At 66.0% G+C, this 57,671-nt stretch carries 42 protein-coding genes, 3 tRNA genes, 3 rRNA genes and 1 pseudogene (1 of these 49 running past the window's edge); 21 read left to right on the top strand and 28 right to left on the bottom strand.

The window, feature by feature from the left end; translation table 11 throughout:
- Positions 1-634 carry the 3' portion of a succinylglutamate desuccinylase/aspartoacylase family protein gene (locus ASF43_RS23890; RefSeq protein WP_056186809.1) on the top strand. It extends 299 nt beyond the left edge of the window, so 634 of the gene's 933 nt are visible here — the last part of the coding sequence; its start codon lies beyond the left edge, outside the window; it ends in the stop codon at positions 632-634.
- A 7-nt stretch (positions 635-641) separates the two neighbouring features.
- Here ASF43_RS23890 and ASF43_RS23885 read toward each other — a convergent pair whose 3' ends face one another.
- On the bottom strand, positions 642-1,868 hold the full coding sequence (locus ASF43_RS23885) for an MFS transporter (RefSeq protein ID WP_056186807.1): 1,227 nt from the start codon (positions 1,866-1,868) through the stop codon (positions 642-644).
- 185 nt (positions 1,869-2,053) lie between these two features.
- On the opposite strand from ASF43_RS23885, the gene ASF43_RS23880 reads away from it, so the two are divergent.
- The 3 genes from ASF43_RS23880 (at position 2,054) to ASF43_RS23875 (ending at position 4,047) form a co-directional block, all read left to right on the top strand.
- Entirely contained in the window at positions 2,054-3,229 is a 1,176-nt protein-coding gene (locus tag ASF43_RS23880) for a PQQ-dependent sugar dehydrogenase (protein ID WP_156373500.1), read from the top strand.
- Positions 3,230-3,477: 248 nt separating this feature from the next.
- A complete protein-coding gene (locus ASF43_RS30160; protein ID WP_156373499.1) occupies positions 3,478-3,810 on the top strand; it encodes a DUF6883 domain-containing protein in 333 nt (110 codons plus the stop codon).
- A gap of 3 nt (positions 3,811-3,813) precedes the next feature.
- A complete protein-coding gene (locus ASF43_RS23875) occupies positions 3,814-4,047 on the top strand; it encodes a DUF4926 domain-containing protein (protein ID WP_056186803.1) in 234 nt (77 codons plus the stop codon).
- 35 nt (positions 4,048-4,082) lie between these two features.
- Here the strand turns inward: ASF43_RS23875 and boxA are convergent, their stop codons facing one another.
- From boxA to ASF43_RS23855, 4 genes are all read right to left on the bottom strand, one after another.
- Complete coding sequence (gene boxA, locus ASF43_RS23870; RefSeq protein WP_056186801.1) at positions 4,083-5,351, bottom strand: benzoyl-CoA 2,3-epoxidase subunit BoxA; 1,269 nt, start codon at positions 5,349-5,351, stop codon at positions 4,083-4,085.
- A gap of 143 nt (positions 5,352-5,494) precedes the next feature.
- The gene (boxB, locus tag ASF43_RS23865) at positions 5,495-6,922 is read right to left on the bottom strand and encodes a benzoyl-CoA 2,3-epoxidase subunit BoxB (protein ID WP_056186800.1); all 1,428 of its coding nucleotides are present in this window, start codon (positions 6,920-6,922) and stop codon (positions 5,495-5,497) included.
- Positions 6,923-6,949: 27 nt separating this feature from the next.
- Positions 6,950-8,617, bottom strand: a complete 1,668-nt coding sequence (gene boxC / locus ASF43_RS23860; protein ID WP_056186797.1) for a 2,3-epoxybenzoyl-CoA dihydrolase — start codon at positions 8,615-8,617, stop codon at positions 6,950-6,952.
- A 118-nt stretch (positions 8,618-8,735) separates the two neighbouring features.
- A complete protein-coding gene (locus ASF43_RS23855; protein WP_056186794.1) occupies positions 8,736-9,668 on the bottom strand; it encodes a helix-turn-helix transcriptional regulator in 933 nt (310 codons plus the stop codon).
- A 168-nt stretch (positions 9,669-9,836) separates the two neighbouring features.
- Between ASF43_RS23855 and ASF43_RS23850 the strand changes: the two genes are divergently transcribed.
- From ASF43_RS23850 to ASF43_RS23830, 5 genes are all read left to right on the top strand, one after another.
- The gene (locus ASF43_RS23850) at positions 9,837-11,387 is read left to right on the top strand and encodes a benzoate-CoA ligase family protein (protein WP_056186791.1); all 1,551 of its coding nucleotides are present in this window, start codon (positions 9,837-9,839) and stop codon (positions 11,385-11,387) included.
- Positions 11,384-12,175 (top strand): alpha/beta fold hydrolase, encoded by a 792-nt coding sequence (locus ASF43_RS23845; protein ID WP_056186789.1) that lies wholly within the window; start codon positions 11,384-11,386, stop codon positions 12,173-12,175. Before ASF43_RS23850 ends, ASF43_RS23845 begins: the two co-directional genes overlap by 4 nt.
- A 23-nt stretch (positions 12,176-12,198) precedes the next feature.
- Positions 12,199-13,005, top strand: a complete 807-nt coding sequence (locus ASF43_RS23840; protein ID WP_056187447.1) for a bifunctional 2-polyprenyl-6-hydroxyphenol methylase/3-demethylubiquinol 3-O-methyltransferase UbiG — start codon at positions 12,199-12,201, stop codon at positions 13,003-13,005.
- Positions 13,006-13,232: 227 nt separating this feature from the next.
- Entirely contained in the window at positions 13,233-13,871 is a 639-nt protein-coding gene (locus tag ASF43_RS23835) for a c-type cytochrome (RefSeq protein ID WP_235578352.1), read from the top strand.
- Complete coding sequence (locus tag ASF43_RS23830) at positions 13,868-15,163, top strand: cytochrome c (protein WP_056186787.1); 1,296 nt, start codon at positions 13,868-13,870, stop codon at positions 15,161-15,163. Before ASF43_RS23835 ends, ASF43_RS23830 begins: the two co-directional genes overlap by 4 nt.
- 3 nt (positions 15,164-15,166) lie before the next feature.
- Here ASF43_RS23830 and ybaL read toward each other — a convergent pair whose 3' ends face one another.
- Complete coding sequence (gene ybaL, locus ASF43_RS23825; protein WP_056186784.1) at positions 15,167-16,867, bottom strand: YbaL family putative K(+) efflux transporter; 1,701 nt, start codon at positions 16,865-16,867, stop codon at positions 15,167-15,169.
- A 130-nt stretch (positions 16,868-16,997) separates the two neighbouring features.
- Entirely contained in the window at positions 16,998-17,735 is a 738-nt protein-coding gene (phbB, locus tag ASF43_RS23820; protein WP_056186782.1) for an acetoacetyl-CoA reductase, read from the bottom strand.
- Between the two features lie 140 nt (positions 17,736-17,875).
- Between phbB and ASF43_RS23815 the strand changes: the two genes are divergently transcribed.
- From ASF43_RS23815 to nikR, 5 genes are read left to right on the top strand one after another with little or no spacing between them, the layout of a single operon-like run.
- Positions 17,876-18,889 (top strand): ABC transporter ATP-binding protein, encoded by a 1,014-nt coding sequence (locus tag ASF43_RS23815; protein WP_056186779.1) that lies wholly within the window; start codon positions 17,876-17,878, stop codon positions 18,887-18,889.
- Positions 18,890-18,932: 43 nt separating this feature from the next.
- Positions 18,933-20,231 (top strand): ABC transporter substrate-binding protein, encoded by a 1,299-nt coding sequence (locus ASF43_RS23810; protein ID WP_056186776.1) that lies wholly within the window; start codon positions 18,933-18,935, stop codon positions 20,229-20,231.
- A gap of 9 nt (positions 20,232-20,240) precedes the next feature.
- Positions 20,241-21,113: a carbohydrate ABC transporter permease gene (locus ASF43_RS23805; protein WP_056186773.1), complete on the top strand. Its 873-nt coding sequence runs from the start codon at positions 20,241-20,243 to the stop codon at positions 21,111-21,113.
- Positions 21,110-21,943, top strand: a complete 834-nt coding sequence (locus tag ASF43_RS23800; protein WP_056186770.1) for a carbohydrate ABC transporter permease — start codon at positions 21,110-21,112, stop codon at positions 21,941-21,943. Before ASF43_RS23805 ends, ASF43_RS23800 begins: the two co-directional genes overlap by 4 nt.
- A 24-nt stretch (positions 21,944-21,967) precedes the next feature.
- Positions 21,968-22,393, top strand: a complete 426-nt coding sequence (gene nikR, locus ASF43_RS23795; protein ID WP_056186767.1) for a nickel-responsive transcriptional regulator NikR — start codon at positions 21,968-21,970, stop codon at positions 22,391-22,393.
- A gap of 332 nt (positions 22,394-22,725) precedes the next feature.
- Here nikR and ASF43_RS23790 read toward each other — a convergent pair.
- The 17 genes and pseudogenes from ASF43_RS23790 to ppsA all read right to left on the bottom strand — a co-directional run.
- A pseudogene (locus ASF43_RS23790) lies at positions 22,726-23,034 on the bottom strand (IS5/IS1182 family transposase); the annotation flags it as partial.
- A gap of 54 nt (positions 23,035-23,088) precedes the next feature.
- Positions 23,089-24,308 (bottom strand): IS3 family transposase gene (locus ASF43_RS23785; RefSeq protein WP_156373497.1). Its coding sequence is split into 2 segments (ribosomal slippage): positions 23,089-24,038 and positions 24,038-24,308, totalling 1,221 coding nucleotides; the frame shifts between segments, so codons are not numbered across the junction.
- Positions 24,309-24,686: 378 nt separating this feature from the next.
- Positions 24,687-24,799 (bottom strand): 5S ribosomal RNA (gene rrf / locus ASF43_RS23775).
- A 131-nt stretch (positions 24,800-24,930) separates the two neighbouring features.
- Positions 24,931-27,808, bottom strand: a 23S ribosomal RNA gene (locus ASF43_RS23770).
- A gap of 319 nt (positions 27,809-28,127) precedes the next feature.
- A tRNA-Ala gene (locus ASF43_RS23765) sits at positions 28,128-28,203 on the bottom strand.
- Positions 28,204-28,229: 26 nt separating this feature from the next.
- A tRNA-Ile gene (locus tag ASF43_RS23760) sits at positions 28,230-28,306 on the bottom strand.
- Between the two features lie 99 nt (positions 28,307-28,405).
- A 16S ribosomal RNA gene (locus ASF43_RS23755) occupies positions 28,406-29,942 on the bottom strand.
- Together the 16S, 23S and 5S rRNA genes with 3 tRNA genes alongside form the textbook arrangement of a ribosomal RNA operon.
- Before the next feature lie 343 nt (positions 29,943-30,285).
- Positions 30,286-30,375 (bottom strand) — tRNA-Ser (locus tag ASF43_RS23750).
- Positions 30,376-30,433: 58 nt separating this feature from the next.
- Positions 30,434-31,756 (bottom strand): serine--tRNA ligase, encoded by a 1,323-nt coding sequence (gene serS / locus ASF43_RS23745; protein ID WP_056186759.1) that lies wholly within the window; start codon positions 31,754-31,756, stop codon positions 30,434-30,436.
- A gap of 25 nt (positions 31,757-31,781) precedes the next feature.
- A complete protein-coding gene (locus tag ASF43_RS23740) occupies positions 31,782-32,738 on the bottom strand; it encodes a threonine/serine dehydratase (protein ID WP_056186756.1) in 957 nt (318 codons plus the stop codon).
- Positions 32,738-34,144, bottom strand: a complete 1,407-nt coding sequence (dnaB, locus tag ASF43_RS23735) for a replicative DNA helicase (RefSeq protein ID WP_056186753.1) — start codon at positions 34,142-34,144, stop codon at positions 32,738-32,740. The genes ASF43_RS23740 and dnaB overlap by 1 nt, the downstream gene beginning before the upstream one ends.
- A 186-nt stretch (positions 34,145-34,330) precedes the next feature.
- A complete protein-coding gene (rplI, locus tag ASF43_RS23730; RefSeq protein WP_056186751.1) occupies positions 34,331-34,783 on the bottom strand; it encodes a 50S ribosomal protein L9 in 453 nt (150 codons plus the stop codon).
- Between the two features lie 12 nt (positions 34,784-34,795).
- On the bottom strand, positions 34,796-35,080 hold the full coding sequence (gene rpsR / locus ASF43_RS23725; protein ID WP_056186748.1) for a 30S ribosomal protein S18: 285 nt from the start codon (positions 35,078-35,080) through the stop codon (positions 34,796-34,798).
- A gap of 12 nt (positions 35,081-35,092) precedes the next feature.
- The gene (gene priB / locus ASF43_RS23720; protein ID WP_056186745.1) at positions 35,093-35,389 is read right to left on the bottom strand and encodes a primosomal replication protein N; all 297 of its coding nucleotides are present in this window, start codon (positions 35,387-35,389) and stop codon (positions 35,093-35,095) included.
- A 49-nt stretch (positions 35,390-35,438) separates the two neighbouring features.
- Positions 35,439-35,810, bottom strand: a complete 372-nt coding sequence (gene rpsF / locus ASF43_RS23715; protein WP_056186743.1) for a 30S ribosomal protein S6 — start codon at positions 35,808-35,810, stop codon at positions 35,439-35,441.
- Positions 35,811-35,892: 82 nt separating this feature from the next.
- A complete protein-coding gene (locus tag ASF43_RS23710) occupies positions 35,893-38,190 on the bottom strand; it encodes a VC_2705 family sodium/solute symporter (protein WP_082498130.1) in 2,298 nt (765 codons plus the stop codon).
- Between the two features lie 32 nt (positions 38,191-38,222).
- Positions 38,223-40,613 carry a phosphoenolpyruvate synthase gene (gene ppsA, locus ASF43_RS23705; protein WP_056186739.1) on the bottom strand — a complete coding sequence of 797 codons (2,391 nt, stop codon included), beginning with the start codon at positions 40,611-40,613 and terminating at the stop codon, positions 38,223-38,225.
- A 231-nt stretch (positions 40,614-40,844) separates the two neighbouring features.
- On the opposite strand from ppsA, the gene ASF43_RS23700 reads away from it, so the two are divergent.
- Positions 40,845-41,666 (top strand): pyruvate, water dikinase regulatory protein, encoded by an 822-nt coding sequence (locus ASF43_RS23700; protein WP_056186736.1) that lies wholly within the window; start codon positions 40,845-40,847, stop codon positions 41,664-41,666.
- 3 nt (positions 41,667-41,669) lie between these two features.
- Here ASF43_RS23700 and ASF43_RS23695 read toward each other — a convergent pair whose 3' ends face one another.
- Positions 41,670-42,074: a RidA family protein gene (locus ASF43_RS23695; RefSeq protein ID WP_056186733.1), complete on the bottom strand. Its 405-nt coding sequence runs from the start codon at positions 42,072-42,074 to the stop codon at positions 41,670-41,672.
- A gap of 117 nt (positions 42,075-42,191) precedes the next feature.
- Between ASF43_RS23695 and ASF43_RS23690 the strand changes: the two genes are divergently transcribed.
- Positions 42,192-42,647: a LysR family transcriptional regulator gene (locus ASF43_RS23690; RefSeq protein WP_082498129.1), complete on the top strand. Its 456-nt coding sequence runs from the start codon at positions 42,192-42,194 to the stop codon at positions 42,645-42,647.
- A 198-nt stretch (positions 42,648-42,845) separates the two neighbouring features.
- Here the strand turns inward: ASF43_RS23690 and ahpF are convergent, their stop codons facing one another.
- Entirely contained in the window at positions 42,846-44,420 is a 1,575-nt protein-coding gene (gene ahpF / locus ASF43_RS23685; RefSeq protein WP_056186730.1) for an alkyl hydroperoxide reductase subunit F, read from the bottom strand.
- Between the two features lie 131 nt (positions 44,421-44,551).
- Positions 44,552-45,127, bottom strand: a complete 576-nt coding sequence (ahpC, locus tag ASF43_RS23680; protein ID WP_056186727.1) for an alkyl hydroperoxide reductase subunit C — start codon at positions 45,125-45,127, stop codon at positions 44,552-44,554.
- A gap of 286 nt (positions 45,128-45,413) precedes the next feature.
- Here ahpC and bfr point away from each other — a divergent pair, with 286 nt between their 5' ends.
- The 5 genes from bfr (at position 45,414) to ASF43_RS30970 (ending at position 55,936) form a co-directional block, all read left to right on the top strand.
- Positions 45,414-45,890 (top strand): bacterioferritin, encoded by a 477-nt coding sequence (bfr, locus tag ASF43_RS23675; protein ID WP_056187440.1) that lies wholly within the window; start codon positions 45,414-45,416, stop codon positions 45,888-45,890.
- A 248-nt stretch (positions 45,891-46,138) separates the two neighbouring features.
- Complete coding sequence (locus ASF43_RS23670; protein ID WP_056186724.1) at positions 46,139-47,884, top strand: ShlB/FhaC/HecB family hemolysin secretion/activation protein; 1,746 nt, start codon at positions 46,139-46,141, stop codon at positions 47,882-47,884.
- A 20-nt stretch (positions 47,885-47,904) separates the two neighbouring features.
- Entirely contained in the window at positions 47,905-54,093 is a 6,189-nt protein-coding gene (locus tag ASF43_RS23665; RefSeq protein WP_056186722.1) for a filamentous hemagglutinin N-terminal domain-containing protein, read from the top strand.
- Positions 53,985-55,583: a DUF637 domain-containing protein gene (locus tag ASF43_RS30155; RefSeq protein ID WP_156373513.1), complete on the top strand. Its 1,599-nt coding sequence runs from the start codon at positions 53,985-53,987 to the stop codon at positions 55,581-55,583. Before ASF43_RS23665 ends, ASF43_RS30155 begins: the two co-directional genes overlap by 109 nt.
- Positions 55,584-55,591: 8 nt before the next feature.
- On the top strand, positions 55,592-55,936 hold the full coding sequence (locus ASF43_RS30970) for a hypothetical protein (RefSeq protein WP_156373496.1): 345 nt from the start codon (positions 55,592-55,594) through the stop codon (positions 55,934-55,936).
- A gap of 55 nt (positions 55,937-55,991) precedes the next feature.
- Here the strand turns inward: ASF43_RS30970 and ASF43_RS23660 are convergent, their stop codons facing one another.
- Complete coding sequence (locus tag ASF43_RS23660; RefSeq protein WP_056186718.1) at positions 55,992-57,458, bottom strand: IS5 family transposase; 1,467 nt, start codon at positions 57,456-57,458, stop codon at positions 55,992-55,994.
- Positions 57,459-57,671: the final 213 nt, after the last annotated feature.

The following is a 57,671-nucleotide window of genomic DNA, read 5'->3' as shown; positions in this document are numbered from 1 at the left end:
CATCTGGTCCACGGCCTGGCTGGACGGCGCCGAAGACAGCCCCGAGCTGGCCCGGGCCCGTGCGCTGCGCGGCGTGGTGGACGCGGCGGACCACATCCTCGACATCCATTCCACGAGCCAGGACGTGCCCTCCTTCTGGGTCTACCCGGCCTACGCGCGCAACGGCGCGGTGGCGCAGGCCATCGGCCGGCCGGCGCTGCACTTGCTGATGCCCAAGGGCCTGGGCTCGGGCACGCCGCTGATCCAGTACGGCGGCCATGGCAACGACGGCCCCGGGGCGGGTGTGGCGCTGGTCGTGGAATGCGGCCAGCACTTCCACCAGGCCTCCGCCGACCTGGCCACGGCCGTGACGCTGGACTTCCTGGCGCATTTCGGCCTGATCGACCCGGTCGCACCCAGCGCGCCAACGCAGCCGCAGAAGCGCTTCGAGCTGCTGGAGACGCACCTGGTGCAGACCACCGACTTTCGCTTCACGCGCCCGCTCGTGGGGCTGGAGACCTTCGCGCAGGACGAGCTGATCGCCGAGGACGGCCCGCACCGCATCGTCTCGCCCTGCGACGGCTGCACCGTGTTCATGCCCACGCGCGAGCCCATCGTCGGGCGCGAAGCCGTGTATTTGACGCGGGCGATCTGATCGGGCCTCACCGCTCGGGGCGGGCGGCCTGCGCGCGCGGAATCCAGTACGCCAGCGCACCGGCCGCGGCGTAGGCGATGAGCCCGGTGACGGCGATGCCCGCCGCCAGCGACAGGCCGCCCGCCAGGAAGGACAGCAGCGCCGGCCCGCCCGATGCGCCGATGTCGGACAGCAGCCGCCACACGCCCAGGAAGTGCGCGCGGCCGTGCCGCGGCGAATGGTCGGCGCCCAGCGTCATGATCATCCCCGAGCCGATGCCGTTGCCGAAGCCGATGGCCAGCGACGCCAGCAGCAGGCTGTGCAAGCCCGATGTGAACGGCATCAGCAGCAGGCCCGTGCCCATGATGAGCATGGACGGCACGGCGACCCAGCGCCGGCCCTTGTGGTCCATCACCTTGCCGGCCGGGTAGAAGACCAGCATGTCGATGCCGCCGGCCAGGCCATACACCAGCGACGCCACGGCCGGCGCCATGCCGAGTTGTTCGGCCCACAGCGGGATAACGACCTGGCGCGACGCGCGCACGGCGCTGACCAGCAGCACGCCCAGGCCCAGCGTGCGGAACACGTGGCGGTGGTCGCGCAGCGTCGACACGATGGTCGTGGCAGCCGGTGGCGCCTGGCCGGGCGGCAGCGGCGGTGCCGGCAGGTCGGGCACGCGGGCGCCCAGGGCCGCGGCGCCCAGCACCCCGGCGATGCCGACGCCGAAGGCCGCCGCCAGGCCGAAGGCATGCACGGCCGCCGCACCGAGAAAAGGCCCGATGAACATGCCGATGCGCATGACCCCGCCCAGCGTGGACAGCGCGCGCGCCCGAAAGGCGACCGGCACGGCCTCGGTCATGTAGCTCTGGCGCGCCAGGTTGTAGACGGCCTGTGACATGCCCACCATCAGGCAGCCCAGCGCGAACAGGCCCAGGTGCGAGGTCCACACGCACAGCGCCATGCCCAGCGCGCTCCACAGGCCGGCGGCAACGATGGCGCCGCGCTCGCCCCAGCGCATGGTGATCAGCGAGGCCGGGATGTTGTTGAGCAACGAGCCCAGGCTGATGAGGCCCACGACCAACGCGGCCATGGGCACGGAGGCGCCGAGCTCGCGCGCCATCAGCGGGATGATGGGCAGGATGGCGCCCTCGCCCAGCCCGAACAGCAGGGACGGGCCGAAGGCCGGCAGCGCGATGCGCCGAAACGAGAACGCATCGGGCGCCGAAGGGGTGGGGTCAGCGGAAGGGGGCGGCATGCGGCAGATGGGATCGGCAGACGCAGGCCAGGAAACGGCGAGCGCCGCGGCATTGTCTCGCTCCCCGTGCCCAGGTGCAGCGCGGCCCGGCACGGCCACGACGCGGCACAGTCCGACGGTGCACCTGCGCTGGCGCGCATAGCATGGCCGTGTCTTGGAACCTGCCCACCTTCAGGAGACCTGCCATGGCAACCGCGTCCCGCGCACTGCGCACGATGGCTCTTGCTGCATGCGCCCTGCTGGCTGCTTCCTGCGGCGGCGGCGGGGGCGGCGACACCGCGCCAGCACCCATGCCCGAACCGCCGCCGGCCGCGCCGCAGCTCACGGCCGTGCACACCGGGCTGCAGAGCCCCTGGGGCCTGGCGCTGCTGCCCGACGGACAGATGCTGGTCACGCAAAAGGCCGGCAGCCTGCTGCGCCTGTCGGCCGACGGGCGCACGACGCTGGCGACCATCGCCGGCGTGCCGGCCGTGGCCGCGGCCGGGCAAGGCGGCCTGCTGGACGTGGTGGTCGACCCCGACTACACGCCCGCCGCCGGCTGGATCTACCTGAGCTACGCCGAGCCCGGTACAGGCAGCGAAGCCGGGCTGGCCGGCACGGCGGTGCTGCGCGCGCGGTTGCAAGGCGACGCGCTGGTGGATGCGAGCGTCATCTTCCGCCAGGCCCCCAAGGTGGCAGGCGGCAACCACTTCGGCTCGCGGTTGGTGGTCGCGCGCGACAAGACGCTGTTCGTGACGCTGGGCGAGCGCTTTCTGTTCGACCCCGCGCAGGACGTCACGCAGACACTGGGAAAGGTGGTGCGCATCGCCCGCGACGGCAATGCGCCGGCCGACAACCCCGGCTTCGGCGCTGGCGCCCGGCCGGGCCTGTGGAGCATCGGCCACCGCAATCCGCAGGGTGCGGCATTGCACCCCGACACGGGCGAGCTGTGGGTCAGCGAGCATGGCCCGCAGGGCGGCGACGAGCTGAACATCGCGCGCGCCGGCGCCAACCACGGCTGGCCGCTGCGCAGCTACGGCTGCCCCTATGGCGTGACGCCGAGCGCAGCCTGTCGCTACGGCGGCGGCGTGCACGCGCCGGACTTCGTGGAACCGCTCACGACCTGGGGGCCGCCTTCGACCGCGCCGTCCGGCCTGGTGTTCTACACCGGGACGCTGTTCCCCGAGTGGCGCGGCCAGCTGTTCAGCGGATCGCTGGCCGGCCAGACGCTGTGGCGCCTCACGCTCGACGGCAACACCGTGGCCGCGCGCGAGGCCATGTTCGACACCCTGGGCGAGCGCTTTCGCGACGTGCGGCAGGCGCCGGACGGGGCGTTGCTGCTGTTGACGGACAGCGGCAAGCTGATGCGGCTGGCGCGGTGATGCGTGCCCTGCGCGCGCGGCCCGGACGCTGGCGTATCCCGCTGTCGAGTGTCACTCCCGCGCCCCACACATTCGCTGATCCCGGGCCCACATGCTCACAGCGTCCAAGATCGCGCTCGACGCCGTCTGGTTCGACGGCACACTCCAACAGCGAACGCGGCATGCGCCGCTCGCACGGTCCACGGTGCCGGGGAAACATGCCGTGTGTCGGTTCCAAGTGCTGGGGGCGAGAGGCGTAGACTGGCCGCATGCTGCTGCCAGCCGCGGAACAGGCTCACATTGATCCGGCCAAGATTCGGGACTATCTGCTCTCGCACGTCCATCCAGTTGGGCGCTTCAAGGCCACCGTATTTCTGGCTCTCGGATACCGGGCTGAAGAATGGGAAAGACTTCGTGACGACCTGCTCGCCCTGGCATGCGAAACCGAAGCCGTGCCTGGACAAGCCAGTGCCTTTGGGCAGAAGTACGAAGTCAGTGGTAGTCTGCACGGGCCGAATGTTCGAGTGGCGAAGTTCATCTGCGTATGGCTCGTGCCCATCGGCGGAGAAGCTCCTCGATTCATCACTGCGTTCCCGGGGTAAATCATGCACAAGCTACTGGACACGGTTGCACTCACCAGGGATCACCCTGAGACAGGATTGCGCAAAGGCGACGTCGGCGCGATCGTCGATATGCCGGCTCAGGGCGCGTACGAAGTCGAGTTCGTGGCGGCGTCGGGACGCACGCAGGCCTTGGTCACGCTCACGGCCGACGATGTGCGGTCGCTGGGCGACAGTGATCTGATTTCCGTCCGCTCACTGGCGGAGTTCGACGCCTGACGTACGCGTTGGCGGCACTGGCCTTGCCCGCCTGCTCAGTACGTCTCTAGGTGCAGCCGCCCCTCGCGCTTGAGCCCGGCGGCCACCGTCTCCCAGTCCAGCCCCGCCTGCGTCGCGACATCGCGCAGCGCCAGCACCACGCCCTCTTCCATGCTCTTCAAGCCGCACACGTAAAAGTGCGCATGGCTGTCCTTGAGCAGCGCGGCGAGGTCGGCCGCGCGCTCGCGCATGCGGTCCTGCACATAGTGGCGCGGCTGGCCGGGCGTGCGTGAGAACGCGAAGTTGATGTCGATGAAATCCTTGGGCAGAGACTGCAGCGGGCCGAAGTACGGCAGCTCCTGCTGCGTGCGTGCGCCGAAGAACAGCAGCAACTTGCCACCTTCGAACTTGCCGCTGTTGCGCAGGCGTCGCCGCCACTCGGTCATGGCGCGCATGGGCGCGCTGCCGGTGCCGGTGCAGATCATCACGAGATGCGATTTGGGGTGGTTGGGCATCAGGAAGCTGGTGCCGAACGGGCCGACGACCTGCACGGTGTCGCCGACCTTGAGGTCGCAGACGTAGTTCGACGCGATGCCGCGCACCGGCTGGCCCTGGTGGTCCTCGGTCACGCGCTTGACCGTCAGCGAGACGTTGTTGTAGCCGGGCCGCTCGCCGTTGCGCGGGCTGGCCACCGAGTACTGGCGCGGCTGGTGCGCGCGGCCCAGTGCGTCGGTCCCAGGCGGGATGATGCCGATGGACTGGCCCTCCAGCACCGGGAACGGCATGGCGCCGAAGTCCAGCACCACATGGTGCGTCTCGCTGTCGAAGCCGGCTTCCGTGCAGTTGATGTTGCCGACCACGGTAGCCGTGGTCGGCTTCTTCGCGCTGTAGAGGTTGGTGTAGGCGTGCGCTGCGGACCAGGGCGGCACGCTGGCGCCGTACTGCGCGGAATTGAACGGGACGGTGCCGGGCTCGGGCTCGGCCTGCGCCGGCGCGGGGGCGGCATCCACCTCGATGGCCGCATCGCCTTCAATGGCCAGCTGCTCAGGTGGCAGCTCGCCCGGCAGCTCGTCCCAGGTCAGCTGCTCCTCGATGGAATACGCCCGCGCGCGCGGCATGCTGCGCCAGTTGTCAATGGAGCCAGTGGGGCACGGCGAGATGCAGGCCATGCAGCCGTTGCAGACATCGGCCTTCACGACGTAGTTGCGGTCGTCGTGCGTGATCGCGCCGACGGGGCATGTGGCCTCGCAGGTGTTGCAGCGGATGCAGATCTCGGGGTCGATCAGGTGCTGCTGGATGACGGCTGCGTCTACGGCCCTGTCCATCGTGGGTCTCCTTCCTTTGATCCTAAAGCCCCAACGGGGCTGCTCCGTGCCAGGGCACCCGCGGAACTGGCTTTGCCAGGCCGCTGGGTGCGCCCCCTGCAAGGGGGTTGGCGGAGCGACACGAAGTGCGCGGAGACTGGGGGTTAGCCAAAGCGTACATACTCGAAATCCACCGGCTGGCGGTTGATGCCCATGACCGGCGGCGCGATCCAGCCTGCGAACTTGCCGGGCTCGACCACGCGGCCCATGAGCGAGGCGACGAAGGCGAAGTCTTCCGGCGTGGGCAGCCACTCGGCCTTCTTCGCGTTCCACTCGGCCTCGCTCACCACGCGGCCGTCGGGCGACATCTTGATCCCGGCCAGCGCACCGATCTGGCGGTTGAAGGCCTTGTGCGGCACCGTGAGGCGGGTCGGGATGCCGGCCTTTTCCAGCACCTTGTTCCAGCGGTTCACGCCGGCCACCGAGTCCTTGATGAAGTCGTCGCGCAGCACTTCGTTGAGCGCATTGAGCATCGGCACTTCCTTCTCCTGCAGCTGGCCGTTGACGACCTCCAGCACCTTGTAGGTCTGGCCCTTGAGCTGGTGGTCGTCGGTGCGTTTGCCTTCTTCGTACCGGCCCTTCAGGCCCGAGCTGTAGAAGATCGCCGCGTTGCTCGACTGGTCCGCACCGAACAGGTCGATGGTCACGCTGTAGTGGAAGTTCAGGTAGCGCTGGATGGTGGCGAGGTCGATGGCGCCGGCCGCGCGCACCTGGGCTGCATCGTCGGTCTTGAGCTCGTTCATCACGGCAGCCGTGCGCGACAGCACGCGCGAGACGCCGCTCTCGCCCACGAACATGTGGTGGGCCTCTTCCGTCAGCATGAACTTGGTGGTGCGCGCCAGCGGATCGAACGCGCTTTCGGCCAGCGCGGAGAGCTGGAACTTGCCGTCGCGGTCGGTGAAGTAGGTGAACATGAAGAAGGCCAGCCAGTCCGGCGTCTTCTCGTTGAAGGCACCCAGGATGCGTGGGTTGTCCACGTCGCCGCTCTGACGCTGCAGCAGGGCCTCGGCCTCTTCGCGGCCGTCGCGGCCGAAGTGCTTGTGCAGCAGGTAGACCATGGCCCACAGGTGGCGGCCCTCTTCCACGTTGATCTGGAACAGGTTGCGCAGGTCGTACATGCTGGGTGCCGTCAGGCCCAGGTGGCGCTGCTGCTCGACGCTGGCGGGCTCGGTGTCGCCCTGCGTGACGATGATGCGGCGCAGGTTGGCGCGGTGCTCGCCGGGCACGTCCTGCCAGGCCCTCTCGCCCAGGCTGTCACCGAAGTGGATCTTGCGCTCCGCATCGCCCGGGTTCAGGAAGATGCCCCAGCGGTAGTCGCGCATCTTCACGTGGCCGAACTGGGCCCAGCCTTGCGGGTCCACGCTCACGGCGGTGCGCAGGTAGACGTCGTGGTTGGTCGAGCCCTCGGGGCCCACGTCGTCCCACCAGTTGATGAAATTGGGTTGCCAGCCCTCGAGCGCGCGCTGCAGCGTGCGGTCTTCGCCGAGGTTGACGTTGTTGGGAATCTTCTCGCTGTAGTTGATCGTGCTCATGGGGTGTCTCCTTGGACCTGCAAAGGTCTAGACGCGGTTGAAATCGAAGCCGACCTTCTCGCCCTTGCCGTAAAGCTTGAGCGCGCCCTTCTCGCCCACGGCGTTGGGCCGCTGGAAGATCCAGTTCTGCCAGGCCGACAGCCGGCCGAACACACGGGTGACCATGTTTTCCTTGCTGCAAAAGCGCAGGTTGGCCTCCAGGCCGGTCAGCGCGTCGGGCGACATGGCGGCGCGTTCTTCGAGCGCGATGCGGATCTCGTCGGCCCAGTCGATGTCGTCGGGCGCGGCGGTGACCAGGCCGAGCTGCAGGGCCTGGTCCGCATCCAGCGGCTGGCCGGCGGCGGCACGGGCGGCCTCCAGCGGGCCGGCTTCCTCGTAGAAGCGGCGCTGCAGGCGGCTCTGGTCCGTCACCATCGGCAGCAGGCCGAAGTTGAATTCGTCCAGCACGATCTTCGGAGCCTGGTCGGCATCGTCGGGCAGGGCCAGCATGTAGGTACGGTCGGCCGCGAAAGCCAGCTCGGCCAGCATGCCGGCAAAGCAGGAGCCGGCCTCGACCAGCGCGAACAGGGTGCGCGAGGACACGTCGAGCCGCGCGAAGGTGCGGCGCAGCAGGCCCAGGGTCTGCACCACGAGCCAGTGGTCCTGGTTCGCGGCGATGAGCGCGTCGGCGGCCAGCACGGCAGCGGCATCGCCCTCGGTCTTGAGCAGCCAGGTGCCGATGTCCAGCTCGTTGGTGCGCAGGTTCAGGATGGCGTCGTCGAGTTGGCGGCCCATGGCCAGCGGCCACCACGCGGCGCCCTGCGCCTCGATGCCGGCGGCATCGGTGGGCTGCGCGCCACGCGGCGCCTTGACGGTCAGCGTGGCCGTGCGGCGTGTGCGGTCGATGGCAACCGTCACGTGTTCGTAGGCGATGCCGTCCGCCGCGTCTTCGCGCTCGATTCGCGGCAGGGCGATGCCCTGGGCGGCGGTCGCGCGGCCACCGGCCTCGCCCAGCTTCGCCGCACGCTCCTGCACGGCCGCGCCGAACTGCGCGGGCTTGGCGACGGCGTCCACGAGCCGCCAGTCCACGGCGCGCTGGCCGCGCACGCCTTCCACGCTGGTGCAGAAGATGTCGGCCAGGTCGTGCCGCACCTTGCGCTTGTCCGTGACGCGGGTCAGGCCGCCCGTGCCGGGCAGCACGCCGAGCAGCGGCACCTCGGGCAGCGAGACGGACGAGGAACGGTCATCCACGAGCACGATCTCGTCGCAGGCCAGCGCCAGCTCGTAGCCGCCACCCGCACACGCCCCGTTCACGGCGGCCAGGAACTTCAGCCCCTCGTGCTTGGACGAGTCCTCGATGCCGTTGCGCGTCTCGTTCGTGAACTTGCAGAAATTCACCTTCCAGGCATGGCTGGATAGGCCCAGCATGAAGATGTTGGCGCCCGAGCAGAAGATGCGGTCCTTGGCGCTGGTGACGATGACGGACTTGACCTGCGGATGCTCGAAACGCAGGCGGTTCAGCGCGTCATGCAGTTCGATGTCCACGCCCAGGTCGTAGCTGTTGAGCTTTAGCTTGTAGCCGGGGCGGATACCGCCGTCCTCGGCGATGTCCAGCGACAGGCGCGCCACGGCGCCGTCGGTGCTGAGGGTCCAGTGCCGGTAGGCCGCAGGCTCGGTGCGGTAGTCGACACGGGGGCTGGCGGCGGCATCGGTCATCGTGGTCTCCTTGGGGCACGGCGACAAGCAAAATAATGCACGCCACCAAACTGACATGCATCATCGTGCATGTTCGCGCACGCGTCAATGCCCGGGGTGTTTTTTTGTGCAACCCGGGCTAGTGGCTGGCGATGGACGTGCGCACCACGCCGCGCAGCAGCTCGAAGGCCTGCTGCAGACTCTTGCCACTGGTGTCCACGCGCAGGTCGGCCTTGGAGTAGAAGGCGGCCCGGCCGTCCAGGATGCGCCGCAGATCCTCCATGGCCTCGCGGCTGGCCGCCATCGGCCGCGTGTCGCCCTGCGCCGCCACGCGGCCCATGTGCTCCTCGGGGGCGGCCTGCAGCCAGACGGTCGTGCAATGGGCCAGCAGCTCGTTGAACGTGGCCGGGTCGGACACGATGCCCCCCGGCGTGGCGATGACGGCCTCGCTGTAGATCTGCACCGCCTCCTCCAGGGCCCGGCGCTCGTAACGGCGGTAGGCATTGGTGCCGTACAGGTCGTGGATCTCGCGCACGCTGCAGCCGGCCAGCTTCTCAACCTCGCGGCTGAGTTCGATGAAGGGCAGCTCCAGGTCGTCCGCGAGCATCTGGCCCAGCGTGGACTTGCCGGCGCCGCGCAGCCCCACCAGCGCGATGCGGCGCGCGCGGCCCGGGTCGGCAGCGGCCGTGCCGAGCAGCTCGCCCAGCGCCAGGCGCACGCTGCGCAGGTCGGCCTCGGACCGCTTCTCCAGCAGCTCGCGGATCAGCAGCCACTCGGGCGAGCTCGTGGTCACGTCGCCGACCAGCTCGGCCAGCGAGCAGTGCAGCGCGCCGGCCACCTGCTGCAGCACCAGGATGGACGCGTTGCCGATGCCGTATTCCAGGTTCGCCAGGTGGCGCTCGGACACGCCGGCCGCCACGGCCACGGCCCGGCGGGTGAGGCCGCGGCGTGCACGCAGGCTGCGCACCCGCTCGCCCAGCGCCATCAACAAGGCGTCGCGCGGCTCGGCCGACTCCGGCGCCGGATGGGCGACGGCCGGCTCGTCCGCCGCCACCGCGAGGCCCTCGTTCATTCGATTTCTGTTCCCCATGCCGCATTCTCAGGGTTAACACCGTACATGCACTATATTGCTTGACATGGACTGGAGTGCCCACTATGGTCTGGGCACACGCACGATACTGCATGCACCCACGCATCGCAAGCGCGGCACCGCAGCCGACGAGACGCCAGGAGACCCACGATGAGCCTGCCCGCCACCTTCAACTTCGCGGCGCATCTGTTCGAGCTGAACCGCGCCCGCGCCGACCGCACGGCCTACATCGACGACCGTGGCCCCCTGGCTTACGGCGAACTGGCGCAGCGCGCGCGCCAGCTGGCCGGTGCCTTGCGTGCGGCCGGCCTGCGCCGCGAGGAGCGCGTGCTGCTGCTCATGCACGACACGCAGGACTGGCCCGTGAGCTTCCTGGGCTGCCTGTACGCGGGGCTGGTGCCGGTGGCCGTGAACACGCTGCTGACGCGCGACGACTACGCCTACATGCTGGCGCATAGCCGCGCCCAGGCCGCGCTGGTGTCGGGTGCGCTGATGCCGATGCTGCAGGCCGCGATGGCCACGCAGGGGCACGAGGTCGGCACGCTGATCGTCTCGCAGCCGCAGGGCGCGCTGCCGGCCGGCGCCACCGACTTCGAGCAGGCGCTGGCCGCGGCAGAGCCGCTGGCCGCACCGGCGCCGACGACGCCGGACGACCCGGGCTTCTGGCTGTACTCCTCCGGCTCCACCGGCAGGCCCAAGGGCACGGTGCACACGCACGGCAACCTGTGGTGGACGGCCGAGCTCTACGGCAAGGCCGTGCTGGGGCTGACCGAGCGCGACGTGTGTTTCTCGGCCGCCAAGCTGTACTTCGCGTATGGGCTGGGCAATGCGCTGACCTTCCCGCTGAGCGTGGGCGCCACGGTGCTGCTGATGGCCGAGCGGCCCACGCCGGACGCCGTGTTCCAGCGCTGGACACGGGCCGGCCCCAAGCCCACGGTGTTCTTCGGCGCGCCCACGGGCTTTGCCGGCATGCTGGCCTCGCCGCGGCTGCCGGCGCGCGCCGATGTGGCGCTGCGCATGTGCTCGTCGGCTGGCGAGGCGCTGCCCGGCGAGATCGCGCAGCGCTTCAAGGCCCATTTCGGCTGCGAGATCATCGACGGTATCGGCTCGACCGAGATGCTGCACGTGTTCATCTCCAACCGGCCCGGCGACGTGCGCTACGGCAGCACGGGCAAGCCGGTGGACGGCTACGAGATCGCGCTGCGCGGCGAGGACGGCGGCCCGGTGGCCGACGGCGAGGTCGGCGACCTGTACATCCGCGGGCCGAGCGCCGCGCTGATGTACTGGGGCAACCGCGAGAAGACGCGCGACACCTTCCAGGGCGGCTGGACCAAGAGCGGCGACAAGTACGTGCGCGACGCCGACGGCTACTACACCTACGCCGGGCGCAGCGACGACATGCTCAAGGTCAGCGGCATCTACGTCTCGCCTTTCGAGGTCGAGGCCACGCTGATGCAGCACCCGGCCGTGCTGGAGGCTGCGGTGATCGGCACGCCCGACGCCGAGGGCCTGACCAAGACCAAGGCCTTCGTGGTGCTCAAGGAGGGCGCCAGCGCCAGCGAGGACGAGCTCAAGAGCTTCGTGAAGGAGCGGCTGGCACCGTACAAGTACCCGCGGTTGATCGAGTTCCTGGCCGAGCTGCCGAAGACGGCCACGGGCAAGATCCAGCGCTTTCGGCTGCGCGAGCGGGAGCAGGCATGACGGCCTTCGCCGACATCGACTGGTGTGGCCGCCCGGTGCGCATCGAGTACGCGTGGCTAGGCGCGGAGCAGGCCGACGCGCCGCTGCTGGTCTTCCTGCACGAGGGCCTGGGCTCGCTCGCGATGTGGAAGGATTTCCCTGCGCAGCTGTGCCGCGCGGCGGGCATGCGTGGGCTGGTGTTCTCGCGGCCGGGCTATGGGCGTTCCACGCCGCGCGCGGGCGACGAGGTGTGGGCGCCGGACTTCATGCACCGCCAGGCCTACGAGGTGCTGCCGGCGCTGTTCGCGCAGCTGGGCGTGGACGCGCCGGCCTGGCTCTTCGGCCACAGCGACGGCGGCTCAATCGCCCTGCTGTATGCGGCGCGCTTCCCCGAGCGCGTGGCAGGCCTCGTGGTGCTGGCGCCGCATGTGTTCGTGGAAGACGTGACGGTGGCCAACATCGGCAAGACGCGCGAGGCCTACGAGACGGGCGATCTGCGCGCCGGCCTGGCGCGCTACCACGACGACCCGGACTCGGCCTTCTGGGGCTGGAACCGCATCTGGCTGGACCCGGCCTTTCGCAGCTGGAACATCGAGGGCGAACTCCAGCACATCCGCAGCCCGCTGCTGGCGATCCAGGGCGTGGACGATGCCTACGGCACGCTGGCCCAGATCCGCAGCGTCCAGTGGGTGGTGCCCAGCAGCGTGCTGCTGGAGCTGCCGCAGTGCGGGCATTCGCCGCACCGGGACCAGGCCGAGCAGGTCATCGCGGCCACCAGCGCATTCATCCACCGCCACGACCGCGGTTGAGCGCCCGGATGGAGGAGCCCGCCATGAACCCCTCGTCCACCTTCCTCGCGACCGATGGCGACGGCTACGAGCGCACCATGGGCCGATGGAGCCGGCGCCTGGCGCAGCCGTTCCTGGACTTCGCCGACCTCGGTGGTGCGCGCCGCGTGCTGGACGTGGGATGCGGCACCGGCCACCTTGCCGGCGCGGTGGCGGCGCGCTGCCCTGGCGCGCAGGTGCAGGCGGTCGACCTGTCGCCGGCTTATGTCGAGGCGGCCAGGGCGTGTTACGCCGGCTCGGGCGTGCAATTCGAGGTCGGCGACGCGTGTGCCCTGCCGCACCCGGACCACAGCTTCGACGCGGTGCTGTCGCTGCTGGTGCTGCACTTCGTGCCCGACACGCGCGCCGCATTGGCGCACATGGGCCGCGTGGCGCGGCCGGGGGCCGTGGTGGCCGCTGCGGTGTGGGATGCGCGCGGCGGCTTCGTCGCCAACCGGATGTTCTTCGACACCGCTGCCGCGCTGGACCCCAAGGCCGCCGAGCGGCGCGCCAGGAACTACACGCGGCCGATGACGCGCCCGGGTGAGCTCGTCGCTGCGTGGCGCGCTGCGGGCTTCGTCGACGTGGAGGAAACCTCGCTGCAGATCCGCATGGAATTCGCCACCTTCGCCGATTACTGGGCGCCCTACACCGGTCAAGAGGGGCCGGCGGCCGAATACGTGGGCGGCCTGGGCGCGGCACAGCGTGCCCAGCTCGAAGCAGCGGTCAGTGCGGCCTATCTGGACGGCGAAGCCGACGGCCCACGCTCCTATGCAGCGCTAGCGTGGGCGGTGAAGGGCATCGCAGCCTAGACCGACCCGGGCTTGCGGGGCCACGGCATCGCACGGTAGGGCCGCTGATCCGGTCCAGCGCAGCCGATCTGATGCTGTCTGGCCGCCGGGCCTTGGTGCATGATCGCCGTGCCGTGAATGCCTTCCCCCCACCGCGCGCACTGCGCACCGCTCTCCTCGCCGCCGCCCTGCCCCTTGCCCTGCTGGCCAGACCGGCAGCCGCGGCCCCACCTACGATCGAAGACAGCATGGGCCAGCGCATGGTGGCCTGCACCGTCTGCCATGGCAAGGCGGGCCGCGCCGCGCCCGACGGCTACTACCCGCGCCTGGCCGGCAAGCCGGCCGGCTACCTCTACCACCAGCTGCTGAACTTCCGCGACGGCAGGCGCCACTACGGCCTGATGACGCAGATGGTCGATCTGCTCAGCGACGACTACCTGCGCGAGATCGCCGGCTACTTCGCAGCGCTGGACCTGCCCTACCCGCCGCCCGCGCCGGTCACCACCACGGCGCAGACGCTGCAGCGTGGCCAGCAGCTCGTACAGCAAGGCGATGCCGCACGCGGCCTGCCAGCCTGCGTGCAATGCCACGGCGCGGCCATGACCGGCGTGGCGCCCAACGTGCCGGGCCTGCTGGGCCTGCCGCGCGACTACCTGAACGGGCAACTGGGTGCATGGAAGACCGGCCAGCGCCGCGCCCACACGCCCGACTGCATGGCCGACATCGCCAGGCGCCTGCCGGACGAAGACGTGGCTGCCGTGTCCGGCTGGCTCGCGGCCCAGCCGCTGCCGGTGCAGGCCAAGGCTGTCGCCGCTGCGCCGGCCTGGCCCGCGGCAGCGCCGGCGATGCCGTGCGGCAGCGCGCCTGAACTGGGGGCGGCCCGATGAGCCGGTCGAGCCAACGCGCGCTGCAGGCGCTGGCGCTGCTGTGCGTCCTGCTCGTGGCGGCCAGCGCCCTGGTCTGGTGGCTCAATGTGCGGGGCGAGCCCGACCTGTCGGCCGCGGCGCCGGCTGCGCCTGCCAGTGCCGGGCAGGTCCAGCGCGGTGCCTACCTGGCACAGGCCGGCAACTGCATGGGCTGCCACACGAGCCGCGGCGGCACGCCCTACGCGGGCGGTGCGGCCATCCCCACGCCGTTCGGCCTGCTCTACGGCAGCAACCTGACGCCCGACCGCGAACACGGCATTGGCGCCTGGTCGCCCACCGAGTTCTGGCGCGCCCTGCACCACGGCCGCTCGCGCGATGGCCGGCTGCTGTACCCGGCGTTTCCGTACACGAGCTTCACGCAGGTCACGCGCGAGGACGCGGACGCGCTGTTCGCCTATCTGCAAAGCCTGCCGGCCAGCCCGCAGCCCAACCGCGCGCATGCCCTGCGCTGGCCCTACGACCAGCAGGCCGCGCTGGCGGTCTGGCGCGCGCTGTTCTTCCGCGCGGGCGAATTCCGCCGCGATCCCTCGCAGACGGCCGCGTGGAACCGCGGCGCCTACCTGGTGCGCGGCCTGGGCCATTGCGCCGCCTGCCACACGGCGCGCAACACCTGGGGTGCGCCCGACGACAGCCAGGCGCTGGCCGGCGGCCTGATCCCGATGCAGAACTGGTACGCGCCCGCGCTCACCTCGGCCAGCGAGGCCGGCGTGGCCGACTGGCCGCAGGAAGACGTGGTCGCGTTGCTGCACACCGGTGTGTCGCCGCGCGGCTGGGTCACCGGGCCGATGGCCGAGGTCGTGCTGCGCAGCACGCAGCATCTGAGCCAGGCCGATCTGTCGGCCATGGCCGGCTACCTGCGGAGCCTGCCGCAGACACCGGCCCGGCCCACGCCCGCACGCGTCGCACCCACGGCCGCCGTGGCCACACTGGGCGCCAAGCTGTACGAGCAGAACTGCGCGCAGTGCCACGGCGACGACGGCCGCGGCGCGGGCGGCGTCTACCCGCCACTGGCCGGCAACCGCGGGGTGACCATGGCGTCCACGGCCAACCTGGTGCAGGTGGTGTTGCATGGCGGCTTCGCGCCGGCCACGGCGGGCAACCCCAGGCCCTACGGCATGCCGCCCTACGTGCTGGCGCTGTCGGACAGCGACATCGCGGCCGTGCTGACCCATGTGCGCGGCGCCTGGGGCAACAGCGCGCCGGCGGTCAGTGAACTGGATGTGACGCGGCTGCGCTCGACGATGCAGCGCTGAGCGTCAGTGCGCGGCCGCGGCAGCGCTGGTGCGCTCGACCACGTGGCGCGCCATGGACTGGGCCAGCTCCTGCTCGCCCAGGAACACGCGGCCGGCCTGCTCCTCGTTGAGCAGGCGCGCTTCGGCCTCGCTGTGCGTGCGCACGGCGGTCTCGATGGTGGGGTTCAGGGCACGCGCCACGCTGATCATCTGGCGTACGTTGAGCGAGTCTGGCGTGGCAATCACCAGCATGCGCGCGCGGGCGATGTGGGCCTGGATCAAGGTGGCCGGCTCGGACGCGTCGCCGAATACGGCGGCCATGCCCTCGGCGCGCAGGCGCTCCACGGTCTCGCGGTTCTGCTCGGCCACGACGAAGGGGATGTGGTGCGCCTGCATGGCCGCGGCGATGCGACGGCCCACGCGGCCATAGCCGACCAGCACGACCTGCTGGGCCAGGTACTTCGGCTCGGTGTGCGTGGGCAGCTCGGCCATGGGGTCGTCGCGCGCCTCCATGCGCCGCGCGAGGGCAGAGCGCGCGAGGATCCAGCGCTGCATGGGCTCGGCGAAGTAAAACGCCGCCGGGTTCAGCGCGATGGAGATCAGCGCACCGGCCAGCACCAGGCTCTGGCCTTCGCGCGGCAGCAGGCCCAGCGACGAGCCCATGCCCACCAGGATGAACGAGAACTCGCCGATCTGCGCCAGGCTGGCCGACACGGTCAGCGCGGTGTTCAGCGGGTAGCGGAAGGCCAGCACCAGCGCGGCCGCGGCCATGGACTTGCCGACCACGATGATGCCGACCACGGCCAGCACCTGCAGCGGGCGCTCGAGCAGCACCCAGGGGTCGAACAGCATGCCGACGGAGACGAAGAACAGCACGGCGAAGGCATCGCGCAGCGGCAGCGATTCCTCGGCCGCGCGGTGGCTGAATTCGGACTCGCGCATGACCATGCCGGCGAAGAAAGCTCCAAGCGCGAAGGACACGCCAAACAGCGCCGTGGAGCCCACCGCGATGCTGACCGCAGCCGCCACCACGCACAACGTGAACAGCTCGCGCGAGCCCGTGCGCTGCACTTGCCACAGCAGCCAGGGGAACAGCCTGCGCCCGACGATCAGCATCAGCGCCACGAAGCCGCCGACCTGCAGCAGCGTGAGCCCCAGCGTTTTCCACAGCACGTTCGCATCGGCCACCTGGCTGCCGGCCAGCCAGCCGCCCAGCGGCGGCAACAGCACCAGCACCAGCACCATCGCCAGGTCTTCGACAACCAGCCAGCCCACCGCGATGCGGCCGTTGAACGAGTCGAGCACGCCGCGGCTTTCCAGTGCGCGCAGCAGCACCACGGTGCTGGCCACCGACAGCGACAGGCCGAACACCAGCGCGCCGCCGAGGTTCCAGCCCCACAGCCACGCCAGGCCCATGCCCAGGGCCGTGGCCACCGCCATCTGCACGATGGCGCCGGGCAGCGCGATCTTGCGCACGGCCAGGAGGTCGTCGAGCGAGAAGTGCAGGCCCACGCCGAACATGAGCAGCATGACGCCGATCTCGGCCAGTTGCGCGGCGATCTCCGCATCGGCCACGAAGCCCGGCGTGAACGGCCCGATCACGACGCCGGCCAGCAGGTAGCCCACCAGTGCCGGCAGGCGGATGCACGACGCCAGGAAGCCGAACACCAACGCCAGTCCCAGACCGGCGGCCACCGTGCTGATCAGGGAAACGCTGTGCGGCATGGGGCTGGGCCTTTCTGGGTTTTCTGATGGGAGTGGTCGATGCAATTTACCTGAGCACTGCGCACGGGCGTTTGGCAGGCGAAAAAAAACCCGCCGAAGCGGGTTGCCCTTGCGCGTGCAGGCAGCAGGCTCAGCCCATGTGCAGACCGCCGTTGACCGAGAAGTCGGCGCCGGTGGAATAGCCGCCTTCTTCGGACGCGAGCCACGCGATGATGGAGGCGATTTCCTCGGGCTGGCCCAGGCGCTTAACCGGGATGGTGGCAACGATCTTGTCGAGCACGTCCTGGCGGATGGCCTTGACCATGTCGGTGCCGATGTAGCCCGGGCTCACGGTGTTGACGGTCACGCCCTTGTTGGCGAGCTCCTGCGCCAACGCCATCGTGAAGCCGTGCATGCCGGCCTTGGCAGCCGAGTAGTTGGTCTGGCCGGCCTGGCCCTTCTCGCCGTTGACCGACGAGATGTTGATGATGCGGCCCCAGCCCTTCTCGACCATGTCACCCACCACTTGCTTGGTGACATTGAACATGCTGTTCAGGTTGGTCTCGATGACGGCGTCCCAGTCTTCGCGCGTCATCTTCAGGAACATGCGGTCCTTGGTGATGCCGGCGTTGTTGACCAGCACATCGATGGTGCCGTGTTCGGCCTTGGCCTTGGTGAAGGCTTCGACGGTGGAATCCCAGGCGCCCACGTTGCCGGCCGATGCGTAGAAGGTGTAGCCCTCGGCCGCCTGCTCGGCGATCCACTTCGCATGGTCACGCGTGGGGCCGCAGCCAGCGATGACCTTGAAGCCTTCCTTGTGCAGCCGACGGCAGATGGCCGTCCCGATGCCGCCCATGCCGCCGGTGACGTAAGCGATTTTTTGTGTCATGTCTGAATACTCCGTGATAGGTACTGATGCCTAACAAGAACTGTACCCAAGAAGGAGGGGGCACCCCCCTAGGAAAACACTGAAGCTCGCCGGCATTTGTAAGTCATCGCAACGCCGTGGGCGCTGCCTATACTGGGCCGATGTCCGCGATACGACTGCAAGGCATCTCCAAGCACTGGGGCAGCGCCGCAGCACTGACGGACATCCACCTGGACATCGCACAGGGCAGCTTCTGCGTGCTGCTAGGCCCCTCGGGCTGCGGCAAGTCGACCACGCTGCGCATCATCGCTGGGCTGGAGACGGCGAGCAGCGGCCAGGTGTTCGTCGATGGGCGGGACGTGACCGATCTGCCGCCCGCGCAGCGCGGCATCGCGATGGTGTTCCAGAACTACGCGCTGTTCCCGCACTTGAACGTCGCCGACAACATCACCTTCGGCCTGTCGGTGCGCAAGGTCGGTGCTGCGCAAACCAGGGCCCGGCTGCAGGAGACGGCCGAGCTGCTGGGCCTCACCGCACTGCTGGCGCGCAGGCCGGGCGAGCTCTCCGGTGGCCAACAGCAACGCGTGGCGCTGGGGCGCGCGCTGGTCGCACAGGCGAAGGTCTGCCTGATGGACGAGCCGCTGTCGAACCTCGATGCGCAACTGCGCCAGGACATGCGCCGCGAACTGCGTGAGCTGCAACAGCGCCTGGCCCTCACGGTGGTCTATGTGACGCACGACCAGGCCGAGGCGATGAGCATGGCCGACCAGGTCGTGCTGCTGCACCAGGGCCGCATCGAGCAGGCCGCGCCACCGCGCGAGCTGTACGCACGGCCGGCCACGACCTTTGCCGCGCGCTTCATCGGCACGCCGGCCATGAATCTCGTGCGACTGCAGGACGGTCGCATCGCCGGCAGCGACATCGCCGTGGCCGGCCCCGGCGCGCAGCTGGGCATGCGGCCCGAGACGGTCACGCTCGGGCGCGGCATCCCCGCCACGGTGCAGAGCCTGGAGTACCTGGGCGCCGACCTGGTGCTGCGCTGCGCGATCGGCAGCGAGACGATCACGGTGCGCGCCGAGGGCGAGTTGGGCGTGGCCCGCGGCGAGCAGGTCATGCTGCACTGGCCGCCGGAGTCGGCGCACCACTTCGATACGAACGGCCGCCGCATCGCCTGACCGTGCACCACATCGGCCCACCTTCTTTTCTGGAGTCCACCGCATGCAACGCAGACCGTTCCACCACGCCCTGATCGCCGCCGGCGCCACCATCGCGCTGGGGTGCGTGCCCTGCCTGGTGCGCGCGCAGGCAACGACCGAGATCTCGTTCTTCTTCCCGGTCGCGGTCGGCGGGCCCATCGCCAAATATATCGACGACACGGCAGCGGCGTTCAGCAAGCACAACCCGGCCATCAAGGTCACGCCGATCTACGCCGGCAGCTACCAGGACACCATCGTGAAGGCCTTGACGGCACTCAAGTCGGGCCAGCCGCCCGTCACCTCGGTGCTGCTCTCGACCGACATGTTCACGCTGATCGACGAAGACGCGATCGTGCCATTCGACGGCTTCGTCAAGACCGCGGACGACAAGGCCTGGCTGGACAGCTTCTACAAGGCGTTCATGCTGAACAGCCAGACCGGTGGCAAGACCTGGGGCGTGCCGTTCCAGCGCTCGACCATCGTCATGTACTACAACAAGGAGATGTTCAAGGAGGCCGGGCTGGACCCGAACAAGCCGCCCGCGAGCTGGGCCGAGATGGCGGACGCAGCGAAGAAGCTCACCAAGAAGGACGCGGCCGGCAAGGTCACGACCTATGGCGTGCAGATTCCGTCGAGCGGCTTTCCGTACTGGCTGTTCCAGGCCCTGGCGATCCAGAACGGCGTGGTGCTGGCCAACGACAGCGGCAATGCCGTCAGGTTCAACGACCCCAAGGTCATCGAGGCGCTCGAGTACTGGGTCGACCTGACCAGGCAGGGTGTGCATCCGCCCGGCGTCGTCGAATGGGGCACGACGCCCAAGGACTTCTTCGAGAAGAAGGTCGCGATGATGTGGACCACGACGGGCAACCTGACCAACGTAAAGAACAACGCCAAGTTCGATTTCGGCGTGGCCATGCTGCCGGCCAAGCTGCAGAAGGGCTCGCCGACGGGCGGAGGCAATTTCTACATCTTCAAGAAGTCCAGCCCCGCGCAGCAGGAGGCCGCGTTCAAGTTCATCCAGTGGATCACGCAGCCCGAGCAGGCCGCGCGGTGGAGCGTGGAGACCGGCTACGTGGCCACGTCCGAGGCCGCCTACGCGACCGACACCCTGCGCAAGTACGGCCGTGACTTCCCGCCCGCGCTGGTGGCGCGCGACCAGTTGCCGTTCTCGCTGGCCGAGTTCTCCACGCACGACAACCAGCGCGTGACCAAGGCGCTGAACGACGGCCTGCAGGCCGCGCTGACGGGCAGCAAGACGCCGGCGCAGGCGATGGCCGATGCACAGCGCGAAGCCGACCGGCTGCTGCGCAGCTACAAGTAGCCCGGCCGCATGGGCTCCTCCCGGGCCGCGCAAGCTTGGCTGATGCTGCTGCCGGCGCTCGTGCTGCTGGCCACGTTCACGCACTACCCGGCCATCGCCACGCTGGTCGACAGCTTCTTCTCCACGCCCAAGGGCAGCCGGCCCGGCGTGTGGGTCGGGCTCGAGAACTACCAAGTGATGCTGGACGACCCGATCTTCTGGCAGGCGCTGCGCAACAACCTGTGGTTCGCGCTGGGCACGATCCCGCTGTCGATCGCGCTGGCGCTGGCCATGGCGCTGTGGGTCAACGAGCGCCTGTTCGGCCGCGCCTTCCTGCGCATGGCCTACTTCACGCCGACCGTGCTGCCCATGGTGGCCGTCGCCAACATCTGGCTGTTCTTCTACACGCCGGGTTACGGGCTGCTGGAGCAAATCACGGGCGCGCTGGGCCTGCCGCCGCACAACTGGCTGGGCGATCCGCGCACGGCGCTGGGCGCGATCACCGTCGTCGCGGTCTGGAAAGAGGCTGGCTTCTTCATGATCTTCTACCTGGCTGCGCTGCAGGGGCTGAACCCCAGCCTGCGCGAGGCCGCGGCCATCGAGGGCGCATCGCGCTGGTATTTCTTCCGCCGCGTGCAATGGCCGCTGCTGATGCCGACGACGCTGTTCGTGCTGGTCAACGCCGTCATCAACGCGTTCCGCTTGGTCGACCATGTGTTCGTGCTCACGCGTGGCGGGCCGGACAACGCGTCCACGCTGCTGCTGTACCACCTGTACGAGGTCGGCTTCAAGTTCTGGGACACGGGCTACGCGGCGGCCATCACCGTCGTGCTGCTCGGCGCACTGGCCACGATTGCACTGCTGCAGTTCTTCGTGCTGGACAGGAAGGTGCACTACAAATGAAGCGCGCCGCTGCAGGCCCGGCTTATGCGGCACCGGGCTGGCTGGACCACGCCGCGGCCTGGCTGCTGGCGCTGCTCTGGGTGCTGCCGCTGCTGTACGCGGTGTGGACGGCGTTTCACCCTGGTGAGTACGCGACACGCTTCGCGCTTGTGGCGCCGCTCACGCTGTCCAACTTCGCACGCGCCTGGGAGGCCGCACCGTTCGCCCGCTACTTCCTCAACACCGCCCTGCTGGTGCTCATGATCCTGGCCGTGCAACTGGTGTTGGGCACGCTGGCCGCCTATGCGTTCGCGCGCTACGACTTCCGTGGCCGCCACGTGCTGTTCGCGCTGGTGCTGGTCCAGCTGATGGTCATGCCCGACATCCTGCTGGTGGAAAACTACAAGACCATGAGCCGGCTGGGCCTGGTCGACACGCTGCTGGCCATCGGCCTGCCCTACTTCGCCTCGGCGTTCGCGATCTTCCTGCTGCGCCAGACGTTCATGGGCATCCCGAAAGAGCTCGACGAGGCCGCGCGTGTGGAGGGTGCCTCCGCGCTGCAGACCTTGTGGCGCGTCTACGTGCCGCTGGCGCGGCCGGTCTACACCGCATTTGCGCTGGTGTCGGTCAGCACGCACTGGAACAACTTCCTGTGGCCGCTGATCATCACGAACAGCCCAACGGCGCGGCCGCTGACCGTGGGATTGCAGGTGTTTGCTTCGACCGACCAGGGCATCGACTGGTCGGTCATCACGGCTGCGACGCTGATGAGCTCGGCGCCCTTGCTCGTGGCCTTCCTGCTGTTCCAGAGGCAGTTCGTCCAGAGCTTCATGCGCGCCGGCATCAAGTAGGCAACCTTGCTGCACACTCGGCCCATGCAACGCTTCACCATTTCGCTGGACGACGCGCTGGCCCAGCAGTTCGATGCGCTGATCGCGGCCAAGGGCTACGAGAACCGTTCCGAGGCCGTGCGCGATCTGATCCGCTCGCGTCTGGGCGACGCCACGCTGTCCAAGGACGTGCACGAGATCTCGCACGCCCCCACCCGGGTACGCCGGCCCGGCAACTTCTGCGTGGCCAGCGTGACTTATGTCTACGACCACCACGACCAGACCGTCACGCGCCGTGTGCTCGACCTGCAGCAGGACCACCTTGATCTTGCGCAGACCAGCCTGCACACCCACCCGGACCACCGCGACTGCCTGGAGACCGCTGTGCTGCCATCGTGCCGCTCGCTGCCGATGTGCATAGCCACACGCAACCGCATGCGCACGAAGCGCACCGTCATTTCAAGCCGCTGAGTTGAAGCGCGCGGCTGGGGCCGCGCTGTCCAATCCGGCGCGCGCTTTCCGCGAGGGGCAGCGGAGCCTCGCCGGCATCGGCCAACATACAGACCGGCGCTGCAATCGGGCGGCCGTGCTCGGACGTTTTGCCCAGACTCCAGTCCATGGACGCGGTCCCGATGCGTTTGCTCGTGGCCTCTGCCAGCGGGCCAATGGTAGCCACGGCATCAGCCAGCTCTGAGGCCTCGTCCAGCGCGTGGCCGGGTTCTGCTAGCCGATTGGCCAGGCTGTGGATCTCGGCATGCTCGGCATGCCTGGTTGACGACCGTAAGTAGTCGGCCCTGCAAAATTCACCCAGCCGACCAAGCCGTCCGATGCGCGCCGGCGTTTCCCATTCCCAGAGCAGCGGCGAGCGCTGTGGCCAACGTTGTGAGCAGCGCGAGTAGGGGCGCAAAAAGGCCCTTCAGTCCCAGGCGCACGATGGCCCGGAGCAGCCAGCGGATGTTGTACCTCGCCGCGCACAGCCTTGCGTGCAGCGCATCGCCGCTGGCGCCGTGCAGCCAGCACCAGTCCATGGCGCTGTCGTGCTTCAGGTGCCCGATGGCCGGCTCCACCGCCTGGCGCCGCCTAAGCCATCGCCGCTGCTGATCCGTCAGGCTCAAGTGACCTGCCCCTGAGGTTGCCCCTGGACAACCGGAGTGCGTAGCCCGACTTCAAGCGGCAGATTTGTGCTGCGCCGCCAACCAGCGCTGCGCCGCCAACCAGCGTTGTTCGAACTGCATCGGGCTGAGGTAGCCCAGCGCCGAATGTAGCCGCGAGTGGTTGTAGAAGGCGATCCAGTCCATGACCACCTGCCTGGCCTGCTCGCGCGAGGCAAACCGCCGGCCGTGAACGCAGGCCGTCTTCAGTCGCCCCCACAGGCTCTCGGTGGGGGCGTTGTCCCAGCAGTTGCCGTTGCGGGACATCGAGCTGCGTACGCCCCAGGCTGTCAAAGTGTCCTGGAAGTCCTGGCTGCAATACTGGCTGCCCCTGTCGCTGTGAAAGATCAGGCCCGCGGCCGGTCTGCGTCGAAAGCAGGCCATCAGCAGCGCGTCCTTGACCAGCGAGGTCTGCATGTGCGCCTGCAGGCTCCAGCCCACCACCTGGCGGCTGTGCAGGTCCAGCACGGCGGCCAGGTACAGCCAACCCTCGTCGGTGGCGATGTACGTGATGTCACCGCTCCACAGTACGTTGGGCGCTGCCGGCGTAAAGCGGCGCTGCACAAGGTCCGGGGCCACTGGCAAGCGGTGCGCGCTGTCGGTGATCACGACGAACTTGCGCTTGCCCTTGGCCCGGATGCCGTGGCGCTGCATCAAGCGGCGAACCCGCTCCTTGCCCACGCGCAGGCCGCGGGCCAGCAGCTCACGGTGCATGCGCGGCCAGCCGTACTCGCCGCGCAACTGCTCGTGGATGGCGCGGATGTGGACCAGCAAGGCGTCGTCGCTGTGTCGCCTGCGCCCACCGTGCTTGGTGCCGCGCGTGCAGGCATCCCAGCGGAAATACCCGCTGGCGCTGACTTGCAGCACCTGGCACATCAGCGTGATCGGCCAGCGCCCCTTCATCGAGAAAATCCAGGCGTACCTTGCAACACGTCCTGCGCAAAGTACGCCGCGGCTTTTTTTGCGATGTCGCGCTCCATCGTCAACCGGGCCACCTGCGCCTTCAACCGCGCAATCTCCGCCTGCTCGGGCGTGACCGTCGGCGTTGCGGCCTTGCTTTCGAGCGTCACCGCCAACTGGCCCTTCGCATCGGCCCGCACCCAGTTCGTCAGGCTCGCCTTGGGCATGCCCAGCGTCGCGGCTACGGCCGATGCGGCACGTCCGGCCTTGACCTGCCGCACAGCCTCCTGCTTGAACTCCAGCGTGTACTTCGCTCTCGTTTGCTTCTCGTTCAATTCATGCTCCCGTCCCGGCATTTTCCGGGCTGGGGCTATGCACTCCAGGGTTCGGGGCAACCTCAGAATCGGATGTGAAGATTCTCGGGGGATCCAACACCCAGCGGAACTGGCGCAAAACCCAGCGTTCACGCGGGTTGCAGAGGCTTTGCAGGGCGGACTACCACGCTTGCCTAGCCAATGCTTGAGGCAATGAAACTGGTGGCCAACCTGCGTTTTTCCGCGCAAAGTAAAACGCCCAGACCTTTAGGAGGTCTGGGCGTTTTAGGGCTGTAGGAGCCTGACGATGACCTACTTTCACACGGGAACCCGCACTANTTCCGCGCAAAGTAAAACGCCCAGACCTTTAGGAGGTCTGGGCGTTTTAGGGCTGTAGGAGCCTGACGATGACCTACTTTCACACGGGAACCCGCACTATCATCGGCGCGGAGGCGTTTCACTGTCCTGTTCGGGATGGGAAGGAGTGGGACCACCTCGCTATGGTCATCAGGCATAACTTGTTGCTGGGCTGGTTTTGGGCCAGCCTGGCGAATTCATAGAGTTGTATCAGCTGGTCCTGTGGGACCGTATTTGATTGCGTCAACTTGGCATAACGACTTTGATCATGAGAGATCAAAGTTATAGGGTCAAGCCGCACGAGCAATTAGTATCAGTTAGCTTAACGCATTGCTGCGCTTCCACACCTGACCTATCAACGTCCTGGTCTTGAACGACTCTTCAGGGGGCTCAAGGCCCCGGCAGATCTCATCTTGGAACGAGTTTCCCGCTTAGATGCTTTCAGCGGTTATCTCTTCCGCACATAGCTACTCGGCAATGCCACTGGCGTGACAACCGATACACCAGAGGTGCGTCCACTCCGGTCCTCTCGTACTAGGAGCAGGCTTCCTCAAATCTGCAGCGCCCACGGAAGATAGGGACCAAACTGTCTCACGACGTTTTAAACCCAGCTCACGTACCTCTTTAAATGGCGAACAGCCATACCCTTGGGACCGGCTACAGCCCCAGGATGAGATGAGCCGACATCGAGGTGCCAAACACCGCCGTCGATATGAACTCTTGGGCGGTATCAGCCTGTTATCCCCAGAGTACCTTTTATCCGTTGAGCGATGGCCCTTCCATACAGAACCACCGGATCACTATGTCCTGCTTTCGCATCTGCTCGACTTGTCAGTCTCGCAGTTAAGCACGCTTATGCCATTGCACTATCGTCACGATGTCCGACCGTAACTAGCGTACCTTCGAACTCCTCCGTTACACTTTGGGAGGAGACCGCCCCAGTCAAACTGCCTACCATGCACTGTCCCCGATCCAGATAATGGACCTAGGTTAGAACCTCAAACACACCAGGGTGGTATTTCAACGTTGGCTCCATGTGATCTAGCGACCACACTTCAAAGCCTCCCACCTATCCTACACAGATCTGTTCAAAGTCCAATACAAAGCTACAGTAAAGGTTCATGGGGTCTTTCCGTCTTTCCGCGGGGAGATTGCATCATCACAAACATTTCAACTTCGCTGAGTCTCGGGAGGAGACAGTGTGGCCATCGTTACGCCATTCGTGCAGGTCGGAACTTACCCGACAAGGAATTTCGCTACCTTAGGACCGTTATAGTTACGGCCGCCGTTTACTGGGACTTCAATCAAGAGCTTGCACCCCATCATTTAATCTTCCAGCACCGGGCAGGCGTCACACCCTATACGTCCACTTTCGTGTTTGCAGAGTGCTGTGTTTTTAATAAACAGTCGCAGCCACCGATTTTTTGCAACCCATTCATGCTCCGTTGTTCACTTCACACTACTAGGGCACACCTTCTTCCGAAGTTACGGTGTCAATTTGCCGAGTTCCTTCTCCCGAGTTCTCTCAAGCGCCTTAGAATACTCATCTCGCGCACCAGTGTCGGTTTGCGGTACGGTCGTGTGTAGCTGAAGCTTAGTGGCTTTTCCTGGAACCTCGTTCAATCACTTCGCGAACAAGTTCGCTCGATCGACAGCCTCGGTATATGACAGGCGGATTTGCCTACCTGTCGCCTACATCTGCCTAAACCGGGATATCCAACACCCGGATGACCTATTAAGATCCGTCCCCACATCGCACTACACATCGGTACAGGAATATTGACCTGTTTCCCATCAGTTACGCATCTCTGCCTCACCTTAGGGGCCGACTCACTCTACGCCGATGAACGTTGCGTAGAAAACCTTGCGCTTACGGCGAGGGGGCTTTTCACCCCCTTTAACGCTACTCATGTCAGCATTCGCACTTCTGATACCTCCAGCAGCCTTTACAAGCCACCTTCACAGGCTTACAGAACGCTCTCCTACCACTTGCAATAAATTGCAAATCCGCAGCTTCGGTAACTGGCTTAGCCCCGTTACATCTTCCGCGCAGGACGACTCGATCAGTGAGCTATTACGCTTTCTTTAAATGATGGCTGCTTCTAAGCCAACATCCTGACTGTTTTAGCCTTCCCACTTCGTTTCCCACTTAGCCAATTTTAGGGACCTTAGCTGGCGGTCTGGGTTGTTTCCCTCTTGAGTCCGGACGTTAGCACCCGGTGCTCTGTCTCCCAAGCTGTACTCTGCGGTATTCGGAGTTTGCCTTGGTTTGGTAAGTCGCCATGACCCCCTAGCCAAAACAGTGCTCTACCCCCGCAGGTAATACTTGAGGCACTACCTAAATAGTTTTCGGAGAGAACCAGCTATTTCCAAGTTTGTTTAGCCTTTCACCCCTATCCACAGCTCATCCGCTAGTTTTGCAACACTAGTCGGTTCGGACCTCCAGTACCTGTTACGGCACCTTCATCCTGGCCATGGATAGATCACTTGGTTTCGGGTCTACACCCAGCGACTAAGACGCCCTGTTCGGACTCGGTTTCCCTACGCCTTCCCTATTCGGTTAAGCTTGCCACTGAATGTAAGTCGCTGACCCATTATACAAAAGGTACGCAGTCACCCCTTGCGAGGCTCCTACTTTTTGTAAGCACGCGGTTTCAGGATCTATTTCACTCCCCTCCCGGGGTTCTTTTCGCCTTTCCCTCACGGTACTAGTTCACTATCGGTCAATGATGAGTATTTAGCCTTGGAGGATGGTCCCCCCATATTCAGACAGGATTTCACGTGTCCCGCCCTACTTTTCGTTAACTTAGTACCACACGTCTCTTTTCACGTACGGGGCTATCACCCACTATGGCCAGCCTTTCCAAGCTGTTCCGTTAAGAGTCGTGCTATCACTAACAGGCTTTTCCGATTTCGCTCGCCACTACTTTCGGAATCTCGGTTGATGTCTTTTCCTCGAGCTACTGAGATGTTTCAGTTCACCCGGTTCGCCTCGCATGACTATGTATTCATCATGCGATACCTATCACTAGGTGGGTTTCCCCATTCGGAAATCTCCGGATCAAAGCTAATTTGCCAGCTCCCCGAAGCTTATCGCAGGCTATCACGTCCTTCGTCGCCTATCATTGCCAAGGCATCCACCACGTGCTCTTATTCACTTGACCCTATAACTTTGACACCTCTTGTCGAAGATCAAAATTACTCAAGGAATATGTCAGGTCTTTCACCTGACGCGTTATGCCGTAATTCAATCACTTGAATACTAGAATTTCAAACAAAGTTTGATATTCATTTTGACGCAATCAAAATTTTGTCACTGGCGGCACGGTCTGCACTAAACCTTTACGAATGTGCAGTTTCCACCAGCAACGCTGATTTCGAACTCTATGAATTTTTAAAGAACAGCCGATTGATCAAGAGATCTTGACCAACAACAAAGCAGCCTTTCGCAAAGCCACTTTGGTGTTGATATATTGGATAAGTTGGTGGAGGTGACAGGACTCGAACCCGCTACCTACTGCTTGCAAAGCAGCCGCTCTCCCAGCTGAGCTACACCCCCATGAACGCAATAGGATATTGGAGGAATGGTGGGTCTGGTTGGTTTCGAACCAACGACCCCCGCCTTATCAAGACGGTGCTCTAACCAACTGAGCTACAGACCCAAGCCGGTCGCTTCAGTAGGCGAACTTGCATCCGACCATTAGCGACAACCTTCCAACAACCGATAAGTGTGAGCGTTTGAGCTGCGTTGCAGTTTCCAGAAAGGAGGTGATCCAGCCGCACCTTCCGATACGGCTACCTTGTTACGACTTCACCCCAGTCACGAACCCTGCCGTGGTAATCGCCCTCCTTGCGGTTAGGCTAACTACTTCTGGCAGAACCCGCTCCCATGGTGTGACGGGCGGTGTGTACAAGACCCGGGAACGTATTCACCGTGACATTCTGATCCACGATTACTAGCGATTCCGACTTCACGCAGTCGAGTTGCAGACTGCGATCCGGACTACGACTGGTTTTATGGGATTAGCTCCCCCTCGCGGGTTGGCAACCCTTTGTACCAGCCATTGTATGACGTGTGTAGCCCCACCTATAAGGGCCATGAGGACTTGACGTCATCCCCACCTTCCTCCGGTTTATCACCGGCAGTCTCATTAGAGTGCCCAACTAAATGTAGCAACTAATGACAAGGGTTGCGCTCGTTGCGGGACTTAACCCAACATCTCACGACACGAGCTGACGACAGCCATGCAGCACCTGTGTTACGGCTCTCTTTCGAGCACCAAGCCATCTCTGGCAAGTTCCGTACATGTCAAAGGTGGGTAAGGTTTTTCGCGTTGCATCGAATTAAACCACATCATCCACCGCTTGTGCGGGTCCCCGTCAATTCCTTTGAGTTTCAACCTTGCGGCCGTACTCCCCAGGCGGTCAACTTCACGCGTTAGCTTCGTTACTGAGTCAGTGAAGACCCAACAACCAGTTGACATCGTTTAGGGCGTGGACTACCAGGGTATCTAATCCTGTTTGCTCCCCACGCTTTCGTGCATGAGCGTCAGTGCAGGCCCAGGGGATTGCCTTCGCCATCGGTGTTCCTCCGCATATCTACGCATTTCACTGCTACACGCGGAATTCCATCCCCCTCTGCCGCACTCCAGCAATGCAGTCACAAATGCAGGTCCCAGGTTGAGCCCGGGGATTTCACATCTGTCTTACATTACCGCCTGCGCACGCTTTACGCCCAGTAATTCCGATTAACGCTCGCACCCTACGTATTACCGCGGCTGCTGGCACGTAGTTAGCCGGTGCTTATTCTTACGGTACCGTCATGAGCCCGCCGTATTAAGGCAAACCTTTTCGTTCCGTACAAAAGCAGTTTACAACCCGAAGGCCTTCATCCTGCACGCGGCATTGCTGGATCAGGCTTGCGCCCATTGTCCAAAATTCCCCACTGCTGCCTCCCGTAGGAGTCTGGACCGTGTCTCAGTTCCAGTGTGGCTGGTCGTCCTCTCAGACCAGCTACAGATCGTCGCCTTGGTAGGCCTTTACCCCACCAACTAGCTAATCTGATATCGGCCGCTCCAATCGCGCGAGGCCCTTGCGAGTCCCCCGCTTTCATCCACAGATCGTATGCGGTATTAGCACAGCTTTCGCTGCGTTATCCCCCACGACTGGGCACGTTCCGATATATTACTCACCCGTTCGCCACTCGCCACCAGGATTGCTCCCGTGCTGCCGTTCGACTTGCATGTGTAAGGCATGCCGCCAGCGTTCAATCTGAGCCAGGATCAAACTCTATAGTTCGATCTTGAAATTTATACTCTCTCGAGTTCACTCATTAAAACGGAATTGAAGTGAATCCACTTCCATTCTCATGAGCATTTAAGTGCCAGTAGCACTTGTTCCGAAGAACTTGGCAACTTCACCCAAACGCCCACGCTTATCGGCTGTATGTTTTTAAAGATCTCAGCACACCAGACTCATCGTCTAACATGCTTTCTTTGCGGCGCGCTGTGATCAGCGCAGCCTCGCAGTATATACCGCTTTTTGAAGAAACGTCAAACTTTTTTCGACCCGTTCAAACTTTCTGTTTGACGCCAAGTGCGCTACCTGCCTGGACACCCTGAAGGCACCCGTGGCCGGCACTTGGCGGAGAGACAGGGATTCGAACCCTGGATACGTTTGACCGTATACCGGATTTCGAGTCCGGCGCATTCGACCACTCTGCCATCTCTCCTGGATCCACCTGCCTCGATGCGCCGGTGGTCGCCAGGCGCTGCAGGAAGCCTTTGATTCTAGCAGGCTAAGACCGCTGTTCCGCCCAGGTAGCTCCGCAACACCTCCGGAACCGTGACGGAACCATCAACGGTCTGGTAATTCTCGAGCACAGCAACCAGCGTACGCCCTACGGCAAGGCCAGAGCCGTTCAGCGTGTGGAGCCACTCGCTCTTGCCCTGCGCATTCTTGAAACGCGCCTGCAGCCGCCTTGCCTGAAACGCTTCGCAGTTGGAGACGGAGCTGATCTCGCGGTAAGTGTTCTGCGCCGGCAGCCATACTTCCAGGTCATGCGTGCGCGTGGCACTGAAGCCCATGTCGCCGGTGCACAGGCACATCACGCGGTACGGCAGGCCTAGCGCCTTCAGCACCGCTTCAGCGTGACCGGTCATCTCGTCCAGCGCTTCATAACTCTTCTCCGGATGGACGATCTGCACCATTTCAACCTTGTCGAACTGGTGCTGCCTGATCAGTCCACGCGTGTCCCGGCCAGCGCTGCCTGCTTCGGACCGAAAGCACGGGGTGTGCGCTGTGAGTCGGATCGGCAGATCGGCCACCGGGACGATCTCGTTGCGCACGAAATTGGTCAGTGGAACCTCGCTGGTCGGGATCAGGTACAGCGCCGTGTTGTCCGGCAGTTCCTCGCCCTCCTGGCCACCCTTCTTGGCTGCGAACAGGTCGCCCTCGAACTTGGGCAGTTGCCCCGTGCCACGCAGCGTCTCCGCATTGACGATATAAGGGACGTAGCACTCGGTGTAGCCATGCTGCTGGGTCTGCATGTCCAGCATGAACTGCGAAAGCGCACGGTGCAGCCGCGCAATAGGTCCCTGCATGACCGTGAAGCGTGCGCCCGACAGCTTCACGCCCATCTCAAAATCCAGGCCCAGCGGCGTGCCCAGATCCACGTGATCCCGCGGCGCGAAGCCGAGCGGCTGCGGATCCTGCCCTGTCGGGCTCCAGCGACGCAGCTCGACATTGGCATGCTCGTCGGCACCCTCCGGCACGCTATCGTGCGGCAGGTTGGGCACGGCCAGCAGCAGGTCATGGAGTTCAGGCTGGAGTTGGTCCAAGCGCGCGGCCGAAGCGTCGAGCTCGGTCTTCAGCGTGTTGACCTCAGACATCACCGCTTCGGCACTTTCGCCCTTGGCCCTCAGCTGCCCGATCTGCTTGCTCAAGGCATTGCGACGCGACTGCAATTCTTCAGTACGCGTCTGCAGAGTCTTGCGTTCGGACTCCAGCGCCTTGAACGCGGCGACATCCAGATAAGGTTGGGGGCTCTTGCGCTTCTCCAAGCGCGCGACGACCGAGTCCAGGTCTTTTCTCAACAGGTTGATGTCCAGCATCGTTCGATTCTAGGTTTGCAAAAAATCAGGACAGGCTGGCCGGATCGACATTGCCGCCGCAGACCACCAGGCAGACGCGCTCGTCTGCACGAGGGACGTAAGCGCCGCTCTGCAGAGCCGCCAGGCCCAGTGCCGCCGCAGGCTCGACGGCCAGGCGCAGTTCACGCCACAGCCATTGCTGCGCTGCGCGGATCGCAAGATCGTCCAGCAGCAACGCCGTTGGCACATGGCGCTGCGTGATGCCCCAGGCGATGCCACCGATGCGACGCGCGCCCAGCGAATCTGCCGCAATGCCACCGACCTCGACATCGACCGGTTCGCCCGCCGCCCGCGCCCGGTACAGCGTGGGCGCCAGCGCAGGCTCCAGCGCGACGACGCTCGCGCGCTGTTCGAACCAGGCCGCGATGCCGCCGATCAGGCCGCCACCGCCCACGCTCACCAGCACGCTGTCAGGCGCCGAGCCAGCCTGGCTTTCAATCTCACGCGCCAGCGTGCCCGCGCCTGCCACCACATCCGCCTGGTCGTAGGCATGCGTCAACAAGGCGCCCGTTTCCGCCTGCCGCGCCAGACAGGCGGCAAGCGCCTGCGCATATGCATCCCCCACTACGACCAGTTCGGCCCCCAGGGCCCGCAAGCGTGCCTGCTTGGCTGGTGCGCTGATGGTCGGAACAAAAACCTCGCACCGCACGCCCAGCGCCTGCGCCGCAGCAGCAGTGGCGATGCCGGCATTCCCACCCGAGGCCACGACCACGCCGCTGGCCGGAATCGGTTGGGCCAGCAACCGATGCAGCATGCCGCGCGCTTTGAAGCTGCCCGATACCTGCAGCTGCTCCAGCTTGAGCCACACCTCGGCACAAGCCAGGCCCAGCGCCCGACCGGGCAGCCGCCACAGCGGCGTTTCGCGCAGGAAACCAGCTGGGCCCAGGCGGAGGCGATGCGCTGCCGCCTCGATGTCGGCGTGTGTGATCGGAGCATGTGCCATCAGTAGCCACCGCCTTCGTAGCCGGCCGCCAGGCTCTCGAACTTCGTGATGTTGCGCAGGAAGGCGAGCTTGACCGTTCCGGTCGGGCCGTTCCGCTGCTTGGCAATGATGACTTCTGCGACGCCAGGCTCCTTGCAGGCGTCCTTGGTGTAGTACTCGTCGCGGTAGATGAACATGATGATGTCGGCGTCCTGTTCGATGGCACCGGACTCGCGCAAGTCGCTCATCATCGGACGCTTGTCGGGTCGCTGCTCCACGCTGCGGTTCAGCTGCGACAGCGCGATCACGGGGCACTGCAGTTCCTTGGCCAGCATCTTCAGACCACGAGAGATCTCGCCGAGCTCGGTCGCGCGGTTGTCGCCGCCGCCTTCGGACGAGCCGCTCATCAACTGCAGGTAGTCGACCACGATCAGGCCAAGCTTGCCGCATTGGCGCGCCAGGCGCCGCGCATTGGCGCGAAGTTCGCTTGGGGTAAGGCCCGGGCTCTCGTCGATATGCAGAGAAATCGTTCGCAGCTTCTCGATGGCCTCCGTCAGGCGCGGCCACTCGTCATCGGTGAGCTTGCCAGTACGCAGATGGCCCTGGTCGATGCGGCCGATGGAGCCCACGATCCGCACCGCCAGCTGCGCCGCGCCCATTTCCATCGAGAAGATGGCAACCGGCAGCCCTTCGTTTAGCGCCACATGCTCGGCGATGTTCACGGCGAACGCGGTCTTGCCCATCGACGGACGCGCCGCCAGCACCACCATGTCGCCGGCCTGCAGGCCCGACGTCATGCGGTCCAGGTCGTAGAAGCCGGTGGGCACGCCGGTCACGTCGTTAGCGTTGTCCGCCATCTCCTGCACGCGGTCCAACAGGTCCACAACGAGCGAGTCCATGGCCTGGAAACCCTGCTTGTTGCGCGAGCCCTCTTCGCCAATGTTGAATATCTTTTGCTCGGCCTCGTCCAGGATCTTCTCGACCGCGCGGCCCTGGGTGTTGAACGCACTCGTGGCGATCTCGTCACTGGCCGTGACCAGCTTGCGCAGCACGGCCCGCTCACGCACGATCTCTGCGTAACGCCGGATGTTGGCAGCGCTGGGCACGAACTGCGCCAGGGAGTTGAGGTAGGCCAGGCCCCCGACATCTTCGGACTTGCCGACCGACTGCAACTGCTCGTAGACCGTGATGACGTCCGCCGGCTTGTTGCCGTTCACGAGGTCGCGCACGGAACCAAAGATCAGGCGGTGCTCGTACCGATAGAAGTCGTTCTCCTTGAGCACATCGCCCACGCGGTCCCAGGCACTGTTGTCCAGCAGAAGGCCGCCCAGCACGCTGGACTCGGCCTCGATGGAATGCGGGGGGATCCGCAGCTGAGCAATTTGGCGATCCTGCGGATCTTCGTCTATGGCGTAAGCGGCGGACATGGTGACCTTCGGAATGAACGGCGGATGCTACGGCGCCCACAAGCAGGCGTCATGGGACAAGCCTGTGCATAAGCGGTGGAACAGCGGTGATTTTGTGGCCTCTGCCTGTGCAGAACATGCACGGCGTGGGCGCCAAAGAAAAAGCCGCCGGGCTTGCGCGCGGCGGCTCTTGTCGCGGGTGAAGGATCAGGCCGTTTCGCCGTAGACCGACACGTTGATCTCGACCACGACGTCGGTGTGCAGGGCCACGCTGACCGTGCTGTCGCCGACGTTCTTGATCGGGCCGTTGGGCATGCGCACTTGCGACTTCACGACCTTGTAGCCCAGCTTGTTCAGCTCTTCGGCGATGTCGGCGTTGGTCACGGAGCCGAACAGACGACCGTCCACGCCAGCCTTCTGAGTCAGCTTGACGGTGGTGCCGCCGAGCTTCTCGCCCTGCGCCTGGGACTCGGCCAGCTTGGCAGCAGCGGCCTTTTCGAGTTCGGCGCGGCGTGCTTCGAATTCCTTCTTGGCCGTCTCGGTGGCGCGGCGGGCGCGTCCGGACGGGATCAGGAAGTTGCGTGCGTAGCCGTCCTTGACCTTGACGATCTCGCCCAGGTTGCCCAGGTTCACGACCTTGTCGAGCAGAATGATTTGCATGTTCGGCTCTCCTTAGATGCGGTGCTGGTCGCTGTACGGCAGCATGGCGAGGAAACGCGCACGCTTGATGGCCGTGTTCAGCTGACGCTGGAAGAAGGCACGCGTGCCCGTCAGACGCGCGGGAATGATCTTGCCGTTTTCGGCAATGAAGTCGCGCAGCGTGTCGATGTCCTTGTAGTCGATGTGCTCGACACCGGTCACGGTGAAGCGGCAAAAACGCTTGCGCTTGAACAGCAGCGATTGCGTGTTGCGCTTGGGACGCTTGTCCTTGTTATTGAAACGCCTGGGTCCAGCCATGATGGGCTCCTGTCAATCTGTTGAATCTGGTTGAAACTCTTGCACGTGCAGCACGACGCTCTTGCCGACGCGGGGGTTGGCGAGGAATCCGCTGAAGCGCCAGCTGCTGCCGACGACCTGCTTGCGTACCCTCTCGGCCACTGCGCCGAATGCCACCGCCCTCACTTGGGCCTTCACCTGCCGGGTCTGACCCGCCTCTTCGATCTGCGACTCGTGTTCGAGTACCAGATCCTGGGCAGGCACACCAGCCGGTGTGTAGCGCAGGGCCTTCAGCTCTGCGATACAGGCCGTCAGGATCAGATGGTTCATCGAGAACCGCCTTCACCCGCCCGGCGGCGCGTTGCGCTCGGGGCTGCCGTTAGTGCTGCGATGCGAATTCGGCTTGCTGGGTCTTGCGCGCTTCTTCGCGTTCGACCGTCTTCATCATCGACGACGGGCCGGTCTCGGCCTTCTTCAGCTGTACCGTCAGGTGGCGCAGCACAGCGTCGTTGAACTTGAAGGCGTGTTCCAGTTCGGCCATCACAGCCTGGTCAGCTTCGATGTTCACGCACAGGTAGTGCGCCTTGGCCAGCTTGTTGATCAGATAGGTCAGCTGACGGCGGCCCCAGTCTTCCACGCGGTGGATCTTGCCGCCGCCGTTGGTGATCATGGACTTGTAGCGCTCCAGCATGGCCGGCACTTGTTCGCTCTGATCCGGGTGGATCATGAGAATGATCTCGTAGTGACGCATGGACTCTCCTTGAGGTTAACGCCACCCGCTGCGTCCAGAACCGGTGGCGGCTCAAGGCGGTGTGGCAAGGCAAAGCCTAAGATTATAGCCCGCGAATCGAATTTGTCTGCGGGACGGCCGGTGGCACGGTCAACAGACTCACCACCACGATGGCCAGCGCACTGGCCGCGACGCCGAAAACGCCTGCCGAAACCGGCTGGATGCCAAACCACAGGCCCGGCCCGTCCAATCCCAGCGCAGCACGCACACCCGCCATGTGCAGCACCATGTACGCCAGTGTCACGCCAGCACCCGCCAGCATGCTGGCGACCACGCCGGCGCGCGAGCAGCGGCGCCAGAAGATGCCGGCCACCAGAGCCGGAAAAAAGGTGGATGCGGCCAGCGAGAAAGAGGCCGAGACCAGATACAGGATGTCGGCCGAGCGCAGCGCAGCGACATAGGCCGCGGCCAGCGCCACCATCAGCAGCGCGAACTTGGAAAACACGACGCCGTACATGGCGCTGACACGGTGCCTCAGACTGTTCAGATAGATGTCGTGCGCGAAGGCGTTGCCCATGGTCAGCAACAGCCCGTCGGCCGTGGACAGCGCCGCGGCCAGCCCCCCTGCCGCCACGAGCCCGGAAACGACGTATGGCAGGCCACCCAGCTCGGGCGTTGCCAGCATGATGATGTCGGCGCCCATGCGGATTTCGGAGAACTGCAGCACGCGGTCGCCGTTGACATCGGCCACCGAAATGAGCGACGGGTCGACCTGGGCCCATTGCGCGATCCACGGCGGCAGCGCGTCGAAGCTCTTGCCCACGAGCTCGCTCAGCACCTCGTACTTGACCAGCACCGCCAGCGCCGGCGCCGCGATGTACAGCGCGGCGATGAACAGCAGCGACCACGCCACGGAGCTGCGGGCCTGTGCCACCGAGCTGGTCGTGTAAAAGCGCGTCAGCAGATGCGGCAAACCAGCCGTGCCCAGCATCAGGCAGAACATCAACGCCATGAAGTTCAGCCGCGAGTTGGCAAAGGCTTCGCGCTCGCGTGGCGAGCCCTGCGGGTCGCCGGCAAAGGCCAGGCGCATGGGTGCCACTCCGCCCAGGGGTCTGGACCGGTCCAGGTTGTCGGCCAGTGCCCGGGTCCAGCGTTCGCGCGCAGCGGCAGCCGTGGTGGGCAAGGCCGCCAGCGCGCGGCTGGCTGCCTGCACCTGGGCGTCCGGCGCGTCCTGTTGCCGCAGCAGGCGCAGGCGCTCTTGCGCGGCCAGGCGCTCCTGCGCCAGCGCGGCGGGCACGTCGCGCAGCATCGCCTGGTAGACCGTGGCACGGCGCGCGTACTCGGCCACCACGGCCCGCTCGGCGGGCGATTGCGCCAGTTCGCTTTCGAGGGCGGCGATCTTTCCCAGCTGTGCGCCGTAGACGAAAGGTGCCATCGGGTTGCCCAGCTGCTTGTAGGCCAGCCAGGAAACGGGGATCAGGAACGCAAGGATCAGAATCACGTACTGCGCCACCTGGGTCCACGTCACGGCCCGCATGCCGCCCAGGAACGAGCAGACCAGCACGCCGCCCAGGCCCAGCAGGATGCCGATCTCGAACTGCACGCCGGTCAGGCGCGAGGTGATGAGGCCGACGCCATAGATCTGCGCGACGACATAGGTGAACGAGCACAGCACGGCCGCCAGCGCAGACAGCAGACGCGGCCATCTGCCACCGAACCGCAGCGCGAAGTAGTCGGGCAACGTGTACAGGTCATGCCGGCGCAACGCTGGCGCGATCAGCAGCGCCACCAGGCAGAAACCGCCCGTCCAGCCCATGATGTAGGCCAGCCCGCCAGCCTGCGTCTCCGAACCCGAGAAACCCTGTAGGTACAACCCACCCGACAGGCTGATGAACGAAGCCGCACTCATCCAATCGGCCGCCGTGGCCATGCCGTTGTAGAACGCCGGCACGCGCCGACCGGCCACGTAGTACTCGGCGGCGTCGGATGTGCGGCAGAAGATCCCGATGCCGGCGTACAGCGCCAGGCTGGAAAACAGGAAGATCGCGCCGATCCACTGGCGCGGCAGCCCCGCCCGCTCGGCCAGCGCCATGCCGGCCAGGAACAGCAGCAGGCATACGACGTAGAGCGCGAAGATGCGGTGCAGCCGCCGCACGTCGACCGCGGGTGGAGCAGCCCCGTGGCTGCGGCGGGCCCAGGCATAGACCGCGACGATGGCGATGAAACCGAGCACTGCGCCCTGGGCACAGAACCAGTAGTTCAGCGGCCAACCGCCCACGACCAGCCCGAGGTCGCGCGCGAAGAACACCACGCCGAACGACAGCGCCGCCCACAGCACCAGCAGCACGATGCGCAGACTGGTGCGCGGGCGAAAAGAGGCCAGGGGCGCGGCGGCTTGCAAGTAGGGGCTCGCCGCGCCGGCTCAGGAAGGCGTCAGCGCGCCAGGCGTTGCCAGGTCGCGACCACGCTGTCCGGGTTCAGCGACATGGACTCGATGCCCTGGTCAGCCAGCCACTGTGCGAAGTCCGGGTGGTCGCTGGGGCCCTGGCCGCAGATGCCCACGTACTTGCCCTGTGCCTTGCACGCCGTGATGGCGCGCATCAACATGGCCTGCACAGCCGGGTCGCGCTCGTCGAAGTCTGCGGCCAGAAGCTCCAGGCCGGAGTCGCGGTCCAGGCCCAGCGTGAGCTGCGTCAGGTCGTTCGAGCCGATCGAGAAACCGTCGAAGAACTGCAGGAACTCGTCGGCCAGGATGGCGTTGCTCGGCACCTCGCACATCATGATGATCTTGAGATCGTCCTGCCCGCGCTTCAGCCCGTGGTGGGCCAGCAGATCGGTGACCTTCTCGGCCTGCTTGAGCGTGCGCACGAAGGGCACCATGACCTGCACATTCGTCAGGCCCATGTCGATGCGCACGCGCTTGAGCGCCGCGCATTCCATGGCGAAGGCCTCGCCAAAATCGGCACTGATATAACGCGCCGCGCCTCGGAAGCCCAGCATGGGGTTCTCTTCTTCCGGCTCGTAGCGGCTGCCGCCGATCAGCTTGCGGTATTCGTTGGACTTGAAGTCCGACAGCCGCACGATGACAGGCTTGGGCCAGAAGGCCGCGGCGATCGTCGCCACGCCCTCGGCCACTTTGTCGACATAGAACGCGCGCGGCGACGCATGGCCGCGGGCCACGGACTCGACAGCCTTCTTCAGGTCGGCATCGATGTTCGGGTAGTCGAGGATCGCCTTCGGGTGCACGCCGATGTTGTTGTTGATGATGAACTCCAGCCGGGCCAGGCCAACGCCTTCGTTGGGCAGCTGGCAGAAGTCGAAGGCCAGTTGCGGGTTGCCCACGTTCATCATGATCTTGGTCGCGATCTTGGGCATGGCGCCACGCTCGACCTCGGTCACTTCGGCCTCCAGCAGGCCGTCGTAGATGTAGCCCGTATCGCCCTCGGCGCAGCTGACGGTGACCAGTGTGCCGGTCTTGAGCTGGTCTGTCGCGTCGCCGCAGCCGACCACGGCCGGGATGCCGAGCTCCCGCGCGATGATGGCCGCGTGGCAGGTGCGGCCGCCGCGGTTCGTCACGATGGCGCTGGCGCGCTTCATCACCGGCTCCCAGTTCGGGTCGGTCATGTCGGTGACGAGCACGTCGCCAGGCTGCACCTCGTCCATCTGGCTGATGTTGCGCACCAGGCGCACGGGGCCGGTGCCGATCTTCTGCCCGATGGCACGGCCTTCGGCCAGCACGCTGCCCTTGCCCTTGAGCTTGTAGCGCATCTCGGCCTTGCCCTCCTGCTGGCTCTTCACCGTCTCCGGCCGCGCCTGCAGGATGTAGAGCTGGCCGTCGCCGCCGTCCTTGCCCCATTCGATGTCCATCGGGCGGCCGTAGTGCTCCTCGATCACGAGGGCATAGCGCGCCAATTGCTCGACGTCAGCATCGCTCAGCGAATAGCGATTGCGCTGCTCGGTCGGCACGTCGGTGGTCTTGACCAGCTTGCCGTCGGCGGCTTTCTCGGCCGGCGTGGTGAATTCCATCTGGATCAGCTTGCTGCCCAGGTTGCGGCGGATCACGGCCTTGTTGCCGGCTTGGAGCATGGGCTTGTGCACATAGAACTCGTCGGGGTTCACGGCGCCCTGCACCACGGTCTCGCCCAGGCCGTAGCTCGACGTGATGAACACCACCTGGTCGAAGCCGGACTCGGTGTCGATCGTGAACATCACACCGGCCGCGCCGAGGTCGGAGCGCACCATGCGCTGCACACCGGCGGACAGGGCCACCACGTCATGCGCGAAGCCCTTGTGCACGCGGTAGCTGATGGCGCGGTCGTTGTACAGGGAGGCGAACACCTCCTTCATCTTGTGCAGCACGTCGTCGATGCCCACCACGTTGAGGAAGGTCTCCTGCTGGCCTGCGAAGGAGGCATCGGGCAGGTCTTCCGCGGTCGCGGACGAGCGCACGGCGAAGCTGGCCTGGCTGTTGCCGGCCGACAGGGTCGCGAATGCGGTTTTGACCGCGTCTTCCAGATCAGCAGGGAAAGGCTGGGCCTCGATCCAGCCACGGATCTCGGCGCCTGCCTGGGCCAGCGCACGAACGTCTTCTGTGTCCAGCGTGGCCAGACGGCGGCTGATCTTGTCGGTCAGGCCCTCATGCGCCAGGAACTGGCGGAAGGCATGGGCAGTGGTCGCGAAGCCCGTGGGCACGCGCACGCCCTGGGGCAATTGCGAGATCATCTCGCCGAGGCTGGCGTTTTTACCGCCGACGGCCTCGACGTCGCTCATTCTCAGGTTCTCAAACGGTACGACCAGGGCGGTCGGGCTAAAGAGTGCAGACATGGGAAAGCTCCGAAGGTTGAAACCGGGTCTGCGCGCCGCGTCCGGGGAACCAGGCCCGAACCGTCGCCCATGGATGCGGCGCAACTTGGATGTTGTTGCTTTGCGTGCGCCCGCCACATGGTGGAATTCCTGAACATTGCAGGGGATTGTAGGGGCCTCGGTTGCATCTGGCGTGTAGTCCGGAAGGCCGGCACGGTTCCTGCACAATGCAGCGCAGATCTGGAGACCCGCATGACCACCCGCACCGTATTCTTCATTTCCGACGGCACGGGCATCACGGCCGAGACATTCGGCAACGCCATCCTCGCGCAGTTCGACATGAAGTCGCGCCATGTGCGCCTGCCCTTCATCGACACCATCGACAAGGCCCACCAGGCGGTGCGCCAGATCAACCACACGGCCGAGGTGGAGGGCCGCAAGCCGCTGGTGTTCACCACCATCGTGAACATGGAAGTGCTGCGCTTCTTCGAGGCCAACTGTGCCGGCATGCTGCTGGACATGTTCGGCACCTTCGTGCGGCCGCTGGAGGTGGAACTGGGCATCAAGTCGCACCACCGCGTGGGCCGCTTCAGCGACATCAGCAAGAGCCAGGCCTACCACGACCGCATCGCGGCAATCAACTTCTCGCTGGAGCACGACGACGGGCAGTCGGACCGCGACCTGCAGCAGTCCGACGTGATCCTGGTTGGTGTGAGCCGCAGCGGCAAGACGCCGACCTCGCTCTACCTGGCCATGCAGTACGGCCTGAAGGCTTCGAATTACCCGCTGATTCCCGAAGATTTCGAACGTCAGCAGCTGCCCCCCGCCCTGATGCCGCACCGCGCCAAGATCTTCGGCCTGACGATCCAGCCCGAGCGGCTCAGCGAGATCCGCAACGAGCGGCGGCCGAACTCGCGCTACGCTGCGCTGGACAACTGCCGCATGGAGGTCAGCGAGGCCGAGTCCATGATGCGGCGCAGCGGCATCCGCTGGCTCAGCACCACGACCAAGTCGATCGAAGAGATCGCCACGACGATCCTGCAGGAGATCCGGCCGGAGCGGCTGACCTACTGAGGCTCAAGCCGGCGCGGCCTCGGGCAGCCTGGCGATCACCTTGATCTCGAACTGGAAGCCGTAGAGCCAGGTCACGCCGATCGCCGTCACCGTGGGATGCGGCGCGCCGCCCCAGTACTCGCCCACCACGCTCCAGATCTTCTCGAACTTCGATTCGGGGTCGACGATGAAGACGGTCGTGTCCACCACGTCGTCGAACGTGCAGCCGGCGGCCCTCAGGATGGCGTTGAGGTTCTCGAACGCGAGCCGGACCTGCGCTTGCAGTTCGGGCTCGGGTGAGCCGTCGGGCCGGCTGCCGACCTGGCCTGACACGAACAGAAATCCGTTGGACCGGATGGCCGGCGAATACCGGTTCTTGTCGTACAGCGCCTGGCGGCCAGGCGGGAAGACAACGTCACGTGCAGTCATGCAATACCTTTCTTGAATACGCAGGGACTTTAGGAGCGCACGCCCTGCAGATCAACGCGCGCAGCCAACAAACACCGTTTGCCCCATCCAAACAATGCTCGATGCAAGAGAGCCTCGATGAACCGTTGCGATGCGATGCAGGCCTTCGCGCGCGTGGTGACGACGCGCAGCTTCACCAAGGCCGCCGACACGCTGCCGGTGAACAAGACCAGTCTCACCCAACTGATCCAGCTACTGGGGGCGCGCACTGGCAAAGCGCTGCCGTATGCCATGCAGCGTGGCGCCGAGCGCATGGACGTGCAGGGCCGCCATGTGTTCTGGTTCGACGACGGCAATGCCTACCTGGCTGCGGCCCTGGCGGGCCTGGGAATCGCCTGGCTGCCAGACCACATGGCCAGGCTGCACCTGGCGCGGGGCGCGCTGCTGCCGCTGTTCGACGACTCGCAGCTCGAACTCACGCCTCTATACCTGGCGTACCCGCCGAACCGGCATGTGAGCGCCAAGCTGCGCGCGTTCATCGACTGGGTCGTGGCGTTGATGGCGCAGCATGCGCCGGTCGTCTCGCTGCGCTGAGCGAGGTCAGCGGATCAGTTGTTGCGGCGTGTCGTCGCCGGCCACGGTGGCACTGCACTGCATGCCCCAGACTTGGCGCGCCCGGAAGCGATGGGGCAAGTCGCGCGCCACGTCATCGGCGGAGAACCACCCGCATCGGAACGCATCAAAAAAAGCCCGCGGCACAGGGTGCCACGGGCTTGCTCAGCAACGCCGATCTCAGGCTTCGACGGGTGCCGAGGTACGGATCAGGTGGTCGAACGCGCTGAGTGCTGCCTTGGCGCCCTCTCCGGCCGCGATCACGATCTGTTTGAACGGCGTGGTCGTCACGTCCCCCGCCGCGAACACGCCGGGGATGGAGGTCTGGCCACGCGCGTCCACGATGATCTCGCCGTGCTTGGACAGCTCCACCGTGCCCTTGAGCCACTCGGTGTTGGGCACCAGGCCGATCTGCACGAACACGCCTTCGAGCGCCACCAGATGCTCGGCGCCGGTCGCCCGGTCCTTGTAGCGCAGGCCGGTGACCTTGCCGTCGGCACCCGTGATCTCGGTGGTCTGGGCGTTGACGTGCACCGTCACGTTGGGCAGGCTCAGCAGCTTGCGCACCAGCACGGCGTCGGCCTTGAGCTGGTCGGCAAACTCGACCAGCGTGACATGGCTCACGAGGCCGGCCAGGTCGATTGCAGCCTCGACACCCGAGTTGCCGCCGCCGATCACCGACACGCGCTTTCCCTTGAACAGCGGGCCGTCACAGTGCGGGCAGTAGGCCACGCCCTTGTTGCGGTATTCGGCTTCGCCGGGCACGTTGACATTGCGCCAGCGCGCGCCCGTGGACAGGATCACCGTGCGCGACTTCAGCGTGCCGCCGTTGGCCAGTCGAACCTCGACCAGGCCGCCGGGCTCGGCGGCCGGAATCAACTTGTCGGCACGCTGCAAATTCATGATGTCCACGTCGTAGGCGCGCACATGGCCTTCGAGGTTCACGGCGAATTTGGGGCCGTCGGTCTCGACGATGGAGATGTAGTTCTCGATGCCTAGGGTGTCGTTCACCTGGCCGCCGAAGCGCTCAGCCGCCACGCCAGTGCGGATGCCCTTGCGCGCCGCGTACACGGCGGCTGCGGCGCCCGCCGGGCCACCGCCCACGATCAGCACGTCGTAGGCTTCCTTGGCCGAAAGCCTGGCCGCGTCACGCGCAGCGGCGCCGGTGTCGAGCTTGCCGACGATCTCCTCCAGCGTGGTGTGGCCGGAATGGAACATTTCGCCGTTCAGGAACACCATGGGCACGGCCATGATTTCGCGCTCGGTCACTTCGTGCTGAAACGCGCCGCCTTCGATGACAGTGGTCTTGACCTTGGGGTTCAGCACCGCCATCAGCGCCAGGGCCTGTACCACGTCCGGGCAGTTGTGGCAAGTCAGGCTCATGTAGACCTCGAACTGGTAGTCGCCGTCCAGCGCCTTCACCTGGTCGATTACATCCTGCTCCACCTTGGGCGGGTGGCCACCGGTCCACAGCAGCGCCAGCACCAGCGAGGTGAATTCATGGCCCAACGGCAGGCCGGCAAAGCGCAATTGGGAGTTGGTGCCGCTGCGCTGCACGCTGAATGAGGGCTTGCGCGCGTCGTTGCCGTCCAGCCGCAAAGTGATCTTGTCGCTACGCAAACCCTGGATGGTCTCCAGCAGGCTACGCATGTCGCGCGCGGTCTCGCTGTCGTCCAGGGACGCCACCAGTTCGAACGGCTGCGTCACACGCTCCAGGTAGGCGCCGAGCTGGGTCTTGAGTTGTTCGTCGAGCATGGTGGGTTCCTTTCGAAAGCAGTGAGTTGGGGCCACAACGGGCGAAAAAAAGCCGGACGGCATGGCGGCGCACCACCATGACGCTGTCCGGCTGGTGAGCGCCTGTGCGCTCGGCCGCTAGAAAACGGCGCTTAGATCTTGCCGACCAGGTCCAGCGAAGGCGTCAGGGTCTTGGCGCCTTCCTTCCACTTGGCGGGGCAGACCTGGCCGGGGTGGGCAGCGGTGAACTGGGCAGCCTTCAGCTTGCGCAAGGTTTCCGACACGTCACGGGCGATTTCGTTGGAGTGGATTTCCAGCGTCTTGATGATGCCGTCGGGGTTGATCACGAAGGTACCGCGCAGTGCCAGCCCTTCTTCGGGGATGTGCACACCGAAGGCGTTGGTCAGGGCGTGCGTCGGATCGCCGACCAGCGGGAACTTGGCCTTGCCCACGGCGTCGGACGTCTCGTGCCAGATCTTGTGCGAGAAGTGCGTGTCGGTCGTGACGATGTAGACCTCGGCGCCAGCCTTCTGGAATTCGGCATAGTTGTCGGCCGCGTCTTCGATCTCGGTCGGGCAGTTGAACGTGAAAGCGGCCGGCATGAAGATCAGCACGGACCACTTGCCCTTCAGATTGGCTTCGGTCACTTCGATGAACTCGCCCTTGCCGTTGCGGTTCACGAAGGCGGTGGTCTTGAAAGGCTGGACTGGCGTGTTGATCAGGGACATGTGTTTCCTTGGGAAGCAGTTGAGAAAAGCGCGAAGCCCGAACTTTAACCCTGGCCCCTGGCGCAAGGCCAATCGTTTGGCCAAATGGGCTGCATTGAAAATGCCAATGCCCCGCGCCACCACGGCGTCGGGTCGATAAGAACGCCTATCAGCCTCAACCGCAGGCACACCGCAAACCAGGGGTCTTGCCTTGCTGCACTGCGGCGAGCCGCGGACAATCGCGCCCGAAGTCGCCTGGTTCCAGGCGTTCCCACACGCGCAAGCCCACAACTCCAAGGAATCCACCATGCAAGGCGACCCCCAAGTCATCGTCCACCTGCAAGCCCAGCTCAAGAACGAGCTGACGGCCATCAACCAATACTTCCTGCACTACCGCATGCTGAAGCACTGGGGCCTGGACCGGCTGGCGAAAAAGGAATACGAAGAGTCGATCGGCGAGATGAAGCACGCCGACAAGATCATGGACCGCATCTTCATGCTGGACGGCCTGCCCAACCTGCAGGACCTGGGCAAGCTTCTCGTCGGCGAGGATGTGCCCGAGATCCTGGACTGTGACCTGAAGTCCGAGTACGGGGCCCAGGCCACGATCAAGGCCGGCATCGCCCACTGCGAGACCGTGCGCGACTATGTGTCGCGCGACCTGCTGCAGGGCATCCTGGACGACACCGAAGAGCACATCGACTTCCTGGAGACGCAGATCGCACTGGTCCAGAAGGTGGGCATCCAGAACTATCTGCAGAGCCAGATGGGCGAGGCGGACTGATCGACGCACATGGCCGGGAACGGCCTTCGATGACAACGGCGGGTTCTCCCGCCGTTTTTTTTGGTTGCGTTCGGCTGCTGCGCGAACGGATGGCGACTTGTTCACGGTCGCCAATGACGACTAATTCGCACATCGTGTACAAAAAGATATCCGACATCCAATTGATGAATTAGCACACGAAGAGAAACATATCGGCACAAAAACAATTCGCGGGCCGCGGCGCAGATGCCGCTCTTACGGGTCCGCCGATGTCGCGTTTTCTTCCCTCCACTTCCTCTCGCTCCTACAGCCTTGGCACCAGCGTCCTCACGGCCGCGCTGCTGGCATCCACTTCCGCCCTGGCCCAGTCGCCTGCGCAGCCGTTCGCCGAAGACCTGCGCCAGCAGGAGCGCGAACGTGCGCTGCGTGCGCAGAACGAGCGCGCGGTCGACGCACATCTGCCGCGCGCCGACGCACCGGCCATCGGCCGCCTGCCCGACGCCGAGGCGCCGTGCTTTCGCATCGAACGGCTCGAACTGACGGGTGCGCGTGCCGACGCGTTCCAATGGCTGCTGCCCCGCGCCGCTGGCGCCCAGGGCGATGACAGCCCGCTCGGCCGCTGCCTGGGCACACAGGGTGTCAACACCGTGCTGGCGCGGCTGCAGCAGGCGCTGGTCGAACGCGGCTGGGTCACCACACGCGTACTGGCCGCACCGCAGGACCTGGCCAGCGGCACGCTCAGGCTGACCCTGGTGCCCGGCCGCATCGCGGCCATCCGCTTTGCCGAGGACACGGCCAACCGCACCAGCCTGCGCAATGCAGTCCCGGCCGCTGTGGGCGATCTGCTGAACCTGCGCGACATCGAGCAGGGCCTGGAGAACCTCAAGCGCCTGCCGACGGCAGATGCCGACATCCAGATCGAGCCCTCTCAGGCGCCAGGCGCCGAGCCCGGCGACAGCGACCTCGTGGTGCGCTACGCGCGCCGCTTCCCGTTGCGCACCACCGTGAGCCTGGACGACAGCGGCACCCAGGCCACCGGCCGCCTCCAGGCCGGTATCACGCTCGCGTGGGACGGGCCGCTGGGCCTGAACGACCTGGCCTACGTGAGCCTGAACCACGATGCGTTCAACCACGGCGGCCAGGGCACCCATGGCCAGACGCTGCACTACGCCATCCCCTACGGCCACTGGTTGCTGGCCGCCACGGCGAGCCGCAGCCGCTACCACCAAAGTGTGGCCGGCCTGGACCACAACTACGTCTACGCCGGCACCTCGCGCAATGCCGAAGTGCGGCTGTCGCGCCTGGTCTACCGCGACCAGCGCCGCAAGAGCACGGTGTCCGTGCGTGGCTGGCGCCGCGCGTCGGCCAACTTCATCGACGACACCGAGGTCGAGGTGCAGCGCCGCGTGGTGGGCGGCTGGGAACTGGGTGTGCAGCACCGCGAGTTCGTGTCGCTGGCCGGCCAGACCGCCACGCTGGACGCCGGCCTGCACTACCGCCACGGCACTGGCGCCTTCGGTGCGATGCCGGCGCCGGAAGAAGCCTTCGGTGAAGGCACATCCCGCATGCGCGTGTTCACGGCCGACGCCGGTCTGGACATGCCGTTCCAGTTGGGCACGCAGAAGCTGCGCTACGCCGCCACGGCCCGCGTGCAATGGAACCGCACGCCGCTCACGCCGCAGGACCGCTTCGCCATCGGCGGGCGCTACACGGTGCGCGGCTTCGACGGCGAGGCAAGCCTGGTCGGCGAACGCGGCTGGCTCTGGCGCAACGACATCGGCCTGGCGCTCGGTACCAGTGGCGCCGAGCTGTACGCCGGCATCGACCACGGCCAGGTGCGCGGCCCGTCCACCACCTCCCTGCCCGGCCGCAGCCTGACCGGTGGCGTGCTCGGCGTGCGCGGCCACTTCAAGGGTCTGGCCTTCGATGTGTTCGCCGGCACCCCCATTCGCAAGCCCGCGCGCCTGCACACCTCGAGCGTGACGCTCGGCTTCAACCTGAACTACAGCTTCTGAATCTCGCGGAGAACAACATCATGAACAAGCATCTCCATCGCATCGTCTTCAACGCCGCGCGCGGTACACGCATGGTCGTCCAGGAAACCGCCCGCAGCGCCAGCAAGGCCGCCAGCGGCACCACGCTGGCTGTCGCCGTGCTGACCTCCTGGGCCGCGGCACCGGCCGGCGCACAGGTCGCAGCCGATCCCAACGCGCCGGGGCGCCAGCGCCCCACCGTGCTGGCCACGCCCGAGGGCGCGCCGCTGGTCAACATCCAGACGCCCAGCGCGGCCGGCGTCTCGCGCAACCTGTACCGGCAGTTCGACGTGGACGGCAAGGGCGCCGTGCTGAACAACAGCCGCACCGCCGTGCAGACGCGGCTGGCCGGCCATGTGCCCGGCAACCCCTGGCTGGCCCAGGGGCCGGCACGCATCATCCTGAACGAGGTCAACAGCGCCGACCCGAGCCGCCTGCGCGGCTATGTCGAGGTGGCTGGCCAGCGGGCCGAGGTCATCATCGCCAACCCGGCCGGCATCCAGGTCGATGGCGCCGGCTTCATCAACGCCAGCCGCGCCACGCTGACGACAGGCACGGCGCAGTTCGGCGCCGACGGCGGGCTGGCGGGCTTCCTGGTCCGGGGCGGCACCATCCGTATCGAGGGCGCGGGCCTGGACGCCAGCACGACCGACTACGCCGCCATCCTGAGCCGGGCGCTGCAGGTCAACGCCGGCATCTGGGCCAGCGAGCTGAAAGTCGTCGTCGGCAGCGGCGAGGTCGCGGCAGACAGCGGTGGTGCACAGCCAGCCCAGGGCCAAGGCACCGCGCCCGTGTTCGCGCTGGACGTGGCCGCGCTCGGCGGCATGTACGCCGGCAAGATCACGCTGATCGGCACCGAGGCCGGCGTCGGCGTGCGCAATGCCGGCCACATCGGTGCCGGGGTCGGCGGCCTGGTCGTCACGGCCGCCGGCCGGCTGGAGAACACCGGCACGCTGGAAGGTGGCCGCGTCGAGCTGGCCAGCGGCGAAGACATCCACAACCGCGGCGGACAGATCCGCCAGGCCGGTGCGATGGGCCTGGACCTTGCCGCCGCGGCGATCCGCAACAGCGGTGGCGGCCAGATCGGTGCGCCTGCGCCCGCCGCTGCGGTGCCGACCCCGGCAGAGCCACCAGCGCCTGGCCCGGGCATCGAAGCTGCCGCGCCCGCTGCGCCGGGTGCCATGTCGCCTTCCGACCCCGCACCCACCGCCCCACCGGCGGCCACGGGCCCCGGCAGCCTGCGCGCCACGGGCACCCTCCACAACGAAGGCGGCCGCATCCTTGCCAGCGGCACCATCGCGCTGCAAGCCCCGCAGATCGACAACGGCGGCGGCACGCTGCACCTGGACCGCATGGACTTCACGGGCGAGCGCTTCAGCAATGCCGGCGGCACGCTGCAGGTGCGCGGCGACTTCAGCGCCCGCACAACGAACTTCGACAACACCGGCGGCCAGCTCGCCGCTGGCCGGCTCGACATCGCCAGCGGCGGCCGCATCGACAACGCCGGCGGCGTGCTGGCCAGCGCGGGCACCGCCCTGCTCTCGGCCGGCGGCCTGCTGGACAACGGCGACGGCAGCATCACGGCCGCCGGTACGCTCGACGTGAAGGCCAGCGCCCTGCACAACCGCGGCGCGCTGCGCAGCGACAACGCGCTGACACTGGCGGTCGATGGCGCGCTTGCCAACAACGGCAGCATCAGCGCCGCCGGCCCGCTGCAGGTGACGGCCGGCACACTGCGGCAACAGGCCGACGGCGTGTTGGCCGCCGGGCTGCTAGCCGATAGCCGCCGCGACAGCACCGCCTCGCTGCATCTGCACACCCGCGAGGCGCTGGACAACCGTGGCGGCGCGCTTGAAGCAGGCCGCATCGCCATCGATGCCGGTGCGCTCGCCAACACCGATGGCGGCCGCATGCTGCACCTGGGTGCCGACAGCGCGCGCATCGCCGTCGCAGGCACGCTGGACAACACAGGCGGCCGCATCCTGGCCGAAGGCCAGGATCTCGCGCTGCAAGCCGCCCGGATCGTCAATGGTGGCGGCCGCATCGACCACGCCGGTACCGGCAGCCTGGACATCACGGCCACGCAGCTCGACGGTGGCGACGGCGCCATCCGCAGCAGCGGCAGGCTCGCACTGTCGGCCCGCGAGGCCACACATGCCGGCAGCATGCAGGCGCACGCGTTGCAGATCGACGCCGGCCAGCTCATCAACCGTGGCGAGATCGTGCAGACCGGCACTGCCGCCATGCGCATCGCCGCCACGCAGCGCCTGGACAACGCGGGTGGCCGCATGGCCGGCAATGCGACGGACATGTCCCTGCAGGCCAACACACTCGACAACACGGGTGGCCGCATCGAACACGCCGGCAGCGGCCAGTTGCTGCTGCAGGCCGAGCGCCTGGACGGCAACGCCGGCCGCATCGTCGGCAACGGCGCGCTGCAGGTCCAGGCCGCACAGATCGCACACGGCGCCGGCGCCAGCATGGCCGCCGAGCACATCGCCATCGATGCCGCGCGTCTGGCCAACACCGGTGGCGAGATCACGCAGCGCGGCGAGCAGGCCCTGCGCATCGACGCAACCGAGGCGCTGGACAACACCGGCGGGCGCATCGCCGCCAATGCGCAGGACATGCGCTTGCAGTCTGCCCACCTCACCAATGCCGGCGGCCGCATCGAGCATGCCGGCCACGGCCAACTGGCCATTGCCGCCACGCGCGTGGACGGAGGCAGCGGCAGCATCGTGGGCAACGGCACGCTGGCGCTGCAAGCCGACACGGTCGCGCAGGCCGGCAGCCTGCAGGCCAGCCACATCGACATCGCCGCGCGCGTGCTGGACAACCGTGGTGGCCGCATCGTGCAGACCGGCGATCAAGCCATGCGCATCGCGGCCACGGAGCGGCTCGACAACCGCGGCGGCCACATCGCCGGTAGCGCCCGCGACCTCGACCTTGCCGTTGGCACTCTGGACAACGGCGCCGGCCGCATCGAGCACGCCGGCCAGGGCCTGCTGGCCATCGCCGCCGCTCGCCTGGACGGCAACGCCGGACACATCATCGGCAACGGTGCGCTGCGCATCCAGGCCGGGCAGATCGCCCACGGCCACGGTGCCAGCATGGCCGCCGAGCAGATTGCCATCGACACCGGTCGCCTGGCCAACGACAGCGGCGAGATCGTGCAGCGCGGCAACCAGGCCATGCGCATCGCCGCCACCGACGCCTTGGACAACACGGGCGGCCGCATCGCCGGCAACGGGCAGGACATGGCGCTGCAGTCCGCCCACCTCACCAATGCCGGTGGCCGCGTCGAGCATGCCGGTGGCGGTGCGCTGACCATCACCGCCGACCGCCTGGACGGTGGCAGCGGCAGCATCGTCGGCAATGGCGCGCTGGTGCTGCGCGCCGACGCGGCGGCGCTGGCCGGCAGCCTGCAGGCCCGGCAAATCGACATCGCCGCACGCGTGCTGGACAACCGCGGCGGCCGCATCGTGCAGACCGGCGACGAGGCCATGCGCATCGTGGCCACGGAACGCGTCGACAACAGCGACGGCCACATCGCCAGCAATGCCAGGGATCTGCGCATCGAAGCCGCACTGCTCGCCAACGCCCGCGGCCGCATCGAGCATGCCGGCCAGGGGCTGCTGGCGCTGCAGGCCGGCCACCTCGACGGCAACGCCGGCCGCGTGGTCGGCAACGGCGCGCTGCAGGTCGGCGCCGAGCGCATCACCCACGGCAGCGGCGCCAGCATGGTCGCCGCTCAGGTCGCGATCGCCACCCGACAACTGGCCAACACTGGCGGCGAGATCGTGCAGACCGGCAACCAGGCCATGCGCATCGAAGTGGACACGCTGCTGGACAACACGGGCGGCCGCATCGCCGGCAACGCGCAGGACATGGCCTTGCAGTCGGCACGCATCGCCAATGCCGGTGGCCGCATCGAGCATGCCGGCACCGGCACCCTGGCCGTCGATGCGACGGAACTGGCAGGTGGTGACGGCCACATCGTCGGCAACAGCGTGCTGCGCTTGCGCGCAGACCGTGCCACGCTCGCCGGCAGCCTGCAGGCCGCACAGGTCGACGTCGCCGTCGGCACGCTGGACAACACAGGCGAGATCGTCCAGACCGGCAGCGGCACCATGCAGCTCACGGCCACGGGCCGGCTGGGCAACCAGGGCGGCCGTATCGCCGGCAACGCCACCGACCTGCACCTGCAGGCCGCCACGCTGGACAACACCGGCGGCACCATCGAACACGCGGGCAGCGGCCTGCTGCGCCTGGCGGCCGAACGCATCGACGGCAATGCGGGCCGCATCGTCGGCAACGGCGCGTTGCAGATGGCCGCCACACAGATCGCGCACGGTGGCGGCGCCCACATGGCGGCCGGGCAGATCACCATCGACACCGCGCGGCTGGCCAATACCGGCGGCGAGATCGTGCAGCGCAGCGCGCAGGCCATGCGCATCACGGCCACCGCATCGCTGGACAACACTGGCGGCCGCATCGCCGGCCATGCGCAAGACATGGCCCTGCAATCGGCCCGGATCACCAACGAGGGCGGGCGCATCGAGCACGCCGGCAGCGGCCAGCTGTCGATCGACGCCAGCCAGGTGGACGGCGGCAACGGCAACATCGTCGGCAACGGTGCGCTGGTGCTGCGGGCCGACACGGTCGCGCAGGCCGGCAGCCTGCAGGCCCATGCGATCGACATCGTCGCGCGCACGTTGGACAACCGCGGCGGCCATATCGTGCAGACCGGCGATGCAGCCATGCACATCGTGGCCACGGAGCGGCTGGACAACGCTGGCGGCCAGATCGCCGGCAACGCTGTCGACCTCAGCCTGCGCACTGCCACGCTCGACAACACGGGTGGCAGCGTCGAACATGCCGGCAACGGCTTGCTGGCACTGCAGGCCGGGCGCCTGGACGGCAACGCCGGGCGCATCGTCAGCAACGGCGCGTTGCGCGTCGAGGCCGAGCAGATCACCCACGGCACCGGCGCCAGCATGGCCGCCGAGCACATCGCCATCGCGACCGCGCGCCTGACCAACACCGGTGGCGAGATCGTGCAGCGCGGTCAACAGGCCATGCAGATCGATGCCACCGAAGCACTGGACAACACGGGCGGGCGCATCGCCGGCAGTGGCCAGGACATGGCGCTGCAGTCCGCCCACCTCGCCAACGCCGGTGGCCACATCGAACACGCCGGCAACGGCAATCTGTCCATCACCACCACGCGCCTGGACGGAGGCGACGGCAGCATCGTCGGCAACGGCGCGCTGTCGCTGCACGCGGACACTGTGGTGCACGCCGGCAGCCTGCAGGCCGACCAGGTCGCCATCGACACACGCACGCTGGACAACCGCGGCGGCCGCATCGTGCAGACCGGCGGCGAGGCCATGCGCATTGCCGCGACCGCGCAGATCGACAACCGCGGCGGACGCATCGCGGGCAATGCCCGGCAGATGGACATCGCAACCGCCACGCTGGCCAATGCCAGCGGCGACATCGCCCATGCGGGCAGCGGCCAGCTCGGCATCACGGTCGGGCACCTGGAAGGCGACGACGGCCGCATCGTGGGCAATGGCGCGCTGGCTGTGCAGGCCGGCAGCCTGGTGCAGCACGGCACCCTGCAGGCCCACCGCATCACGATCGACGCCGGCACGCTGACCAACGCGGGCGAGATCGTGCACACGGGTGACGCCACCATGCGCGTCAGCACCACCGGCCTGCTGGACAACCGCGGCGGCCGCATCGCCGGCAACGGCCATGACATGGTGCTGCAGGCCAGCCACCTCATGAACGCCAACGGCCGCATAGAGCATGCCGGCACCGGCACGCTCACGTTGACGGCCACGCAAGTCGATGGCGGCAACGGCCAGGTCATCGGCAACGGCGCGCTGGCACTACAGGCCGACAGCCTGACGCATGCCGGCCAGATGCACACCGCCCGGCTCGCGATCGACGCCGGCCAGATCACCAACAGCGGCGAGATCGTGCACACGTGGGCACGCTGGCCGCGCAGGTCGACCAGGTGCAGGCCCGCCTGGGGGCGCGTGACAGCATCGAGGCACTGGCCCAGCAACCCGGCATGGCCTGGGTGCAGCAGATCAGCCAGGACCCGCAGCTCGGCGCCAAGGTCGACTGGCAGCAGGTGCAGGAGGCCCATTCCCGGTGGGACTACAACCGCCAGGGGCTGACGCCCGTGGGCGCAGCGGTGCTGACGGCGGTGGTCGCGTACTTCACGGCGGGGGCAGCTTCCACCTGGGCGTCCGGCGTGGGTGAGGCGGCTGCGGTCGGCGTTGGAGAAGGCGTCGCGCTGTCCGGCGGAGGTGCGTTCCTCACGGGCACCGGCACCACGATCTCGACCGTGGTGGGCGGCGCGGTGACGGCCGGCGTCAGCGCGCTGGCCGGTCAGGCGGCTGTGGCACTGGTCAACAACCAGGGTGACCTGGGCAAGACGCTGGACGAGCTGGGTAGCAGCGGCAGTGTCAAAGGCTTGCTGACGGCTGTTGTGACAGGCGGTGTTCTGAGTGGCCTGAACCTGAACCCGACGGGCATGCCGACGGCAGGCGGCGGCGCGCAAGGCTTCATGGAGCAGCTGGGGCACAACCTGAAGGCCGGTGCCGCCCGCGCGGTGATCGGAACGGCGATCAGCGGGGGCAGTCTGCAGGACAACCTCAGGAACAGTCTGCAGACGGCCTTCCTGGACACCACAGCCGCGCAGTCGGCCGCCGCCATTGGCGACATCCAGAACGGATTCGCCAACAAGGTGGCGCACGCCCTGGCTGGCTGCGCCGTGGGTGCGGCGCGCACCGATGGCGGCTGCGGTGCAGGCGCGATCGGCGCCGTCATGGGGGAGCTTAGTGCTGAGACCTTCGGCTTTGACGAGTACGGCAATCCAAAGGCCGGCACATCGGAGCTGGCCGCCATGCTGGGCGCCATGGGGGCAGCCATCGCGGGGTTAGACGCCTCGCAGATCAGTCTCGCTGCTAACGCGGCATCCAATGCCGCCGTCAACAATGCGCTCAAGCACTACGTGGACAGGGCCTTGAGCAAGCTTAACGACGCACTCAAGACGCAAGAGATCAAGCCGCTCGTGGAGAGTCAGAAAATCATCCGCGACTACTTGGAAAGCGCTGGCGCTCGGGGCGGTTTGACGGAGACAGAGATCGTCGCACTGGGTATTCTCTACGCGGCCAATGAGGCTTTATTCCCGACTGGCGTCTTGGATGTGCTGCCCGGCGGCAAGGCTGTAAGTAAGGTTGGGGCTGGGGTAAAGGCGGGAAACAAGGCGGAGGATGTATTAACGAAAATTAGGAATGATGCGAATAGTAGTGCTAAAGGCTCAACCAGCGATGCCCAAAACATTGCGAATGGCCCTCTGCTAACACAGCAGCTACTACACAGTGAGGCAGCATCACTATTCATCGATGGAGCATTGCGGCCTGATGTGATAGCCGCATCAAAAGTGGCAATTCCTGGCAGTCAACTAAAAAACCCTGATCTAATTGCAAAATTAACTGCGGACGGAACCAACATCGCAGATTGGGCAAAAATGACGACCTTGACACAAAGAAGTCCATCAGGAGATTTTCAGGTTCACTTTTATCAAAATCGCGCAACAGGTAAAACGTACTTTCTGGATGACTTCAAAGTCATCTTTAACCACGACGGAGCTTGGCGATGAAAATTTGCTTGAAAACCGAAGTCAATATCCAAGCGGAAAATTTGCATGGATGGATTATCAATAACAAGACTTATACTGTTCTCTCTGTCGAAAAGTATAGCTCCCAGCAAATCGGATTTCGAATTGAAAGTGAAGATCGCGGTCAACCCGTTTTACTACCTGCGATACTATTCAATATAATCGACCACTCGCTCCCAAGATGCTGGAAAGTGCTAGAAGTTCGAGAAAATTCACTTGACCTTGGTCCCGCGGTTTTTGCAGAGGCTGAATTTTGGGAAAAATGCTTCGATCAAGAGGTAGACGCTCTATCTAAATATCGAGAAGCTAAGAATCAAGTAGAACAGGAAAGCTGATCTAAGATGGTCAGGGATTGGCATGCGAGATGCTATCGAGTCGGCCCTGCAAAATTCACCCAGCCGACCAAGCCGTCCGATGCGCGCCGGCGTTTCCCACTCCCACAGCAGCGGCGAGCGCTGTGGCCAACGTTGCGAGCAGCGCGAGCAGGGGCGCAAAAAGGCCCTTCAGTCCCAGGCGCACGATGGCCCGCAGCAGCCAGCGGATGTTGTACCCCGCCGCGCACAGCACTGCGTGCAGCGCATCGCCGCTGGCGCCGTGCAGCCAGCACCGGTCCATGGCGTTGTCGTGCTTCAGGTGCCCGATGGCCGGCTCCACCGCCTGGCGCCGCCTGAGCCAGCGCCGCTGCTGATCCGTCAGGCTCAAGAACCTGCCCCGGTGGATGATCTCAACGCCTGGGTTGGCGGCGTCCACGCCTCTGAAGCCCAGGTCCACCACGACCTGCTTGGGCTTGGCTCCGGTGTCCTCGGTCAGGATCGTCGCCTGCTCCAGTTGCTCGTTCAACGTATGGCCGTCATACGGGTTGCCAGTGAAGCTGCGCGCACCCACCATCAAACCCTGTTTGTGCGTGACCGCCACGCTGACCTTCACGCCGAACTCGTAGGGCTTGCGGGCCTTGCCTTTGCCGATGCACTCCACCTCGGGCGCGTGCAGGGCGTACAGCTTGTTTTTGTCTTTGGGGCGCTGGCTGCGGATGCGCTCGGCGCGCTGCATCAGCGTTTGCAGATTCGTCAACGTCAGTGCCGTGGCCTCGCTGGCCTGCGCGATCTTGCGCTGCACCTCGCGCAGCACGATGCCCAGGATCGTGCGCTGGCGTTTGACGACCTTGCGAAGGCGCTTGAACTGCTTGGCGTGGGCGTAGCCACCAGCTTTGCGCCGCAGTGTCTTGCCCTCTTTGACGAAGGTCTGCTTGAGCGCGATGCCCGCGCGCTTGGCCGCAGCCACCACCTTGTGGCGTGCGATCTGCAGCAGCCGCGAGTCCACCGGGTGGGCGATGGCTTTCTCCTGCACCGTGGTGTCCACGATCAGCCGCTCGAACTCGGCAGGCCGGATGGCCTTGGAGGCTACCGCAGTGTCGATCGTGGCCTTGAGCAGTTCCTCCACGCCGGCCTCGCCGATGGCGGAACGAAACCGCCCGATCTGCGTGGCATCGCAGGGCAGGCGCGGCTCATAGAACGCCATGCCGCTGAAGTATTGCCACACGACGTTCTCGGCCCAGCGCTCCACCAGCTCCTCGTCGCTGAGCTTGTAGGCGTGTTTGAGGTACAGCAGGCTGGCCATCAGGCGCAGGGGCAGGCGGGGACGGTCGGCGGCGGCAACACCAGCGCCTGCAACCTGCAGCGAGGGTCCGAACAAGTCGTCCTGCGCGACAGCGCGGCCTTCGCGCACCTGGCGGGCGAAGTACGGCGCAAGGGCTGCCTCAATCTGCGCCCAAGGCAGCCGGCCGGCCAACACCGCCAGCGGGTGGCGCGGATCGATCATCTCGGCCAGCGGCTGGCGGAAGAAGTCGGCCTCGGACATCGGAAAAACTCCCAGAAATCAGAATCGGATGTGAAGATCCTCGGGGGATCCAACACCCAGGGGAACTGGCGCAAACCCAGCGTTCATGCAGGTTGCGGAGGTTTTGCAGAGCCGACGCAGTAGATCGTCTCGTGCGAGATCGACATGGGTGGCTCGGGCAGCGCAAGCCCGGCCTGGATCGCTGCCTTGTTCATGCGCGGCAGTTTGCCTGCG

Origin of the sequence: Pseudorhodoferax sp. Leaf267 (assembly GCF_001422405.1) — a bacterium.
Classification (GTDB): Bacteria; Pseudomonadota; Gammaproteobacteria; order Burkholderiales; family Burkholderiaceae_C; genus Pseudorhodoferax.
The sequence above is the reverse complement of the archived record's forward strand: the minus strand, read 5'-3'. Positions and strand labels throughout refer to the sequence as shown.

Excerpts from the sequence above, each read along its gene's own strand:
- ASF43_RS23880 (WP_156373500.1), top strand. The coding sequence starts at position 2,054 with ATGGCAACCGCGTCCCGCGCACTGCGCACGATGGCTCTTGCTGCATGC.
- ASF43_RS23690 (WP_082498129.1), top strand. The coding sequence starts at position 42,192 with ATGAACCGTTGCGATGCGATGCAGGCCTTCGCGCGCGTGGTGACGACG.
- ASF43_RS23875 (WP_056186803.1), top strand. The coding sequence starts at position 3,814 with ATGCACAAGCTACTGGACACGGTTGCACTCACCAGGGATCACCCTGAG.
- ASF43_RS23695 (WP_056186733.1), bottom strand. The coding sequence starts at position 42,074 with ATGACTGCACGTGACGTTGTCTTCCCGCCTGGCCGCCAGGCGCTGTAC.
- ppsA (WP_056186739.1), bottom strand. The coding sequence starts at position 40,613 with ATGTCTGCACTCTTTAGCCCGACCGCCCTGGTCGTACCGTTTGAGAAC.
- boxB (WP_056186800.1), bottom strand. The coding sequence starts at position 6,922 with ATGAGCACGATCAACTACAGCGAGAAGATTCCCAACAACGTCAACCTC.
- ASF43_RS23805 (WP_056186773.1), top strand. The coding sequence starts at position 20,241 with ATGGGCTCCTCCCGGGCCGCGCAAGCTTGGCTGATGCTGCTGCCGGCG.
- ASF43_RS23700 (WP_056186736.1), top strand. The coding sequence starts at position 40,845 with ATGACCACCCGCACCGTATTCTTCATTTCCGACGGCACGGGCATCACG.
- serS (WP_056186759.1), bottom strand. The coding sequence starts at position 31,756 with ATGCTGGACATCAACCTGTTGAGAAAAGACCTGGACTCGGTCGTCGCG.
- ahpC (WP_056186727.1), bottom strand. The coding sequence starts at position 45,127 with ATGTCCCTGATCAACACGCCAGTCCAGCCTTTCAAGACCACCGCCTTC.
- nikR (WP_056186767.1), top strand. The coding sequence starts at position 21,968 with ATGCAACGCTTCACCATTTCGCTGGACGACGCGCTGGCCCAGCAGTTC.
- boxC (WP_056186797.1), bottom strand. The coding sequence starts at position 8,617 with ATGACCGATGCCGCCGCCAGCCCCCGTGTCGACTACCGCACCGAGCCT.
- ASF43_RS23815 (WP_056186779.1), top strand. The coding sequence starts at position 17,876 with ATGTCCGCGATACGACTGCAAGGCATCTCCAAGCACTGGGGCAGCGCC.
- ASF43_RS23740 (WP_056186756.1), bottom strand. The coding sequence starts at position 32,738 with ATGGCACATGCTCCGATCACACACGCCGACATCGAGGCGGCAGCGCAT.
- ASF43_RS23810 (WP_056186776.1), top strand. The coding sequence starts at position 18,933 with ATGCAACGCAGACCGTTCCACCACGCCCTGATCGCCGCCGGCGCCACC.
- dnaB (WP_056186753.1), bottom strand. The coding sequence starts at position 34,144 with ATGTCCGCCGCTTACGCCATAGACGAAGATCCGCAGGATCGCCAAATT.
- ASF43_RS23845 (WP_056186789.1), top strand. The coding sequence starts at position 11,384 with ATGACGGCCTTCGCCGACATCGACTGGTGTGGCCGCCCGGTGCGCATC.
- phbB (WP_056186782.1), bottom strand. The coding sequence starts at position 17,735 with ATGACACAAAAAATCGCTTACGTCACCGGCGGCATGGGCGGCATCGGG.
- priB (WP_056186745.1), bottom strand. The coding sequence starts at position 35,389 with ATGAACCATCTGATCCTGACGGCCTGTATCGCAGAGCTGAAGGCCCTG.
- ASF43_RS30155 (WP_156373513.1), top strand. The coding sequence starts at position 53,985 with ATGGCCTGGGTGCAGCAGATCAGCCAGGACCCGCAGCTCGGCGCCAAG.
- ASF43_RS23840 (WP_056187447.1), top strand. The coding sequence starts at position 12,199 with ATGAACCCCTCGTCCACCTTCCTCGCGACCGATGGCGACGGCTACGAG.
- ASF43_RS23800 (WP_056186770.1), top strand. The coding sequence starts at position 21,110 with ATGAAGCGCGCCGCTGCAGGCCCGGCTTATGCGGCACCGGGCTGGCTG.
- rplI (WP_056186751.1), bottom strand. The coding sequence starts at position 34,783 with ATGCAAATCATTCTGCTCGACAAGGTCGTGAACCTGGGCAACCTGGGC.
- ASF43_RS23855 (WP_056186794.1), bottom strand. The coding sequence starts at position 9,668 with ATGAACGAGGGCCTCGCGGTGGCGGCGGACGAGCCGGCCGTCGCCCAT.
- ahpF (WP_056186730.1), bottom strand. The coding sequence starts at position 44,420 with ATGCTCGACGAACAACTCAAGACCCAGCTCGGCGCCTACCTGGAGCGT.
- rpsF (WP_056186743.1), bottom strand. The coding sequence starts at position 35,810 with ATGCGTCACTACGAGATCATTCTCATGATCCACCCGGATCAGAGCGAA.
- ASF43_RS23885 (WP_056186807.1), bottom strand. The coding sequence starts at position 1,868 with ATGCCGCCCCCTTCCGCTGACCCCACCCCTTCGGCGCCCGATGCGTTC.
- ASF43_RS23665 (WP_056186722.1), top strand. The coding sequence starts at position 47,905 with ATGAACAAGCATCTCCATCGCATCGTCTTCAACGCCGCGCGCGGTACA.
- ybaL (WP_056186784.1), bottom strand. The coding sequence starts at position 16,867 with ATGCCGCACAGCGTTTCCCTGATCAGCACGGTGGCCGCCGGTCTGGGA.
- ASF43_RS23850 (WP_056186791.1), top strand. The coding sequence starts at position 9,837 with ATGAGCCTGCCCGCCACCTTCAACTTCGCGGCGCATCTGTTCGAGCTG.
- ASF43_RS30160 (WP_156373499.1), top strand. The coding sequence starts at position 3,478 with ATGCTGCTGCCAGCCGCGGAACAGGCTCACATTGATCCGGCCAAGATT.
- bfr (WP_056187440.1), top strand. The coding sequence starts at position 45,414 with ATGCAAGGCGACCCCCAAGTCATCGTCCACCTGCAAGCCCAGCTCAAG.
- boxA (WP_056186801.1), bottom strand. The coding sequence starts at position 5,351 with ATGGACAGGGCCGTAGACGCAGCCGTCATCCAGCAGCACCTGATCGAC.
- ASF43_RS23830 (WP_056186787.1), top strand. The coding sequence starts at position 13,868 with ATGAGCCGGTCGAGCCAACGCGCGCTGCAGGCGCTGGCGCTGCTGTGC.
- ASF43_RS23835 (WP_235578352.1), top strand. The coding sequence starts at position 13,233 with ATGGGCCAGCGCATGGTGGCCTGCACCGTCTGCCATGGCAAGGCGGGC.
- ASF43_RS23670 (WP_056186724.1), top strand. The coding sequence starts at position 46,139 with ATGTCGCGTTTTCTTCCCTCCACTTCCTCTCGCTCCTACAGCCTTGGC.
- ASF43_RS23660 (WP_056186718.1), bottom strand. The coding sequence starts at position 57,458 with ATGTCCGAGGCCGACTTCTTCCGCCAGCCGCTGGCCGAGATGATCGAT.
- rpsR (WP_056186748.1), bottom strand. The coding sequence starts at position 35,080 with ATGGCTGGACCCAGGCGTTTCAATAACAAGGACAAGCGTCCCAAGCGC.